Source organism: Psychrobacter sp. MES7-P7E (genome assembly GCF_002863645.1).
Taxonomy (GTDB): domain Bacteria; phylum Pseudomonadota; class Gammaproteobacteria; order Pseudomonadales; family Moraxellaceae; genus Psychrobacter.
On sequence record NZ_PJBU01000115.1, the window covers coordinates 57,672 to 115,342 of the forward strand.

46 protein-coding genes are annotated in these 57,671 nt (G+C 43.3%); 19 read left to right on the top strand and 27 right to left on the bottom strand.

Features of this window, described 5'->3' with window-relative positions; all coding sequences use genetic code 11:
- The first annotated feature begins 223 nt into the window (after nt 1-223).
- Nucleotides 224-1,450 carry a nicotinate phosphoribosyltransferase gene (pncB, locus tag CXF62_RS13430; protein WP_102094771.1) on the top strand — a complete coding sequence of 409 codons (1,227 nt, stop codon included), beginning with the start codon at nt 224-226 and terminating at the stop codon, nt 1,448-1,450.
- Nucleotides 1,451-1,544: 94 nt separating this feature from the next.
- Here pncB and xseB read toward each other — a convergent pair whose 3' ends face one another.
- The 3 genes from xseB to CXF62_RS13445 all read right to left on the bottom strand — a co-directional run bounded on the left by xseB (nt 1,545) and on the right by CXF62_RS13445 (nt 4,119).
- Nucleotides 1,545-1,790 (bottom strand): exodeoxyribonuclease VII small subunit, encoded by a 246-nt coding sequence (gene xseB, locus CXF62_RS13435; RefSeq protein WP_101205385.1) that lies wholly within the window; start codon nt 1,788-1,790, stop codon nt 1,545-1,547.
- A 58-nt stretch (nt 1,791-1,848) separates the two neighbouring features.
- Nucleotides 1,849-3,381 (bottom strand): exodeoxyribonuclease VII large subunit, encoded by a 1,533-nt coding sequence (gene xseA / locus CXF62_RS13440; protein WP_102094772.1) that lies wholly within the window; start codon nt 3,379-3,381, stop codon nt 1,849-1,851.
- 369 nt (nt 3,382-3,750) lie between these two features.
- Nucleotides 3,751-4,119 (bottom strand): hypothetical protein, encoded by a 369-nt coding sequence (locus CXF62_RS13445; RefSeq protein ID WP_102094773.1) that lies wholly within the window; start codon nt 4,117-4,119, stop codon nt 3,751-3,753.
- A gap of 302 nt (nt 4,120-4,421) precedes the next feature.
- On the opposite strand from CXF62_RS13445, the gene CXF62_RS13450 reads away from it, so the two are divergent.
- From CXF62_RS13450 to purF, 11 genes are all read left to right on the top strand, one after another.
- A complete protein-coding gene (locus CXF62_RS13450) occupies nt 4,422-5,081 on the top strand; it encodes an alpha/beta hydrolase (protein WP_102094774.1) in 660 nt (219 codons plus the stop codon).
- Between the two features lie 133 nt (nt 5,082-5,214).
- Nucleotides 5,215-6,315, top strand: a complete 1,101-nt coding sequence (zapE, locus tag CXF62_RS13455) for a cell division protein ZapE (RefSeq protein WP_102094775.1) — start codon at nt 5,215-5,217, stop codon at nt 6,313-6,315.
- A gap of 121 nt (nt 6,316-6,436) precedes the next feature.
- Nucleotides 6,437-7,105 carry a nitroreductase family protein gene (locus tag CXF62_RS13460; protein WP_102094776.1) on the top strand — a complete coding sequence of 223 codons (669 nt, stop codon included), beginning with the start codon at nt 6,437-6,439 and terminating at the stop codon, nt 7,103-7,105.
- A 126-nt stretch (nt 7,106-7,231) separates the two neighbouring features.
- Complete coding sequence (locus tag CXF62_RS13465) at nt 7,232-8,524, top strand: NAD(P)H-dependent glycerol-3-phosphate dehydrogenase (protein WP_102094777.1); 1,293 nt, start codon at nt 7,232-7,234, stop codon at nt 8,522-8,524.
- Between the two features lie 57 nt (nt 8,525-8,581).
- Nucleotides 8,582-9,040, top strand: coding sequence for a SixA phosphatase family protein (locus CXF62_RS13470; RefSeq protein WP_102094778.1), 459 nt, complete (start codon nt 8,582-8,584; stop codon nt 9,038-9,040).
- A 188-nt stretch (nt 9,041-9,228) separates the two neighbouring features.
- Complete coding sequence (gene gspL / locus CXF62_RS13475) at nt 9,229-10,500, top strand: type II secretion system protein GspL (protein WP_102094779.1); 1,272 nt, start codon at nt 9,229-9,231, stop codon at nt 10,498-10,500.
- A 32-nt stretch (nt 10,501-10,532) separates the two neighbouring features.
- On the top strand, nt 10,533-11,102 hold the full coding sequence (gene gspM / locus CXF62_RS13480) for a type II secretion system protein GspM (RefSeq protein WP_102094780.1): 570 nt from the start codon (nt 10,533-10,535) through the stop codon (nt 11,100-11,102).
- Nucleotides 11,103-11,326: 224 nt separating this feature from the next.
- Entirely contained in the window at nt 11,327-11,728 is a 402-nt protein-coding gene (locus CXF62_RS13485) for a DUF4870 family protein (RefSeq protein ID WP_227526596.1), read from the top strand.
- A gap of 214 nt (nt 11,729-11,942) precedes the next feature.
- Nucleotides 11,943-12,977 (top strand): quinone-dependent dihydroorotate dehydrogenase, encoded by a 1,035-nt coding sequence (locus CXF62_RS13490; protein WP_102094782.1) that lies wholly within the window; start codon nt 11,943-11,945, stop codon nt 12,975-12,977.
- Nucleotides 12,978-13,007: 30 nt separating this feature from the next.
- Nucleotides 13,008-13,505 carry a CvpA family protein gene (locus CXF62_RS13495; RefSeq protein WP_057759516.1) on the top strand — a complete coding sequence of 166 codons (498 nt, stop codon included), beginning with the start codon at nt 13,008-13,010 and terminating at the stop codon, nt 13,503-13,505.
- Between the two features lie 236 nt (nt 13,506-13,741).
- Nucleotides 13,742-15,277: an amidophosphoribosyltransferase gene (gene purF / locus CXF62_RS13500; RefSeq protein ID WP_102094783.1), complete on the top strand. Its 1,536-nt coding sequence runs from the start codon at nt 13,742-13,744 to the stop codon at nt 15,275-15,277.
- 119 nt (nt 15,278-15,396) lie between these two features.
- Here the strand turns inward: purF and CXF62_RS13505 are convergent, their stop codons facing one another.
- The 6 genes from CXF62_RS13505 to yajC all read right to left on the bottom strand — a co-directional run bounded on the left by CXF62_RS13505 (nt 15,397) and on the right by yajC (nt 22,142).
- On the bottom strand, nt 15,397-15,756 hold the full coding sequence (locus CXF62_RS13505) for an AzlD domain-containing protein (RefSeq protein ID WP_102094784.1): 360 nt from the start codon (nt 15,754-15,756) through the stop codon (nt 15,397-15,399).
- Nucleotides 15,746-16,477 (bottom strand): AzlC family ABC transporter permease, encoded by a 732-nt coding sequence (locus tag CXF62_RS13510; RefSeq protein ID WP_228153251.1) that lies wholly within the window; start codon nt 16,475-16,477, stop codon nt 15,746-15,748. Before CXF62_RS13510 ends, CXF62_RS13505 begins: the two co-directional genes overlap by 11 nt.
- A 155-nt stretch (nt 16,478-16,632) precedes the next feature.
- Nucleotides 16,633-18,039: an MATE family efflux transporter gene (locus tag CXF62_RS13515; protein ID WP_102094785.1), complete on the bottom strand. Its 1,407-nt coding sequence runs from the start codon at nt 18,037-18,039 to the stop codon at nt 16,633-16,635.
- Between the two features lie 231 nt (nt 18,040-18,270).
- The gene (gene secF, locus CXF62_RS13520) at nt 18,271-19,533 is read right to left on the bottom strand and encodes a protein translocase subunit SecF (RefSeq protein WP_102094786.1); all 1,263 of its coding nucleotides are present in this window, start codon (nt 19,531-19,533) and stop codon (nt 18,271-18,273) included.
- Between the two features lie 9 nt (nt 19,534-19,542).
- Complete coding sequence (secD, locus tag CXF62_RS13525) at nt 19,543-21,420, bottom strand: protein translocase subunit SecD (protein WP_101205370.1); 1,878 nt, start codon at nt 21,418-21,420, stop codon at nt 19,543-19,545.
- Between the two features lie 392 nt (nt 21,421-21,812).
- Complete coding sequence (yajC, locus tag CXF62_RS13530) at nt 21,813-22,142, bottom strand: preprotein translocase subunit YajC (RefSeq protein ID WP_057759529.1); 330 nt, start codon at nt 22,140-22,142, stop codon at nt 21,813-21,815.
- Nucleotides 22,143-22,689: 547 nt separating this feature from the next.
- Here yajC and CXF62_RS13535 point away from each other — a divergent pair.
- The 3 genes from CXF62_RS13535 to CXF62_RS13545 all read left to right on the top strand — a co-directional run bounded on the left by CXF62_RS13535 (nt 22,690) and on the right by CXF62_RS13545 (nt 28,104).
- Nucleotides 22,690-23,988 carry a CNNM domain-containing protein gene (locus CXF62_RS13535; protein WP_102090979.1) on the top strand — a complete coding sequence of 433 codons (1,299 nt, stop codon included), beginning with the start codon at nt 22,690-22,692 and terminating at the stop codon, nt 23,986-23,988.
- Nucleotides 23,989-24,373: 385 nt separating this feature from the next.
- Complete coding sequence (locus CXF62_RS13540) at nt 24,374-24,868, top strand: hypothetical protein (protein WP_101205368.1); 495 nt, start codon at nt 24,374-24,376, stop codon at nt 24,866-24,868.
- A gap of 245 nt (nt 24,869-25,113) precedes the next feature.
- Complete coding sequence (locus CXF62_RS13545) at nt 25,114-28,104, top strand: LysM peptidoglycan-binding domain-containing protein (protein ID WP_102094787.1); 2,991 nt, start codon at nt 25,114-25,116, stop codon at nt 28,102-28,104.
- Between the two features lie 157 nt (nt 28,105-28,261).
- On the opposite strand, the gene CXF62_RS13550 is transcribed toward CXF62_RS13545, so the two are convergent.
- Together CXF62_RS13550 and CXF62_RS13555 are read right to left on the bottom strand one after the other, a co-directional pair.
- Entirely contained in the window at nt 28,262-29,470 is a 1,209-nt protein-coding gene (locus CXF62_RS13550) for a transglycosylase SLT domain-containing protein (RefSeq protein WP_102094788.1), read from the bottom strand.
- A 1,093-nt stretch (nt 29,471-30,563) separates the two neighbouring features.
- Nucleotides 30,564-31,388 (bottom strand): Nif3-like dinuclear metal center hexameric protein, encoded by an 825-nt coding sequence (locus CXF62_RS13555; RefSeq protein ID WP_102094789.1) that lies wholly within the window; start codon nt 31,386-31,388, stop codon nt 30,564-30,566.
- A 380-nt stretch (nt 31,389-31,768) separates the two neighbouring features.
- On the opposite strand from CXF62_RS13555, the gene CXF62_RS13560 reads away from it, so the two are divergent.
- Nucleotides 31,769-33,094 (top strand): S1C family serine protease, encoded by a 1,326-nt coding sequence (locus CXF62_RS13560; protein WP_102094790.1) that lies wholly within the window; start codon nt 31,769-31,771, stop codon nt 33,092-33,094.
- Between the two features lie 168 nt (nt 33,095-33,262).
- Here CXF62_RS13560 and yfaE read toward each other — a convergent pair whose 3' ends face one another.
- The 8 genes from yfaE to CXF62_RS13600 all read right to left on the bottom strand — a co-directional run bounded on the left by yfaE (nt 33,263) and on the right by CXF62_RS13600 (nt 41,607).
- Nucleotides 33,263-33,532 (bottom strand): class I ribonucleotide reductase maintenance protein YfaE, encoded by a 270-nt coding sequence (gene yfaE, locus CXF62_RS13565; RefSeq protein ID WP_101205363.1) that lies wholly within the window; start codon nt 33,530-33,532, stop codon nt 33,263-33,265.
- Nucleotides 33,533-33,704: 172 nt separating this feature from the next.
- A complete protein-coding gene (gene nrdB / locus CXF62_RS13570; RefSeq protein ID WP_102094791.1) occupies nt 33,705-34,838 on the bottom strand; it encodes a class Ia ribonucleoside-diphosphate reductase subunit beta in 1,134 nt (377 codons plus the stop codon).
- 97 nt (nt 34,839-34,935) lie between these two features.
- On the bottom strand, nt 34,936-35,307 hold the full coding sequence (locus CXF62_RS13575; RefSeq protein ID WP_102094792.1) for a hypothetical protein: 372 nt from the start codon (nt 35,305-35,307) through the stop codon (nt 34,936-34,938).
- A gap of 49 nt (nt 35,308-35,356) precedes the next feature.
- Nucleotides 35,357-35,803: a hypothetical protein gene (locus tag CXF62_RS13580; RefSeq protein ID WP_145990561.1), complete on the bottom strand. Its 447-nt coding sequence runs from the start codon at nt 35,801-35,803 to the stop codon at nt 35,357-35,359.
- Complete coding sequence (locus CXF62_RS13585) at nt 35,793-37,082, bottom strand: AAA family ATPase (protein WP_102094794.1); 1,290 nt, start codon at nt 37,080-37,082, stop codon at nt 35,793-35,795. The genes CXF62_RS13580 and CXF62_RS13585 overlap by 11 nt, the downstream gene beginning before the upstream one ends.
- Before the next feature lie 252 nt (nt 37,083-37,334).
- Nucleotides 37,335-39,611 (bottom strand): class 1a ribonucleoside-diphosphate reductase subunit alpha, encoded by a 2,277-nt coding sequence (nrdA, locus tag CXF62_RS13590; RefSeq protein WP_102094795.1) that lies wholly within the window; start codon nt 39,609-39,611, stop codon nt 37,335-37,337.
- Nucleotides 39,612-40,113: 502 nt separating this feature from the next.
- Nucleotides 40,114-40,440: a YbeD family protein gene (locus tag CXF62_RS13595; protein WP_320158009.1), complete on the bottom strand. Its 327-nt coding sequence runs from the start codon at nt 40,438-40,440 to the stop codon at nt 40,114-40,116.
- A 240-nt stretch (nt 40,441-40,680) separates the two neighbouring features.
- Entirely contained in the window at nt 40,681-41,607 is a 927-nt protein-coding gene (locus tag CXF62_RS13600; protein WP_102094797.1) for a bestrophin family protein, read from the bottom strand.
- A gap of 694 nt (nt 41,608-42,301) precedes the next feature.
- Here CXF62_RS13600 and CXF62_RS13605 point away from each other — a divergent pair.
- Nucleotides 42,302-43,801, top strand: a complete 1,500-nt coding sequence (locus CXF62_RS13605; RefSeq protein ID WP_102094798.1) for a SulP family inorganic anion transporter — start codon at nt 42,302-42,304, stop codon at nt 43,799-43,801.
- A 275-nt stretch (nt 43,802-44,076) separates the two neighbouring features.
- Here the strand turns inward: CXF62_RS13605 and CXF62_RS13610 are convergent, their stop codons facing one another.
- From CXF62_RS13610 to CXF62_RS13640, 7 genes are all read right to left on the bottom strand, one after another.
- Nucleotides 44,077-44,385 (bottom strand): ArsR/SmtB family transcription factor, encoded by a 309-nt coding sequence (locus CXF62_RS13610; protein WP_101204781.1) that lies wholly within the window; start codon nt 44,383-44,385, stop codon nt 44,077-44,079.
- Nucleotides 44,386-44,928: 543 nt separating this feature from the next.
- On the bottom strand, nt 44,929-45,429 hold the full coding sequence (locus CXF62_RS13615; protein ID WP_197707721.1) for a DUF2798 domain-containing protein: 501 nt from the start codon (nt 45,427-45,429) through the stop codon (nt 44,929-44,931).
- Nucleotides 45,430-45,462: 33 nt separating this feature from the next.
- Entirely contained in the window at nt 45,463-46,257 is a 795-nt protein-coding gene (locus CXF62_RS13620) for a siderophore-interacting protein (protein ID WP_102094799.1), read from the bottom strand.
- Between the two features lie 16 nt (nt 46,258-46,273).
- On the bottom strand, nt 46,274-46,717 hold the full coding sequence (locus CXF62_RS13625; protein WP_102094800.1) for a MarR family winged helix-turn-helix transcriptional regulator: 444 nt from the start codon (nt 46,715-46,717) through the stop codon (nt 46,274-46,276).
- 400 nt (nt 46,718-47,117) lie between these two features.
- Nucleotides 47,118-49,040 carry an RNA polymerase sigma factor RpoD gene (gene rpoD, locus CXF62_RS13630; RefSeq protein ID WP_101204784.1) on the bottom strand — a complete coding sequence of 641 codons (1,923 nt, stop codon included), beginning with the start codon at nt 49,038-49,040 and terminating at the stop codon, nt 47,118-47,120.
- Between the two features lie 530 nt (nt 49,041-49,570).
- Nucleotides 49,571-51,790 (bottom strand): DNA primase, encoded by a 2,220-nt coding sequence (locus CXF62_RS13635; protein WP_102094801.1) that lies wholly within the window; start codon nt 51,788-51,790, stop codon nt 49,571-49,573.
- Between the two features lie 139 nt (nt 51,791-51,929).
- The gene (locus tag CXF62_RS13640) at nt 51,930-53,111 is read right to left on the bottom strand and encodes an outer membrane protein assembly factor BamD (protein ID WP_102094802.1); all 1,182 of its coding nucleotides are present in this window, start codon (nt 53,109-53,111) and stop codon (nt 51,930-51,932) included.
- A gap of 758 nt (nt 53,112-53,869) precedes the next feature.
- Between CXF62_RS13640 and CXF62_RS13645 the strand changes: the two genes are divergently transcribed.
- Nucleotides 53,870-55,105 carry an RluA family pseudouridine synthase gene (locus tag CXF62_RS13645; protein WP_228153253.1) on the top strand — a complete coding sequence of 412 codons (1,236 nt, stop codon included), beginning with the start codon at nt 53,870-53,872 and terminating at the stop codon, nt 55,103-55,105.
- Between the two features lie 40 nt (nt 55,106-55,145).
- The gene (locus CXF62_RS13650) at nt 55,146-56,024 is read left to right on the top strand and encodes a purine nucleoside phosphorylase YfiH/LACC1 family protein (protein ID WP_102094803.1); all 879 of its coding nucleotides are present in this window, start codon (nt 55,146-55,148) and stop codon (nt 56,022-56,024) included.
- Nucleotides 56,025-56,259: 235 nt separating this feature from the next.
- Here the strand turns inward: CXF62_RS13650 and CXF62_RS13660 are convergent, their stop codons facing one another.
- The gene (locus CXF62_RS13660; protein WP_102094804.1) at nt 56,260-57,513 is read right to left on the bottom strand and encodes a YeeE/YedE family protein; all 1,254 of its coding nucleotides are present in this window, start codon (nt 57,511-57,513) and stop codon (nt 56,260-56,262) included.
- Nucleotides 57,514-57,671 lie beyond the last annotated feature (158 nt).

Genomic DNA, 57,671 nt, shown 5'->3' on the forward strand with positions numbered 1-57,671 from the left:
GTTCTTATAAATGGTTTAAGTAATCGCAATCGTTTTATTGGGATTCACTGTCATTTTTCAGCAATCAAAAGTGAACTCTGAAATAAATACCAAACTTCGTTATACTGAACGGCTTATCGATGGCTCATAATGAATGAGCGTGTATTGTTTATCGTCCACATATGATGTCGCTTTGTCTATCAAATGACGTTTGTTTCTTATTTTGCACTTTTAAGGCCATAGCATGACCGTTTCTTATGCACCTATTATTACTTCATTGCTTGATAATGATTTGTACAAATTTACGATGTTACAAGCCATGCTGCATCAGTTCCCGCAAACCCATGGTGTTTATCGCTTTCGCTGCCGTAATAACAAAGATGCAGCCTATCCGTTGGCTGATATCCAAAAAGATCTAGAGCAGCAACTAGACAGCTTATGCGAATTGCGCTTTTTGCCAGATGAGCTAGAGTACTTACGTAGCTTACGCTTTATTCGCTCAGATTTCGTTGACTACCTAGAGCTGTTTAAGCTAAAACGCCGCTTCATTACGGTAAGTACAGACGATAAAGGTCGCCTGTTTATCGATATCGAAGGGCCGATGATTCAAGCGATGTTTTTCGAAGTATTTGTACTGGCTATTGTTAATGAGCTGTATTTTAATGCGCTATCTAATGACAGCGTGATTGAAGAAGGACAACGTCGCCTCGATGCAAAAGTAGCGCTATTACATCAGTATGCCGAAAAGCAAAACCAGTACGGTCAGGATATGCCGCCATTTATAGTCGCTGATTTTGGCACGCGTAGACGCTTTAGTCGACGCTGGCAAGCACACGTAGTGGAAACGTTACATAAAGCCGAGCCAAAGATAGTTGGTGGTACATCAAACGTATATTTGGCCAAGCAATTAGGAATGACGCCAATAGGCACCATGGCGCACGAGTTTATGCAGGCGTTTCAGGCATTAGATGTGCGTCTGCGAGATTCACAAAAGGCAGCACTTGAAGCGTGGGTGCATGAGTACCGTGGCGACTTGGGTATTGCATTGACAGACGTAGTCGGTATGGATGCGTTCTTACGTGATTTCGATTTGTATTTTGCTAAACTATTCGACGGTCTGCGTCATGATAGCGGCGACCCTTATATTTGGGGCGATAAGGCGATTGCCCATTATGAGAAGCTAAAAATAGATCCAAAAACCAAGATTCTAACCTTTAGCGATGGGTTAGATTTAGAGAAGGCATGGGAGTTGCATCAATACTTTAAAGGTCGCATTAGAACTAGCTTTGGTATCGGCACCAATTTGACCAATGATATGGGCATTACGCCGATTAATATCGTGCTTAAATTGGTAGAGTGCAATGGTCAGCCAGTCGCTAAGCTGTCTGATAGCCCAGGCAAGACCATGATCAATAACGACACGTATCTTGCCTATCTGCGCCAAGTCTTTGAGGTTGATGAACCTGAGTAAACAGAATATCAAACGGTTGCGTTGCCAAATGTGCCAAATGAGATTGATGCGCTTGGTTTGTCCAAACAGCTGCTATCTAGTGGCTGTTTTTCGTTTAACTATCAACACTGCTGGTAGATTTTTCTTCGGCAAAGGCGGCGTCTAATGCTTGCTGTACAGCATTGATACGAGTCTCGCAAACGCGATAAGCGGCAATAGACTCTTCGACCGTTGTCATTAGATTATCAATATCAGGCTCATCCTGTTGCTGTAGTTCAGCCGCATTGGTTTTTAAGATATCGTAAGCCGCCTTAAAGGTTTTTGGGGCGGCTTTTTTGCGTCGACGAGTAGGGGTAGTCATAAAGTTTCCTAATTTTTAAAGATAAGTTGATGAGTAATCGTTAGATATTACTATGTGGTTAAGTTGGAGCGCCTGAGGTTTCTGTCGCTTTCTTATCTATAGTGATATCGATAATCTGCGCTTTTGCGTTGCCATCTTTTAAAATAATATTGACGGTTTGCTCAGGATACAGTTGGGTATTACTAGTGAGCGTCTGCTTGTTTTGAGCATCCGTGAGCATGGTATAGCCTTGCTTGAGCACGCGAGACGGTCGATGTAATAGCACGATGTCACGTAGATGTTCGCTATCGCGCTGTGCTTGCACAATTTGCTGCTGTACGTTTTGCATGATTGACTCTTGATAACTTTTGCTATTAGTAGCGGCGTTTGCGAGCTGTTGACGCGCCAAGGTTTGCGTTTGTATATATCGCTCAGCTGTCAGTCTGATTGCTTGCTTTACTTGGCGCTGGGCACTTTGTTGAATACTACGCCATGCGTAATCACTGTCTTTTCGTAGAGCGGTTAGTTGGCCAATCGTTTGCGACTGTATTTGGCTCAATTGGCGTGCGGTTTGTTGCTCAGCCATATTCAATTTACGCTGAGCGGCTTGCTTGATTTGCGCTTGATATTGCAGCGTCTGAGTGACGAGCTGGGCTAAATGGCTATGGATAGCGGCAATCACTTTTGAGGGAGTATCAAAGCTGGTATGCGCCACTTCATCCAAGATGACTTTGTCACGCTCATGACCGATGCCCACCCAGACAGGGACGGGCTGCTCAGCAACCAGAGCTGCCAACTCATAATCATTGAGATAAGCCAAATCACCAACCGCACCGCCGCCACGAATAATCACTAATAAATCTGGTAAACGCTGATAAGTATCGTAAAACTGCTGCTGGGCATTAACGATGGCTTGACGTATCTCAGCAGGCGCATGATTACCCTGAAAAGTCGCACTATGGTAGTGGAACTGACACGCACCTGTACTGGCTAAGCGATTGGCATCTGCTTGAAAATCGCCTAAACCAGCCGCCTTTTCAGGAGCGATGACCAGTACATGCTCGATATCAAAAGGGGCAGGTAGCTGTTGATTAAGATGTAATAGCCCTTCACCTGTTAGGCGGTCAACCATTTCTGCATATTGCCGTGCCAAGTCGCCTAGTGTATAACTGGGGTCGATATCTTCAATCGTGATTGAAAAGCCGTACTGGGCATGGAACCCTGCCGATACTTTAAGGAGTACGGTCAAATCACGCTCAAGCGGCATACCAGTCGCGCGTTCAAACTTAGCTAATACACGCGCAGCTTTAAAACGCCATAGATTGCCACGGCAGCTAGCGACCACTTTGCCATCGTCATCTTTTTCTGCCAGTTCAAAGTAGTAATGACCACCTTTACTCGACAGATTACGAATTTCTGCTTTGACCCACACTCTATGATCAAAGGTTTGTTTAATGACCATCTCAACCGCTGATAAATAATCACTTAGGCGTAGGACCGTATCCTCTAAATGGTCTTCTTGCTCAGCGAGTTCCGCCTCTAGAGTGGCCAAATCTTTGGCAGGTGCTAATACTTTGGCCTGTTTAATATTTGAAAGATTGGGTTTACGCATAATATTAGACCAAAGATAATGAAAATATAAAGACTGACGAGGATGTGCTGAATACGTAGCGGATAGTTTAACTTAAAAAGGAGAGTACAAAAAGCGAAGCCAACAAGCTTTGATTGATATATTATCTATATCGCAGTTTGTTGGCTGTTTAATCAGAGAAAGATTGTATGTCACTTAATGTTAGCGGTTAGATCGTAAACCTGTTTGCGTTTAAAAGAGATTGTCGTGTAGAGAAAAGTAGATAGATATTTTTAGCTAGATATAGTCGGTTCGAGATAATTCAGATACAAGGAAGGCAAGTGAAAGTGCTACAAATAATAGACTGAGTGAGCCTGACACTGTATCTGATTTATATGGTATTGACGATATTTATTGGCAACGGAAGTTAATGGTGTATTCGTAATCATCGCTACGTGACAAATCTGGTGTACCCGTGCCAAATATCGAGCCGACGACAGCACCTACTTGACCAACCATACGGCCAGTACGCTCGTTTAAGATGCCATTATATTTTACATTATCATCAACGATAATTACTTGCTTGCTTCGACAGGTTTTTTGAGCACTATCAATTGCGTTTTGCTGTGCCTTGACTTTGGTATCAGCGATACCTGTTGTCTCATAGATAGAGTTGGCACGCTGAATCACTGGTGAAGAAGGCGTACTTTGACAGGCGCTCAAAGCAAGTGCAGCCGCTAACGTTGCCGTCAAACTGGCAGTTTTATTAAAAGTATTCATAAATAATTCCTGATTTATATAAGCAGAACGTCTTAGCTATAGGCAAAGCTTTATGAATGTAGCTTATCTAGATATTACCTGTCTAGACAGTTATTGTGTGCTGTATTACCGGTATATTGCCGATGAACCTTGCCTTAGATATAAACCAGTTTAAAACCTTAAGAACAGCAATATTTCAAAACGGCAGATAACCATTATTGACCAAAAATAAAACAAGTCGCATTCGTACACAGCAAATCACTTGAAATATAAATTGTATCTAGGATAATTGAGCCATTCATTTTTTATTAATAAGTAATACTATGCAATTGATTCCTGCTCCTGCTGGTGTGCTCGAGGTTGACGCACTATGGCAAAATGATAATCCTAATGATCCAAATACAGACACGGTGGCGCTGCTGTGCCATCCCAATCCGTTGTTTGATGGTACGATGAATAACAAAGTGGTCACCACCATGTATCGCTTTGCCCGTGATAATGGTATGCATGTGGTGCGCTTTAACTTTCGCGGCGTTGGTCAATCGACAGGCGAGCATGATTATGCGGAAGGTGAAGTGGTCGATGCAATGACCGTGCTACAATGGATTGCTGAACAAACCAATGCTCGAAAGCTATGGCTGGGTGGTTTTTCTTTTGGTGGCTATGTCACAGCACGCGTGGCTGAACAAGTGCTTGAGGCCGCACATATATGGGGGCTGGGTGACTTTGAAGTGACGAAAATTGCCCTTATCGCACCATCAGTCGAAAAAAACGACAGTACTGATATTAATTTGCCTGCGGATAGAACTTTTGAGATTTATGGTAATGCGGATGAAGTGATTGAACCTGACAATATGCAGGCATTTGCAGACCGATTAGGCATTGAAGTCAGCGTGGTCGATGGCGCGGGTCACTTTTTCCATGGTCGCTTATCAGAGCTCAAAGGTTTATTAGACAAGCATAGCTTTGGGCAGGACAGCTAATTTATTTGCTACCTAGCTCAGCTTGATGGTTTCCGTTTTGATATGGTTTAGCATGGCTTGCTTGATAGTACCAGCGTTATGCTAAATTATCCTACTATTTTGATATTTATTTAATTCAACGATGAGTCGTATTATGAGTTTATCTCCATTGCAACGTTACGAGAAAGCTGTCAGTACAGATGAGTTTACTCGGGATGAGCAGCAATTTCAGGCCATGAGCTATCTTGATGAGATATACCATCAGCTCATCAATAGCGCACCGCAAAAGAAAGGTTTCTTTGGCTTTTTAAAATCTAAGCCTGTCGCGCCAACGGGTCTTTATATGTGGGGCGGTGTCGGCCGCGGCAAAACATGGATGATGGACATGTTTTATGACTCGTTGACCATCGAGCGCAAGATGCGTCTGCATTTCCATCATTTTATGCAGCGTGTCCATAGAGAGCTTAACAAACTACAAGGTGAGAGCGATCCACTCGAAAAAGTCGCCGATATTATTTATAAAGAAGCGGTTATTATCTGTTTTGACGAGTTTTTTGTTTCTAACGTCTCTGATGCCATGATATTGGGCGATTTGTTTACTATGCTGTTCAATCGCGGTATTACTTTAGTTGCCACCTCAAACATTGAGCCAGCTGGACTGTATAAAGATGGCTTACATCGTGACCGTTTTATGCCTGCCATTGCGGAAGTTGAGAGTCATACCACGGTAATGAATATCGACTCTGGAATTGATTATCGTCTGCGCGTATTGCAACAAGCCGAGCTATACGAAGCGCCGCTTACTAAGGCGAACTACCATTGGTTAGCCAACCGTTTTGCGAGCTTGTCAAATAATCAGAAAATTAGTAAAGAGCCCATTACTATCAATGGACGAGAAGTAAAAATCAACGCTTGTACCGAAGATATCTTATTCTGTGACTTCCGTCATCTCTGTATGGCACCGCGATCAGCCGCCGATTTTATTGAGCTTGCCAAACGCTTTAGCACCGTTTTAGTTGACTCTGTACCAGCGCTAGATGACGACTTGCGTGATCCAACGCGCCGCTTTATTTATCTCGTCGATGAATTTTATGATCGCCGTGTGAAATTATTGGTACGGGCAGAGCAGCCGATTCTAGACTTGTACCAAGGAGAAAAGTTGGCGTTTGAGATTGAACGTACTCGCTCACGTCTGCTTGAGATGCAGTCAGAAGACTATCTACGCATGGATCATCGAGTCGAAGATGTTGCGTAGTTTATCGCTGAATTGAGACTGCATATGTGTAGCTCTCAACTTCTCTATAGCTGTTAAAAAATAAGAAAATGATATTATAAATAATAAGTAGTGATAGATAATAATAAATAAGGATAAAACAATGACTACATCTGACAATGCTGATAATGAAAGCCAAGAAACTGAAGACAACAAACTGTCTATTAAGAATGTAGCAGCGAATGATATCTCATCTACCAGTGAAGAGCTGATAGGCTGGATAAATTCAAGACGCAGTATGGGCAATCTAAATGAGCCAGCACCGACGCGTGCGCAGATTGAATCTGCCATTGAGTGTGCGGCAACTGCGCCAGATCATAAAAAATTGCGTCCTTGGCGCTTCATAGTTACGCAAGGTGAGGCGCGCCATGAATTAGGCCGTGCCTTGCTCGAAGCTGTACAAGCAAAAGCGCTACAAGATGGCGAAGAGTTGTCTGAAAAAACCGTCACTAAAACTCAAAATATGCCGCTGCGAGCGCCGTTGATCATAACGGCTGTGACTCAAATGCAAGAACACAAAAAAGTGCCACCTTTTGAGCAAATGCTAAGTGCAGGTGCTGCTGTACAAAATCTAATCTTGGCATTAAAAGCTCAAGGGTTTAGTACCGTTTGGCGCACTGGGCTGCTGTGTAATGAGCCTGCAGTAAAAGCGTATTTCGGAGTGGGTGCAGATGATTATGTGACCGCTTTTGTTTATACTGGCACAAGTCCCAAGGATGAGTCCAAACGCAAACCTATCGATATCGAACCGCTAGTTCGCTTCGAGTCGTAATGTAGCTCAGTGCTGTCTATTAATAAGATTATAATTGCACAAAGTTGTAATTCAAAGATAATAAGGCCAGTCGCTGAGCACGATAGATTCTATTGATAATACGTCAGTCAACACGGATAAAAGAACATGACAAGCCCTAACAATAGTAATAAAAACAATACCAGTGCTAATAATGAGACGGACAAAGAGTCGTCTGAAAAGCAGAATGGTATGCTTGCAGGTATTCTTGAGCGAGCAACCAAGTCAGGTCTTGGCCGTAAAAAGTCAAACCCTAGTCCTGTTGGATCAGCTGTGGCAAAGGATATGGCAGACATTCATAGCAATCCTACCAAGCTGCGCTTGACGTTTTTAGGTGGTGGTAGCTTTGGTACGGCAATGGCAAATTTAGCCGCACGTAATGGCTGTGATACCACGCTATGGGTACGTAACAAACGTACCGTAAAAGCGATGGCCAAAACACAGACCAATAAAAAGTATCTACCAGGCTATAAGCTTGATGATCGACTGAAATACAGCCATGATTTGGCGGCAAGCGTCAAAGAGAAAGACATTATTTTTATCGCTGTGCCAGGTTTAGCCTTTCGCGAAACGCTAAAAAATATCGCGCCTTTTATCAGCGGTCAGTCTATTGTATCGTTGACCAAAGGTATGGAAAAAGACACCTTTGCGATGATGAGTGATATCATCAAAGAAGTGTTGCCAGAAGTGAACTTTGGCGTCATGTCAGGGCCGAACCTTGCTATCGAAATCATGAAAAATATGCCGTCTGCTACGGTTATCGCAAGTGAGTCGGAACCGTTGCGTCATGCCGTGCAAGCAGCATTACACAGTGCCTTCTTTAGAGTATTTGCTAGTGATGATATACGCGGCGTCGAGCTTGGCGGCGCGCTAAAAAACATCTACGCAATTGCCATGGGTATGGCAGCAGCTTATGAAGTAGGTGAGAATACTAAAGCGATGATCCTTACTCGTGCTTTGGCAGAAATGAGTCGTTTTGGTGTTGAAGAAGGCGCCAATCCGCTCACTTTCTTGGGCTTATCAGGGGTAGGCGACTTATACGCTACCTGTAGCTCAGAGCTAAGTCGTAACTATCGTATCGGTAATATGCTTGGACGCGGTATGAGTATTGATGCCGCGGTCAAAAAGCTTGGCCAAACCGCTGAAGGGGTAAATACCATTCAGCAAGTACATGAAAAGGCGACCAAGGCGGGTATCTATATGCCAATTACCCATGCGCTCTATGCGGTCATTTATGAAGACAAAGCTGCTCTAGGCGTTGCATTGCATCTAATGGAAGCAGGATTCCGTAGCGATGTTGAGTTTGTCATGGCGCATGATCATAGCAATGCTGCGCTTACCGCTCATATGAAAACCTCTGGTAGCAATACCAAAAGCAAAGACAGCGATGCTGATAAGTAAGATATATTACTAGAAGACAGTATTGAGAGAGTCGAACTTAGCGCTCCAAGGAAGGTTATGAAAATTATATTAGTACGTCATGGTCAAGCAGAAGACGAAACACGTCCAGATAGCGCGCGTCAGCTGACAGACTTTGGTCAGCAGCAGGCAGCACAAACGGCAGAATATGTGACCACTTACTATAGCCCAGATCGTTTTGTGGTCAGCCCTTATACGAGAGCGCGGCAGACATTATCTGCGTTCCAGTCGCGAGCGCCGCAAGTCGCCTCATCTGTGCAGGACAATATCACGCCCTCTGATGATGCGCGCCAAGCTCTGATAGATATTGCCAATATTGAAGCTGAGTGTTTGGTCGTTGTTTGTCATATGTCGATCGTCGCCTATATCGCGGGATTGCTTACAGGCGATTATCCAGAGTCGTTCTCTCTAGCGGAAGCCAGAGTGTTTGATATGGAATTTGTGATGACTGGCATGGCAACGGAAGTTGATCGTTTTGTTCCTGATCAGCCTTATTAGACTAGACTTCTAATATCTTGCTTATATGTAACTTGTTAGAGCATAGTTGATTGAATATAACGGATTTGAAATGGTATTTGCGAGAAGCATGCCAGCTATTAATCGTATAAAGTCATTCAGTTATTTTAAAAACCGTATCAACCTTAACAATATTTTGATAACCGCAGCAATAATTGAGGACACGTTCAGTGTTACATGTTTGGTTACGAGCGCAGCATAGCCCGCTAGCTGTCTGGCACGAAGATATACAGCAATGGCAAATGGTTGATGGTTGGCAACAGCTACAGACAATCTATGGTAACTATAAGTCCAATAGCCAAAAGGCGCTTTGTCTATATTTTCCCTCAAGTCATGCATTGCAAGTGGATACGGCACTTAATGCTGCTCAGCTTAAACAGCTTGGTAATGGCGGCAAGCAATACTTATTTGAAGAAACTTCATTAACACCTATTGAGCAATTGAACATCCGCCAATTGAGCCATGCTGATACGACGCAATTGTATGCACTGGCACAAAACGATATTGAGTCGTGGCAACAAAGCGCGCAGCTAGCCGGTATGAATATAGTAGCGTTACTGCCAGATTTTTTATTGTTGCCACCGCCAGAAGAGGGCGCAGGTCAGCAAGTGACTCTTTATCAAGATTCGCAGACTATGCTGCTGCGCCAATCATTGCGTCAAGGTATGGCCGTCAGCTATTTACCACTAATGTTTGAGCGTTTCCCGCATTTAAGTGAGGTAATGGTGTTGCCTTCTATTGAGGCAGCTATTGACGCATCGCTTGACTCGCTAGATTCCTCATCGACGCTAGAGTTAGTGGCGCAAACTAAAACGTTGATCGCTGATCATCAGCTATTGCTGACGACCCTGCCTACAGTACCTAAGCCAATTGACAGTCCCGAACGTCACGCGCTTAATTTCTTTATGAAATCTAATGACTCACAACTATCACCATACCTACGGATGGCAATGATGGTTGCGCTATCAGCGTTAGTGCTGCAAATGGCAACCGATGGTGTACAGTGGTATAAGTATAATCAAGCAACCGCAGCAACCAAGACTGCAATTGCGGCACAATATCAGTCTTGGTTTGCCAATGAGCCACTGAGTACGCGCACCAAATTGCAAGTACAGCTGCAACCAAAACTGCGTAGCGATAGCCAAGCGCCTGCATCGCATATGGCCGCACTGTCACGCATATCACCATTAATTAAACAGTCCTCATTGCATGCACAGTCACTGGTCATGCAGCCATCAGCGCTCAGTTTTACCTTGATTGCTCCAGATCGCGGTAGTCTTGATAAATTCACGAGCACGCTGGTAGCACAAGGCTTAAATGCCAAACTTGCACAAGTGAATAGTAATGAGCAAGGTCAGTTTAGTGGTCAAGTCACTGTCAATGTGGTAGAAAACAATATTGTAGAAAACAGCGACATGACAAGCAATGCGGCAGCGTCGTAATTCATCAAGGTATTGGTAATAAAGGTCAAAACATGAAACGATTACAACGCCGTACCAAACGTAATGCAGCGGTCTCTGCAACCAGTATTAAGGCTCATGTATTGTCAGAGCGTATGAATAATTATCAAAATGTACTAACGACGCGCTGGCAAGGATTACCTCCCCGTGATCAGCTAGCATTAGCTATATTGTCTGTATTTCTGCTGTTGTTTATTGGCGGCTATGGTGGCTATAGCGTTCATCAAGCAGCGAGCGATAGTAAAAACGACTATCAGGAGCAAGTGGCGGATTATTTTTGGTTGCGTGCTCAAGCAGGTAATATTGATAGTAGTGCATTGAATACTGGGAATAACGCTACTGGAGAGTCTGATATGCCACCCGCTAGTCGTATCAATGCTCTGCTCAATAACTCAGGTATAGCAGATGCTCAGGTGGTTGAGACTGGTGATGCAGTGCAACTGAGCTTTACGCATCCTAGTCAAGCGGTTGTCAGCACTGCACTGGGTAAGCTTGAACAGCAAGGCTGGCAATTTACACAGCTATCTATGCAGCAAGACCTGACCAATAAATCTATTCAGGTACAAGCAACGGTCACTTCTTAAAATGCATCATTTTGTGATAAATATTTTAGATGCTTATGTCAGAAATTTTAGATACTTATATCACTGTATGCTTAGTACTCGACACTCAATCCTCGACAGCAAAATAATGCTTTATCGTTGGTATCATTGAAAAGCCATTTATCTGGCTCCATTAAATAGTTAACCATATTACTATCGAACAAAAATATTACCAGTAAGGAAAACCTCACATAATGCGGAACAGTATGAGCAACGATAAGCGCCGTTCGTTAATTACTTATAACCACATCACTTATTTCTTATATGTGATCAGCTACTTTACTGCGGGTTTACTGTGGATTGTGCCGATTGTCATGAATTATGCCAAGCGCCATGATGCTAATGGGTCATGGTTAGCCACGCATTTCGATTGGCAAATCAAGACCTTTTGGTACAGTATCGTTTGGTTCGTCATTGGCATTATTTTGATTACCTTCGCACTAGGCGGCTTTGGCGTTAGCGTATTGGCGGATAGTGGCAATATCGCTATTGGCTCAATATTATTAGCTGGTCTTGGTTTGCTCATTATGACTTTTACCTTTATCTGGCATTTATATCGCATTATACGTGGTTGGATTGCGTTGACTGATGGGCGTCCAGTACCGTAGATTTTTAAGAGTACCTTTGTGCTATGTCTTTAGCTTAGAAAACGACAATTCATTGTTATTTAGCAGAGACTCATCAGCATTGGTTACTGCTTAAATGTAGAAATTTAGCGACTGAAACTTTGCTCTTATTTCTGTTAAGCTGATATAATCGCTGCGCCCGATTTCATTCGCATTTTTTATTCACTATTTCTTCCAAGCAGGGTCTGCCATCACTATGTCTTATGCCTTACTTCGTCCTTTTTTGTTTAATATGGATCCCGAACACGCCCATGAGATGACGCTATCTTTATTGGATAAAGCGCATAAAGCGCGTGTTTTAGGCTTGGCGTATGGTCAGTCAATGCAACCAACAGACTGTATGGGTTTGCAGTTCTCTAACCCAGTTGGTCTGGCCGCAGGCTTGGACAAAAACGGTGACTATATCGATGCACTCGCAGAGCTGGGCTTTGGTTTTATCGAAGTAGGGACAGTGACACCAAGACCGCAAGTAGGCAACGATAAGCCAAGACTGTTCAGAATCAAGCAAGCAGATGCGATTATCAATCGTATGGGCTTTAACAATGAAGGTATCGATTATCTGATCGATAATGTCAAACGCTGCAAGTATAAAGGTAATATCGGTATCAACATTGGTAAAAACGCTGATACGCCAGTAGAGCAAGCTGCCGATGATTATGTCTATTGTTTAGAGCGCGCCTATCCGCATGCCTCATATATCACGGTCAATATCTCATCGCCGAATACTAAGAATTTACGTGATTTGCAAAGCGGCGAGGCCCTAACTCGTTTGATGGACACCATCAAGAACCGTCACAGTCAACTGGCCAATGAATATGGTTTTTATGTGCCACTGGTGCTGAAAGTTGCTCCTGATTTAGAGCCTCTGCAAGTGGATTATATCTCACAGCAGCTAATAGATTTTGAGATTGATGGTTTGATTGCGACCAATACAACACTAAGCCGCATAGGTGTCGAAGACTTGCGTGATGGCGACCAAATGGGCGGCTTATCTGGTCGTCCTGTGAGTCATATTAGTACCCAGATTTTGCAACAATTCTCTGATCAGTTAGATGGTAAAGTCGCTTTGATAGGCGTGGGTGGTATCGATAGTGGTGCCAAAGCCGTCAAAAAAATCGAAGCAGGCGCAGACATGGTACAGCTCTATACGGGGCTTATTTATCGTGGTCCTGGACTGGTGCAGTCTTGCATTCAGGCAATCGGTGGCTATTACGATGCCATGGAAAGTTAATCCAATAAATAAGGTAATAAGGCGTAGAGCATGAGTGGTTTAGATATTGTGATTGCTATTGTTGTCTTGATTGGCTTATGGCGCGGCTTTCAAGTAGGACTGATTAAAACAGCAATAGGCTTGGTAGGTTGGTTTATCGCCCTTATCGCTGCTACTAGGCTGGCAGGAGTAGTGTCGCCCCAATTGACGGGTATCGTACAAAATCCTGTACTACAGATGGCAATGGCTTTTTTATTGGTAGTGATTGCGATCTTGGCAATCATGCATCTGATGGCGTTTGTATTCTCAGGCGTGCTCAAAACCTTACGTTTGGGCGTCTTGGACAAAATGGCGGGCGGCGTATTGGGTGCTGCCAAAAACGTATTGATGGTCTTGGTTGTACTGAGCGTCAGTGCGCCATTGCTAGTACAGATGCCGCAGTGGCAAACCTCAGTACTAGCGCCAGAGCTAATGCCATATGCACCGATGGGCAAGGCGTTGGTATCAGATGTGTTAGGCATGGCTTGGGATCAGGTCAATCAGTCGTAATTGTTTAATTGCCTATTATTTTATCTAATTGTCTATTATTTTACTTCTTTTTATACTTCTAAATGTTTGCACGTGTCATTGATAATCAAACATAGATTATCGAAAAATCTCGTTAAGTTTCTTACAATATCATCAGGTTAGCGGCGTGCGACAGTGAGTGATTTTAGCAATATACTGTCGTTAAGTTTGCCGTTATTGTCGTACTAATGTATGAGTCAAAATAGGATATAGCTATTATGTGTGGAGTCATTGGAGTTGCAGCTCACGAACCAGTCAATCAGATTCTTTATGACGGTTTGACGATGCTACAGCATCGCGGGCAAGATGCAGCAGGTATTGTCACTTTGCAAGATGGGCGACTCTATCTACGTAAAGAAAATGGCATGGTACGTGACGTATTTATGAATCGTCATATGATGAAACTGGTTGGTAAGTTTGGTATCGGTCACGTTCGTTACCCGACAGCTGGTACTTCTAGCAGCGCTGAAGCGCAGCCATTTTATGTCAACTCACCATATGGTATTACCCTTGCGCATAATGGTAACTTGACCAATGCTGAGAGTTTGGCCAAATCTTTGTATATCGAAGATCGCCGCCACCTTAATACTGACTCAGATTCTGAAGTACTGTTAAACGTACTGGCGCATGAGATGCAGAATCTAGGCAAAACACATCCAACTGCTGATGATATCTTTGAAGCAGTAAAAGCCGTCTATAAACGCTGTGAAGGCGCTTATGGCGTTGTCGCTCTGATCACTGGTCATGGCTTACTTGCATTCCGTGATCCAAACGGTATCCGTCCACTTATCTTTGGTAAGCGTATGGCACCGAATGGCGGCACTGAGTATATGGTTGCCTCTGAATCAGTTGCATTGACAGGTTCTGGCTTCACTATCGTTCGTGATGTAAAACCAGGCGAAGCAATTTTCATTGATTTGAACCATAAGCTACATACGCATCAGTGCGTCGAGCAAAAAGAATACACGCCTTGTATCTTTGAATATGTTTACTTTGCTCGCCCAGATTCGATTATGGACAATATCTCAGTTTATAAATCACGCCTACGCATGGGTGAAAAACTGGCAGATAAAATCCTTGCTGAATGGGGTGATGATCATGATATCGACGTGGTCATTCCAATTCCAGATACGTCTCGTACTTCAGCGATGGAGCTGGCGCTAAAAATGAACGTCAAGTACCGTGAAGGGTTTATGAAAAACCGCTACATCGGTCGCACGTTTATTATGCCAGGACAGCAGCAGCGCAAAAAATCAGTTCGCCAGAAACTAAGTGCTGTGCCGCTAGAGTTCAAAGGTAAAAACGTACTGTTGGTTGATGATTCTATCGTTCGTGGTACGACCTGTCATGAAATCATTCAAATGGCACGAGATGCTGGTGCTAACAAGGTGTTTTTTGCCAGTGCTGCGCCACCAGTGAAATTTCCAAACGTATACGGTATTGATATGCCCGTACGTAGCGAGCTTATTGCTTCGGGTAATAGCGTTGAAGAAGTGCGTGATATCATCGGCGCCGATCGTTTGATTTTCCAAGATTTGGATGATTTGATTGACGCAGTAAAAGATACCAAGCATAGCCGAGTAGAAGGCTTTGATTGTGCGGTATTTAACGGCTGCTACATCACTGGCCAAATCAATGAAGCGTATCTTGATCACCTGCAAGAGCAGCGTAACGATACTGCCAAGACTGGTAAAAAAGGTGTACAAATAGTGGCTGATACCCCAGTTGATATGATGGGCGTAGAAGAGCTTTAAGTCGTACTAAAGCCATTATTCTGAAATAAGAAAAAGCTAGATTCTGAATAGAATCTAGCTTTTTTATGTTTAAAATATAGCCAATGGTACTGACGTTTATATAAATGGTCGAAACAGTTTTAGCCTAAGAAGCTGTTAAATAACCAAAATAGACCATTGATTGCTGCTATACCGACAACCATACTGACCAAAAGCTGACGGCTGATATGATAGATAAACAATACCAAAATAAGTGCGCCGATTTGTGCCATTAATAGATGCAACTCGGTATCGCTTAAAGTAACAGTCGTCGATAGGTCTTGATAGGAGAGGCTAGTCAAAATAAGTAATACCATCACTGATAATGGCAAGCTCTCATTTAATCGATGTAGCCAAGGTGTATCTAGCAGCTTTCTAGGTATCAGTGCGGGTAGCGCACGAGTGATAAAGGTCACAGCTGCCATGGCAAGCGTAGCAAAAATAAGATAACTACTGGTCATAAGAGTCTCCCGTCTTTTGACGCTCTATCCAAAACCCACGTACCAAGATCATAAACATACAGATAGTGATGGCTACTAGTAGCAACCAGTCACTGGTAAATAGCGAAGCAATGATTAAGCCAAGCACGGCAATACCAATGGGGAAGTAGCGTTTGATACTTTGAAATTGCTCATAAGCGAGAATTGCAAACAGACAAACCAACGCAAAATCTAAATTTGGCACCCAGTCACTGAGCGTACTACCAATCATTACGCCAACCGTACTCGCAAGCACCCACCAACTTTGGTTAAAGAAGCTGATAGGAAGTATTAGCGCTCGTCGTGACTCATTTGGCAAGCTTGTCATGATCGAAAAAGTCTCATCAGTCAAAGCGAACAGACAATACGTCTTGGCCAGCTTATTTTTTGGTAAATACTGTAATAACGGCATACCATAGAATACATGACGTAGATTAATCGCAGCAATATTGGTGGCGATATTGCCAATCGGTAGGCCCGCGCTCAGCATTGGCAGACAAGCATACTGAGCTGCACCAGCATAGAGAACGATACTGAGCATAATCGTTGCCCATATCGGGATACCTGCTACCTGTGCGAGTACACCAAAGGCAATACCGGCAGGCAAATAGCCCATAGCAACTGGCAAGCTTTTCTTAAAGCCCTCAGCCCAGTGGTAACGGTTTTCATGTTGATGGCTTAATTCATTTGAATGAGTATTCACATAACATCCTAAATTTTTCTTATGATATTTTTATAAATCTATCGATATAAAAATTATTGATTCAAACGGTATTGCTGTAAAATTAAAAAGTGAAAGACGAGCTTAATAAAAACGTTCTATCGAAAATTGATAGAGCAAACATAGTATAAAATTAACTAAGCTTCAGGTTGTAGTTTTTCATAGCTGTCAGTCTGATTGGCACGGTACAAAAACCCACCTAGAATGACTAGTCTCAATAATAATAGACACCACACGCTAAGCCAAATACCTGTCATATCCCATTGTTGATAGAGCAGCCAACTCAACGGAAAGAAAATAGCAGCCAGTATCAGCGCCGCATTACGGATCACGCTACCAGCCGTCAAACCGAAAAATATCCCATCCAGCCAATAGGCACCAACACCGACAAGAGGCAATAATACAGCGTATAAATGGTAGTCATAGGCGAGGGTAAACACCGACTCAATATTGGTCATAAATCCCAAATACGTAGGCATCGAAAGCCACCAAATGGCGCTCAACATGATAGCAAGACCATAACTAACCACGCCTGTACGCTTCACAATAATACGAAAACGTGGCCAGTCACGTCGCCCTGCGGCTTGCCCACTCAATGTTTCAGCAGAGACAGCGACACCATCTAAAGCGAAGGCAGATATGCTTAATACTTGCAATAAAATAGCGTTGGCGGCCAGTATGACATCACCGCTTTGGGCAGACAGTCGAGTAATCCAAGCAAAGCTTAGCGTTAAAATAAGAGTACGTACAAAGATATCTTTGTTTAAAGAAAATAGCCTAAGCATTTTTTCTTTCGTAAAATACTGTCGATCCGCTTTGAATAATACAGCCCACGATATTTTTAGATGTTGGCGGCTCAACCATAATGCCATCAGTATTCCAAACCAAAATGCGATAGTGGTTCCTAGTGCGACACCAGCCAATCCCATCTGCATTGCAAATACAAAAAACAGAGTCAGTACGATATTAAGTACGGCAATAAAGCCTTGCTGATAAAGCATATAACGGGTCTTACCTTGTCCTGCAAACCAACCAATAAATGCAAAGTTCATCAGTTCTGCGATCACGCCCCAAAAGCGTATGTCTAAGTAGGTTTTTGCTGCGCGTCCACTTTCAGGATTAGCTGACAGTGCTTTTAAGCCAAAATCAATCAGCCATGGCTTTGCGAGTAGCAATATTGCTCCAATAACAAATGCCAATAGTAACGCGCGCTGTAAGATAGACAGTAAAGGCGTAGGTGCTGATACAGCTGATATATTGCTATTATTATTAGCCAGTTGTCCCAATGCCTGCGCAGCAAGCCCAGATGATGCATACTGCAAAAAGTTAAAGCTAACAAGCAATAGCGACAGCAGCTGTATGGCCAAACCCATACCAGCAAGTTTCGCCGTGTCATTCATATTGCCGACAATGGCCGTATCAATGACGCTCTGCAATGGCATAGCCAAATTAGCCAGTAGCACAGGCAGCGCAATCGCGATAATACGCTTATAGCTTGTATCAATAGGTGGAATCGCGTGAGAAGTTTCGGAATTAGCTGACATGGGTGGCTCGTTTATACTTAGACGATAAAGAGGTGTGTTCGTTAAATGATAATAGACTCGTAAGGCAGTACATTTAATATAAGAGACAAAATAGCTATAAAGACAAAAGCACCTAGACTCATTATTCATGAGTCAGGTGCTCTTATTTAAACATTGTAGCTGTGCACTCAGTAGGTCTATAAAGATTGATGACACGCTAGTTCAGCGTATCAATCCATCTAATATACCTTACTAGACGTTGTCTTGCTCAAACATTTTTGGATCATTGAAAGTAACGATTTCTTCTTCAAACTCTGGTTTTACTTTTACGATAAAGTCATCACGCGACAGACCCATGCGCAGCGGAATCGAGCTGGCAATATAAGTCGATGAGTAAGTACCCGCAAGCAAGCCAATAAACAGAGCTACTGAGAACCAGTATAACCCATCACCGCCCAAGAAGAGCATGGCTAGTACGACCAACAAAACAGTTGAAATGGTCATAATCGTACGGCGTAGCGTCTCGGTCAATGACAAATCAATCGTCTGTTCTGGCGTAATTCCGCGAACACGGCGGAAGTTTTCACGGATACGGTCATAGACAACGATGGTATCGTTCAATGAATAACCAATCAATGCCAATACCGCAGCCAATACTGTCAAATCAAACGGGAAGCCGAATAGTGCAAATACACCGATGGTTACGACGGCATCATGGAACAGTGACAGTACGGCACCTAGAGACAATTTGAACTGGAAGCGTAGGGCAACATATCCAAGCATACATACCAGTGCCAATACCAATGCCATGACTGAGTTTAAATAAACCTCATTACCAACTTGGCTACCAATGATATTCACGTTGCTAATCGTAGCGGTGTTGCTAGGTAGTGCCAATGCTTGCGTCAGATTTGCGCTTAGCCCATCGACGTTATCAGACTGAGGGGGCAGACGTACCAATAGCTCTTCACGCGTACCTAAGTACTGTACAACCGCATCATCGAAACCATTGTCTGCTAGTGCTTGTACGACAGCAACTTGCTCAACAGGCTGCTCATAACGAACATCAGCGGATACACCACCAGTAAAGTCTAGTCCTAAGTTCAGACCATTTACCGCGATAGCAATGATACTACCGATCACCATAAATAAAGATAGTAGTGCCATCGGCTTTTCTATCTTCATAAATGGAATGATACGCTGGTTACCAACCGCTTTGATGCCACCTTCAGCGACAGCTGCTGCATCATCAGCGGCGTCGCCTGATATTACGTCAGAATCAACAGCGGTAGACAGCGCTTGACTGTCTTTGGCATTTTGACCTTTACCACCGCGACGACTAGGGCTTTTGCCTGACTTTGCGGTAGTAGGGTTATTGGTTTTAGTATTGCTACCTTTACCATCACGACGCGGTTTGTTACGGCGACGCGTACTTGCATTGGTCGTCTCACCGTTTGAGCCATTTCGATCAGGATTATTCTGCTGTTCTAAAGGGTTGTTATTATCGATCGCCATAATATTCTCCTAACCGATGCTCAGACTTTTGATGGATTTACGCTTACCATAAGCAATTTGTACCAGTGCACGTGTCACCAAAATAGCGGTGAATAGCGAGCTGACAATACCAATAGCTAGCGTAATCGCAAAGCCTTTAATCGGACCAGTACCAATCGCAAATAGGATAAACGCGACCAATAAGGTTGTAATGTTGGCATCAAAAATACTGCTAAATGCGCGATCGAAACCTGCCACAATGGCTGATTTTGGCCGTACACCATTGGCAATCTCTTCTCGTATTCGCTCAAAAATCAGTACGTTGGCATCAACTGCCATACCAATGGTCAAAACGATACCTGCGATACCAGGTAGGGTAAGTGATGAACCCAAAATTGACATAATGGCAATGATAATAATAACGTTAACAGCTAGCGCAACGTTGGCAATCACACCAAACAAGCGATAGAAGATAATCATAAACGCGAAGACTAGTAGATAGCCGACCTGCGTAGAGAACAATCCTTTATCGATGTTTTCTTGACCGAGTGATGGACCAATAGTGCGCTCTTCTACGAAATACATCGGTGCAGCAAGTGCGCCCGAGCGTAGCAATAGCGCAAGCTCGGCTGCTTCAGCACTACTATCTAGACCAGTAATACGGAACGATGAACCCAGTACCGCCTGAATGTTGGCGCGGTTGATGACTTTGGTTTCAGCATAAGGTGTGCGTACTTCAGTCGTCTCACCAGTCGCTGGATCTTCTTCGTAAGTGATTCTTTGTTTGTTTTCAATGAACAATACAGCCATCTGTTGACCAACCGCTGTACGAGTGGCGTTCTGCATGAGCTTGCCGCCAGCACTGTCCAAGGTAATACTTACTTCAGGTAGACCGCTTTCATCCAAGCCAGTTTGCGCGTTGGTTACTTTGTCCCCGGTGACGATCGCTTGACGATCTAACAATACAGGCGGGCCATCAAGTGTTTCGAATGGGAATGCTTCTGTGCCTGCTGGAGGTATGCCGCCAGTATAGGTGTCGGCGTCTTCTGCCACCATACGGAACTCAAGGTTTGCAGTACGACCAAGTACACGTTTCGCTTCAGCGGTATCTTGTACACCAGGTAGCTCAACGACGATACGGCTAGCGCCTTGCGACTGTACCAAAGCTTCGGTAACACCCAGCTCAGCAATACGGTTACGTAGAGTCGTTAAGTTCTGGTTGACCGCGTAGCTATTGATTTCGTCAAGTGTCGCATCGTTATACGATAAGACCAATGCAGGACCTTGATCATCAATAGAAGACTGCAAGTTGAACGTATTGCTCATCGAGCCTTGTAATACGTTTTGGGCACGGTTACGAGTATCAGTATCAGCAAAATGCAATACCACGCCGCGATCTTCGGTTTTGATACCTTTGATTGCTACTCGCTCAGCACGTAGCTCACGTCGCATATCACGACTGGCACTGGTCAAACGCTGTTCAAGCGCCTTGTCCATATCGACTTCGAGTACAAAGCGTACACCACCACGCAAATCGAGACCAAGCTTCATCGGTCTTGCACCGATATCACGTAGCCACTGCGGGGTCGTCTGTGCTAGGTTAAGGGCAACGACATAGTCTTCGCCCAAGTTTTGACGTAGCACTTCTTGCGCTTTTAGCTGATCGACTGGGTTGTTGAGGCGTACCAGCGCGCTGTTGCCCTCAAACGTACCATCGTGGTTATCTAGACCTGCCTCTTCGAGTAAGCTTTGAGACTCGGTCAAGATACCTTCAGATAGCTGAGTTCCTGCGGCTGCGCTCGTAATCTGCACAGCAGGTTCGTCAGGATAAAGGTTGGGGGCAGCATATAGACCGGCAACGAGTAGCACGACGGCAATTAGTAAGTATTTCCAAGCGGGATATTGCATAATCACTTCTTTAAGTTGATAAACGACTGGCGACGTAGGCCACAAGTTAGCAGATGGGAAGTTAGCGATAGCAACGGTCGAGTGCTATGTTCAGCAGCCGTCATCATGCACCATTGCGATCATCCGCGATGATAGTAACGCATAAAACAGTAAAGCAAATAATACAGATGTCTATTTATCCGGTCACCAAAAATCATATGGCTGACTTGGATAAAGATAGGACATCTGAACAGTAAGCCTAATTTATATAGCAATTTTACCTTACTGTGTTAATAGCGAAAAATGACCGTAAATCATATACGGTCATTTTTTAGTCATTACATTCGCTAATGTGACGACTATCGAATGTTCACTAATAAATTTTCACTAATAAAAGCTAGTGAACATTCTAATTAGACGCTTTCGATCGTGCCAGCAGGTAATACTGAAATAACAGAAGCACGTTGTACTTTCACGTCAGTATTGTTGTTTAGGCTCACAACGGCATAATCGCCTTCGATTGCTTTGATACGACCCATTAAGCCACCAGCAAAAATGATTTCACTACCAACGGTCAATGCGTTAACCATGGCACGGTGCTCTTTGGTACGCTTAGACTGCGGGCGAATGACCAAGAAGTAAAAAATCGCAAAAAACGCAACAGGCAGTAAAATCTGACCGAATAGACCTGCAGCACCTGCAGTCTCTGGTGCAGCATGGGCAGCTTGAATAAATAAGCTCATAATATCTCTCAGTAAGTCATAGACAATAATAAAATTAGACGCATAGTAACAAAAAATCCCAGACTTGGTAACTGTTAATCATAGGCTGAGCGTGTTTTTCTTAGCGTAAGGCATACTATCAGCCAATGGGTAGGACAACAATGTTTTCACTATATTCAGATAATCTATATAAAGCCTCAGGCTAAATAGCTGTCATGAATTGGCTAGTAAAGATGTCGTCATACAACCGTTAATAGTAGGGCAATAAAAGTCATCAAAAAACAAAAACTTAAAAATGGTGACTTATTGTGAAATGGTATCATCAATGCTACTATCAAATGGCAATGATTGCCTGGATTTAGTATGCTACATATTGAACCATATTACGGCTTATTGAAGCATAGTATGGCTTTGAAATAGCGATTAAATCAGCTTTGAGTAACTATTTATACGATAGACAGATGTCTTTTATTACTTTGTTAAAGATAATCTAAAAATCAATATAAATTGCTCATGACATTATCTTCCTTTTACTCTTTTTAGGTTACCTAACTTGTTCACCACTTTTATGTTTGTACCTCGTTTATGTCGTCCGCGCGCTCATCGTAAAGACGCATCTGCAGAACCTCCCCCGAGAATGACTACTAGTTCTCGATTTGGTTATACTTCTTTTTCAGCACTATCTGCATTGGCAATTCTTATGCTACCGCAGGCAGTGTGGGCAGCTGGTGCTGTATCAACATCCAGCGAGGCGGCAGCACCAACTGCGCTTAGCGTTTCTTTATTGATATTTTTTGTCTTACTCGCTATTGGCGTTTCTTTTGTCTGTTCATTAGCAGAGTCTGTTTTGCTGAGCATGACGCCATCGTTTATTGCGGATGTACAAGAAACCAGTCCCAAAAAAGCAGAAATGCTTAAAAGCCTGAAAGTGGACAATATTGACCAGTCACTAGCCGCTATTTTAACGTTAAATACCGTTGCCCATACACTTGGCTCTATCGGTGCGGGTGCACAGGCTACGATCGTCTTTGGTAGTGCGTGGTTTGGTCTGTTTTCTGCCCTCATGACGCTTGCTATCTTATTCTTGTCTGAAATTATCCCAAAAACACTAGGTACAGTTTACTGGCGTCAGCTAAGTGGTTTGGTTGCTTATTTCGTTCGTGGCATCATCATGCTGCTATACCCATTAATCTGGTTCTCAGAGCGTCTGACAAAACTATTGGTACGTGGTAAAGAGCCGCAAACCTTTAGCCGCCGTGAGTTTGCTGCCCTTGCTAGTATCGGTGAAGAGTCAGGTCAAATTGACCCACTAGAGTCGCGTATCATTCGTAACTTGCTCGCGTTTGGCGCGATTAAAGTCGAAGATATCATGACCCCGCGGTCAGTGATGCTTGCATTCGAAGAGAATAAAACCGTTGCTGAGCTATTGGTTGATCGTCCAAAACTGACATTTTCTCGCTTGCCAATCTACGATGGTGATTTGGATAACATTACAGGCTTTGTCCTAAAAACCGATATGCTACTGGCTAAAGTTAATCATGCTATGCACAAGCCGTTGACGCAGTTTCAACGAGACATCACTTTTGTTTTCTCTAAAATGAAGCTGTTTGACTTGTTAGAGTTGATGCTAAAAAACCGTATTCATATTGCGATTACAGTCGGCGAATATGGTGAAGTTAAAGGGCTTGTCACGTTAGAAGATGTGTTTGAGACATTGTTAGGTCTTGAAATTGTTGATGAGATAGACCGCGTCGAAGACATGCAGGCCTTGGCTCGCCAGATGATGGATAGACGGGTAGAGCGTTTGGGCATGAAGCTCAGCGATGATGAGCAGTATGAAGATAGTAATAACGAACCTAAGTCTTAACGAAGCCCTAACTATGCCTTCATGAAGCCACACTCTAGCGTTGATAGCTTAACCATAAGTGTTGACGGTTCTAAAGATTGGTGGTTTAAAAATGGTCAGCTCATTATGGGCTGACTATCAAACTAGAGCTGCAAAGCATCTAACCGTTTAAGCTAGGATTTATAGCATAAAGTGTTAAGAACATTTGATTTGATAGCTTGGGTTTTTATTCGCAATAATTACACAGGGTGTCACATGGCTGTGAGAATTCGATGATAGGCTCGGCATATGATATGAGTATACTTATATAGATATATCTATACAGATATACTGCCAAAATAAATGATAAAAGAGCGTTAATCGTCACTATATGACACTAACGAAAAAAATATCGCTAAGGATTATCATGAAAAAATTATTGGGAAATAGGCTATTAGCTCTATTGGTGAAAAGCGCTAGCATCACTGCAATTGTAGCAGTAGCCAGCACCATCAGCATCAATGCACAAGCGGCAACTATGACCGAAGATTTGGTACAGAACTATGCCGCCGCAATGAAAGCATCAGCGAATAGCCAAAGTATCAATCAGGTATCGCGCCTAGTATCGGACGACGCGCTTATTTCTTTATCTAGAAAAGGTAAATCTACTAGTTTAGACAAAGACGCGTACTTAAAGCTGCTTCAAAACAGCTGGAATGATACGTCTAATTATCGCTATGATATTTCGGTAGACAATGTGGTAATTACTGGTTCACAAGCCAAAGCCAACGTGACGACTAATGAGAGCTGGGTAAAAAATGGTCAGCAAGTATCATTTGTTACCACATCTCGTGTGACCTTAACCTTGTCTACTGGTAATGCAGTGCTCTTGCGCGCAGTATCTCAGGTGGCTATTAATTAAGTCATCATTGATCAGGCAAGATTCAAAATACAATAGGTAACATAAGCAATAGCTGATTGAGCTAGCTGCGATTTCAATCTATAAAAAGTCTTAGTTGGCTAATAATAGTCATTACTTAGTTTTATAGGCTACTTGAGCGTCTATTATTATCTTTTATATTAGGCTAGTCTTTGCTTTACATTGCATACTATACTATCTATCAACTTTATCTTATTAATTTCTGTCGTTAGGAAACCTCCAATATCATGTCTACTGTGCTATCACACTCTCGCTCATTTATTGCGTTGCCATTGACGCTTGCGGTATCCACTTTACTGATTAGTGCGTGTAGCAATACATCAGCGGTAAAAAACAAAGGTGCGACCAATAGCTCATCTGTCATTACCAAAAGTCCTGCCAGTCAAGGGGCTAATACAGGTAGTGCAGACTACTCAACTGCGTTTTTGGATGCAGAGAGTTTGGATGAGTTGGCTGACTTGTTAGAAGCCACTGACATGACCATGGTAGAAGGTAACCAGCTTGCTATTCAGCAATATGGTGATTTGTGGAATCGTCTACGCGCAGGCTACCGCATGAATGGTGGTAAGCCAATCTATAATCAGCGCATTGAAGGTCAAAAAAGCTGGTTTACCAGTAGACAGGATTATCTCAATCGCCTAACTGCACGTGCCAGTCGTTATATCTATCATACGGTACGAGAGGCAGAGCGTCGCAATATTCCAACAGAGCTTGCCTTGTTACCAGTTATCGAAAGCTCTTACGATCCAAGTGGTACGAGTAGTGCGGCAGCTGCGGGCTTATGGCAGTTTATTCCAAGTACAGGCCGTATCTATGGCTTGAACCAAAGCAGCACTTATGATGGTCGTCGCGATGTGATCGAATCGACACGTGCTGCCTATGACTTTTTGACAGCACTGCACAACCAGTTTGGTAGTTGGGAGCTAGCATTGGCTGCTTATAACGCTGGACCTGGCCGTGTACAAAAAGCAATTGATGCCAACGCAGCGCGCGGACTGCCAACAGATTACTGGTCACTTCAATTACCGACTGAAACGATGAACTATGTGCCGCGTTTCTTAGCTGTAGCTGAAATCGTCGCCAAGCCTGAGCAGTATGGTGTGTATTTACCCGCTATCGCTAACCGTCAGCATTTCCGTAGTGTACCAGTTAACTATGGTGTGAGCTTGGCAGAAGTATCGCAGTTAACTGGCGTTAGCTACGATGAGCTAGAGCGTCTAAATACTGCACTGACATCAGGCCGTGTTGACTCTTCAGGTCCGCAGCGTGTCATCATTCCTAACGACGTCAGCCTCAATGCCGATGCCAAATTAAGTGGGCTCAGAGGTAACGGTACAGGCAATGTGCTTGCATCAAGCAACGCAGGTAGCTCAAGCACGACAGCGACTACGCCAAGCTATAATAACAAACCCTATACTGCCTCATCTCTACCATCTACTGGTAGCGCATTGGCTGATTATGCGGCTAGCGCAAGTGTACCTCAGCAGACTACCAGCTATATCTCACCATCTGCGACGCCAACTAGCAGCTCGGTATACAGTGGCAATTCCTCAGCTCGTACTGAGCCACCACTGACCACAGCAGAGACTAACAAAATCAATGCTGAGCTTAAGAGTAGTAACAGTCTACCGACTACCTCAGCTCAGATTACTCAGAACAATACGATTGTCCAGGAGCCACCGCTTAGCAAAGAAGAGCGTGATTTCATCGCCAATCAAATCCGGAGAAGTACTTCTGAGACCAATGTTATCAATGCTGATGGCAACATTAATCTATCAGCCGTACAGACGCAGCAGTCTATCTTAGAAGCGAGTGGCGCAGAGAAAAAACTTAGCTTTGCTAAAACCTCGGTAAGTAAGCCAAAACCTCAAGGCACTCGTACCACTTATACGGTCAAACGTGGCGATACGCTCTCGAACATTGCGAGTCGAGCAGGGGTTAGCTGGCGTGATATCGCAGAATGGAACCAGATAGATGCCAGTGCCAATTTGCTCTCTGGCAGTACGTTATATCTATATAATGCCAAGACTATCGAGCCATTGAGTACTGCTAATAACGCCGCCGCTAGTCAGCCTGACAGTTACGTCGTACAAGGCGGTGATACGCTTATCGGTACGGCTAATCGTTTTGGCTTATCGGTCACTCAGCTAGCCAGCTATAACAACCTGAGCAGCCGTGCTGATCTGCTCAGAGGTCAGAAACTATGGCTCATACCGGGTAAAGTGACTACACCTGCGACGACACCTGCAGCGCCTTCTACCAAGCCGAGTAAATCAAGCACTGCGACCAAAAACTATAAAGTAAAAGCAGGGGACGGATTAATTGCATTGGCACGTCAATTCAATGTGTCGACAGATACTTTAGCCAGTCTCAACGGTATCAACAGCACAAGTTCGCTATATGTTGGTCAGACGCTTAAAGTGCCAGCCAGTGTTGATTTCGATGCTACAAGTACGACAAGTGCTAGTAGTAGTAACAGCTCAAGCTCGGTCGCGACCACCAATTACAAAGTAAAATCAGGTGATACGCTGATTGGTATTGCGAACAGCATCGGAGTGAGTGCAACGGAGCTGGCTGCAGTAAATAACAATTTTGATGCAAAGGCTCGCTTGCAACGTGGTCAAACGATTAAAGTTCCTGCTACTAAAGAGTTGGTTGACCGTCAGCTGAATGACAAAGCGGTCAGCTACAAAGTAAAATCAGGTGATACGCTAACGGGTGTCGCTAAACGTTACAATATTGGCTTAAGTGATTTGGCATCAGCGAATAACTTGAATACCAACTCGAATCTGATATTGGGCCGTACTATTACCATCCCTGCTAGCGGCAGTGTGGCAAGTGCATCTAGTAGCAGCCAAAGCAGCAGCTCTGCTAGTAGCAGCAGTAGTAGCTCAGCAAGTAGTGGTACGAAATTAGGTAATACTGAAAGCTACAAAGTTAAATCTGGCGATGGCCTAATTGCTCTAGCACGTCAGTTTGGCATCTCGGTAGAGGATTTGGCGGCGACCAATGATCTAGCGACCAATGCTCAGCTACAACGCGGCCAAACACTTAAAGTACCAAAAGCGACAGTAAGCTACACGGTTGGTTCGGGCGACAGCTTGATTGGTCTAGCACGTAAATATGGCGTCTCAACACAAGAGCTGGCTGATATGAACAATATCGCCGCTGATACTATGTTGCAGCGTGGTCAGCGTCTGACTGTACCTAATCGTTAACGAATAAGATATTAATGGATACCGTTTATATAAGGCGTCACTAATATTAATCGTATCGCACAAAAAAGCTGCTCTTTATAAGAGCAGCTTTTTTTATTCAATAAAAATGACTTACTGTTAGAAGTTAGCTTGAGAACCGTTTAGTAATAGCTACAAACTAGACCGTCTGAGTTTTAATAGTCTCAAGATAGCTTCGGATATTACTGACATAGTGCATGGCTTGACCATAGCGGCTATTCGACGCTCTATTATCTGCTAAATAAGCATAGACGTTCGCCCAGCTTTTATCATCGATACCTTGAGCTCGTAGTTCACGTTGGATTCTTTTTACCGCATTGGGACCCATGTTATAACCTGCAAGGGCAAACCAGATACGGTCAGTTTTTGGCACATCGGAGAAGTCTGCTTTCACTTGCTCTAGATAGCGTGCACCGCCACCAATGCTTTGGTAAGGATCGACACGGTCTGAGACGCCCATCGCTTTTGCAGTGTTATTGGTCAGCATCATTAATCCGCGTACGCCAGTCGGCGAGACAGCGTTGGCATCAAGGTGTGACTCTTGATAACCCATCGCGACCAGTAGTTCCCAATCGTGATTATAATTGCGTGCTTGTTCTTCAAACGAAGACTGATAGTCCGGTAACTTTTCCGTCAACGTTCTCTGGAAATGATCCTGACTATAGGCATCTTTAAGCAAGTTTTGATTGTAGAACGCGGCAAGTTTTTGTGTATTTTTTAGCTTGATGCTATCGCACAAAAAGTAACTGGCCTTTCTTGATAGTGGATCATTGGATGAGCTAAACGTCCAACTTACCTTAGGATGTAGACCATTTTTAGTCAGACTAGAATCATAACCACAGCTGACGTTGATAGACGATAGGTTCAGCTGGCTTTTTAGCTTAGTGCTAGCCGTAGTCAGCGCCATGTCAGCGTTGCCGGTTCTTAGTGCTTTTAGTGCCGCTTCTTCACTGGCATAGGCTTTTAGATTGATATCGACACCGAGCTCGTCGGCATAAGTGCGCACCAGATCAAACCCAAAACCATGCTGGAAGCCATCGGTAGCAAAGTAAGTGCTATCGCCTGGTACCGCAGCAATGGTCAAGGTATTCTCCAGCATGACATTGTCGTAGGCTGGTACCGATGTGTTCATGGTCGTCAAACTCTCAGCGGGCAACGAGAGTAGAGCGATACTAGAGATTTGTGCCAGCTTCTTGGTTCTGGCAAAACGATTAGACGCAATAGGGGTAACGGATGAAACGATGTTACTTTTGGTGTTCAGTAGGCGTTTAGATGGACGCAGTAAATAAGAAATACGGCGTTTGGCCCCTTGCGCAGATACTTTTACACGATAAGTAATACGCTGCATGGATGTCTCCTGATTTTAGCCATCCTTCTTACCGCAAAAACACGTATAAATATATGTGCATGATATTGACATATATCGATATCGTGTCTTAAATAGAGTGGCATTTTTAATAGGATAAATGCCGCTCTATCTTGTTTGACTATAGCGCCACTAGCGTACTCTCTCTAAGAGTTAGTGGGATAGTTTGTCGTCAGCCAGCTATCAATATGTCATAAGAGCGTTCTAAACAGTCTTTATAAGTACTGGTTTAAAATACTGAACGCACAACGACATGAAGGATATAAATCAGATGATTCCTTCATCGATAACTAAATATGGCTAGTGGCCAAACAACTATATATCAAACATAGGTAAGGTCATGATTAAGTTATTGAAACAAAGACATAGCTTGAAACATTGATGTAAGGTTTTGCCAATGAGGCAAATACAGTCATCTGTTTTAACTATGCTAACTTTGATGGCTGGCTATACTCTGAATCACTAATATTAAGTTACTAGTAATAGGATAGCTGGCTACTAAAGTTGTTTGTCCAGCGATGAGGGTAAGCAAAATAACCAGAATTGATAGTTTATAGCGGTCTATCAAACTGACTATGTCATACCGTCATCGCGACACCAAAAATAAAAAAATACCATGCTGCTAACATACATAGTGCAAACATAGTATTTCAATGGGTAGCAGTTTAAAATCTTATCGCTGATATAGCATGATAAAGTCCTAAACAACTACCATCATTATTTTGGTGCCATAACCGGAAGCTGTAATAATGGGAAGTTTCATGACAAAACGTTCTTTCTTACGGGTAGTAATATGCGGTTACTAATTGCATTATTCAAGTGGAGTTAAGAAAAAAGCGATAAAACTTAACAATTGAGATATAAACGGTTAATTTTCCAGATATTTGGTACATAATAATCAAAAATAGAATAACAAAGTTTAAATAGTAGTCAAACTAGACTTTATGCTTATGGTGTGACTATAGCATTAGCAAGTCTAGTTTGGCTTTTGAACTATCGTTTTCTCTAGAAGTTTTTCTCTATAAATTTTTCTCTATCAATGACCACCGTTTCAACTGGTCTGTAAGTGGCTAGTTTATGCTGGATTTTCGATATCGATGAAAGTAACTGGCAGACCAAATTTTTGAGCAACTATCTCTCCTAACGCCTGAATACCGCCACGCTCCGTTGCATGATGACCACAAGCAAAATAATCAATCCCAAGCTCACGCGCGCTATGTGTGGTACGCTCAGATATCTCTCCTGAGATAAACGCATCACAGCCCATGCTAGCCGCTTGCTCAATCATATCTTGCGCACCGCCCGTACATATACCCACACGTTCTATCAGCCTGCCATTTGTCTGAGCAGATGAGTCTGCATGATACTCAGCTGAGATATGTAATGGCGCGCGACCTAAGGCTTGAGTCATGGTGGCAATGAGATCGTCAGCAGTTTGCGGTGTACAAGTAGCGATATTGCCAACAGGATGGGATTCGGTAGGATAGAGCGCACCAGTAATCGTCATGCCGAGCATGTCAGCAAGCTTTGCGTTGTTGCCAGAGATAGGGTGCGAGTCAAGCGGTAGATGATAGCCAATCATAGAAATACCATGTTGCATCAGCTTGCGCACGCGTCGACCCTTCATCCCAGTGAGCGTAGCAGGTTCGCCTTTCCAGAAGTATCCATGATGTACCATAATTGCATCGGCATTGTCAGCGATGGCAGCATCAATTAGAGCTTCACAAGCCGTGACACCAGTGACGATACGTTGAATCGGGCGTCCACCATCGACTTGTAGACCATTTGGCGCATAGTCTTTAAACGCGCTGGTAGATAAGTAGTCGTCACAGAACTGTGTCAATGCCTGAGCGCTAATGCTTTGAGTATTGGATTCAGCTGTCGTATGATTTGCAGTCATTATGTTTTCCTGTCATCAATAAAATGTATGTCGTAAGGTGCTGTAGATTAACTAAGCAAAAATTATGTATTATCTGTCATGTTTGAGAGTGTTTGGTTTTGGACTTCTCGCTTTATGTTCAATTCTCGAAATGTTGAAGTGTCGAGCATCGTAAAAGCTATTTTAACATGCCGTTGTAAGCAAGCAGACAAGCTGGATAACTGAAATGGTACACGATACGTTACTATTTACTGGTATTGCGGTTATAATTTATATACGTGAGTCTGCCTAGCTGTATAGCATTTGACCATCTGATGAATGGGTCAACACTAGCTAAGCGGTCGCCATTATCTCACTTCGTTTTTCACTGTCTGTTTGCAATAAATTTATAGAGGTTTTATATGTCGTCATCCCGGAACACCAATAACAAGACGTCTTTATTAAAATGGTTACCTTGGGTCTTATTGCTGCTAGTGTTGGCAGCGTTTATCTGGTTGTTCACGAGTATGAAATCGACGTCGGAGGCCACATGGGAGCCGCCGAGAACCCCGCCTGCGGAGCAGCAGGCAGCAGAGCCAGTGTCGGACACGCCAGCGCCTATTTCTTCTTATCATAATGCGGTGGCGCGTGCATCGCAGTCTGTGGTCAATATCTATACGACGCAAACGATGACCGAGCATCCTTATATGGATGATCCTGTACTGCGCCGGTTTTTTGAATATCATGGTGGCCCATCACAGGAGCAGGGCAATACCAATTTAGGCTCTGGTGTGATCGTATCAGAAGATGGCTATATTGTGACTAATGCCCACGTAATCGAAAAGGCCGATGAGATCACAGTCGCGTTCAATGATGGTCGTAAGAGTCGTGCCAGAATTATCGGTACAGATCCTGATAGCGACCTAGCTGTGATTAAGGTTGATATGACAGGGCTGACACCACTTGGCTTCCGCGAAGATCCGATTCGTGTAGGGGATTTGGCCTTAGCAATTGGTAATCCGTTCGGTGTGGGTCAGACAGTGACGCAGGGGATTATCTCAGCGACTGGTCGTACTGGACTGGGCGTCAATAAATTTGAAGACTTTATCCAGACTGATGCGGCGATTAATCCGGGTAACTCAGGCGGTGCACTGGTCGATGCTCATGGCGAGCTAGTCGGTATCAATACCGTGATATTCTCGCGCTCTGGTGGCTCGATGGGTATTGGCTTTGCGATTCCAACGGCACTGGTTGAGCAAGTGATGAATGCTTTGATTAAAGACGGCCGTGTCAGTCGTGGCTGGTTAGGTATCGAGATTCAGTCACAGCTACGTGATCCAACGCAGTTAGAGACATCAACAGGCGTAGAAGTACTAAACGTCATTGATAACAGCCCAGCGGCGAAAAGCGGTCTACGCGTCGGTGATATCGTCCTAACCATCGACGATGTCGAGATGACAGATGCCAATACCTTGATTCAGTATGTTGCTCGTAAGCCACCAAATACTGAACTGGATGCACAAATATTGCGTCAAGGTAAAAACGCCCAAGTAAAAATCACGCTAGAAGAGCGTCCAGCACAAGAACCACTTGAGCGTCCTGTCGTACTACAAAATGAGAGCATGGGCGGAATGGAGCAGCCAACCATCCAAGGCGATGAAGAAACGCCAATGATGTCAAAGGCAGAGCGTGATCGTATGCGTGAAGAGCTGATGAAACTGTTTGAACAAGATGCCGCATCGCAGTAAGTTGTGGTGGTTCTTATCACTAGGTGCTGACTCATTATGTATATATGAGTCAGCACATGCATTTAGCTGATAACAACAAAAAGCGCGCTCCTTATCTAAAGGAGCGCGCTTTTTGTTGGAGCTGATTGTTTGAATTTTAAAGGCTAGGTTTATCTATACGTAACGCTGCTATAACTTTTCGATTGGGTCATGATTGATATAAATAACGCCTTGCACACGGCAACAGCAGGGCAAGATTTCATCTTCTTCAATCATCGCCAGTGGGTCAAATGGATAATCGACCGTATGCGAGCTAGCAATACGTTTGACTCGGCAACTACCACAATAGCCTTCGCGGCATTGATAGTTTACCTCGTGTCCGGTGCGTAGCAGTCCATCTAGTAGACTCTCGTCATCGTGTAGATAGAACTGCTTTTTACTGGTCATTACCCAAGTCATCGTTAATCCTATTGGGATATGTTTATGCTATTGCTATCCCTACTATTAACCCATAAGACGATTACCGCGGTAGAAATTTTATAGCTTCAAATCTCTACCGCTCAAGCCTTTATCATTCAAAGCCTTTCTAGCTCAAAGCTCTTATAATGTAGATTCTTATAGTTCAAAGCTCTTATAATTCAAAGTCATCAAAATCACTGTCTGATAAGTCAGAGTCAATCTGACCAACCAAGTACGAGCTAATCTCGGTCTCTTGCGGTGCTACCTGCACATTGTCAGACGACAACCACGTGTTGATCCACGGGATTGGGTTTGATTTTGAGTTCGGGAACGCCGCTGGCAAGCCGACGGTTTCCATACGCAAGTTAGTGATGTATTCGATATATTGGCAAAGGATGTCTTTGTTTAAACCAATCATTGAGCCATCTTTGAACAGATAGCCTGCCCATTCTTTTTCCTGCTCAGCAGCTTTACGGAAGATTTCAATACTTTCTTCATAGCACTCTGCGGCAATATCGACCATCTCAGGATCGTCACGACCGTTACGCATGAGGTTCAGCATATGCTGCGTACCAGTCAAATGCAGCGCTTCATCACGAGCGATTAGCTTGATGATTTTGGCATTACCTTCCATCAATTTACGCTCAGCAAACGCAAACGAGCAGGCAAATGACACATAGAAACGAATGGCTTCTAGGACATTGACCGCCATGATGCACAGGTACATTTGCTTTTTCAGTGATCTCAAATCAACCGTGACTTGCTCGCCATTGATGTTGTGCGTACCTGGGCCGTACAGGCTATAGAGCTGTGAGTTGCGATACAGCTCATCATAGTACTGAGCGATATCAGAGGCACGGCCTAAGATGTGCTCGTTTTGCATAATGTCATCAAAGATAATATTTGGATCGTTGACGATATTACGAATGATATGCGTATAGCTGCGCGAGTGAATGGTCTCGCTAAATGACCATGTCTCAATCCACGTCTCAAGCTCAGGGATAGACACCAGCGGCAGTAGCACGACGTTTGGACTACGACCTTGGATAGAGTCGAGTAGGGTCTGGTATTTGAGGTTGCTCAAAAATATGTGCTGCTCATGTGAGGATAGATTGCTAAAGTCGATACGATCGCGTGATACATCGACTTCTTCTGGACGCCAAAAGAACGATAGCTGCTTTTCAATCAATTGCTCAAAGATAGGGTGCTTTTGTTGGTCGTAGCGCGCCACGTTGACTGGCTGACCAAAGAACATCGGCTCTTTTAGCGCATTGTTTGGCGTTTGAGAAAAAATCGAGTAAGTCATGGGACTGCCTTTATAATTGATACGGTTATTAATTTATAGGGGTTTGACTGGTTTTGATTTGATGTTATGACATGTTTTTGGATTATAGCGTTTTAGCTTAGAGGTTCTCTAGTGATATCTGCGACGACTCTTGCCCATCGTTCATATAGGCTTTGAATATCTCGCTCAGCTCACTATCATCGAGTGCTTCTAATTCATCAAGCGCGCTTTTGCGTAGGGTACTCACATCAGACTCTTCTGCTGCTGTTTTTAAGTCTTTTTTAGCCGCTCTCGATGCTGGTTTTTTGACTGCTTTTGCCACGCTTTTTTTGGCGATAGTTGTCTTTGGTGCTTCATCCACACCTAACTGCTGACGCACCTCTGCAATATCAACCTCGACTTGTACGATATGCGAGCCACCATCGTTTAGGTCTGAAAATACGTTTGGGATAAACAAACCACCGTCTTTGATGATTGCGGTATATTGCACATGACCTCCGTCGTTTTAATTCTATCTGTAGGTTTTAATCTTAACAGGATTAAGGCGTAGCAGAGTTCTTGGAATTCAAGCAAGAACTAGTTTGGACTACGTCTAACAAAGCCTCGATCTCCTTATTTATATTACTTAAAATTTGCTTCTGTAACCCTAGCGTCAGTTCTTCACAGATGAAATTACACAATTTCGTTTTATCTAGTGAACTAATTATTGATTTGGCGCCATAGTCATCCACCTTTGACCTCTCATGATAAAAATCTTCCATTTCACTAACTGAATCTGTATTTAAAAGACTTTCAACGCCCTTTTTAAAGGTAGAGTGAACTCCCTCACTCATTCTTCGAATATATATATTGCTATAATTACTGCTTGGCTTTTTCGTATCATTGTCGAATAAAAAGACTACTTTACTCTTAACTAAGTCTTCGTTTGCCTTAAAAAAACTAATTGCATTATTAAGTGCACTATCACCCGTATTCTCAACATTCACCCGTATTCTCAACATTATTTTTATCGTTTATTCGCCCAATCCATTGAAATTTAAATGGCAACTCTGACTTACCAAAAATACGCTTAGCTGTATTAAAGTATTTTTCGTCTGTTTCACCTTCTAAGAATACTGTAGTACTATTAGAAAATGAATCAAACTCAATTGAAAAAGCTTCCTTGACAGCTTGCTCATTAGTCCAGTTAACAAATTGGGGATTTTTTGCTATATAGGTTTTTCCTATCTCATTTTTTCTAAGGACTATAACTTTATCGTTATTACGATTGGGGTTATGAATAATGAATGGCGAATGAGTTGAAATGATTATTTGCGAGGTTTGACTACCCTCAGAATCTGTAAACAATTTCTTGAAGAAATCTAAAGATTTAATTTGCCAGCTTGGATGTAGACTAAGTTCAGGTTCATCAATTAATATTAGTGCGCCTTTTGAGCTCTCCTTATTTCTTAGTAAAAACCCACCTCTAAATACTATCTGTTTCTCACCAGAGCTTAACTGATTCAGAGTCATTTCGTTACTACCTTCGCTAAAAATAATTTCTTTACCCTGTGGTGTGTTTTCAATTCGCTCATATTTTTTTGAAGGAAACATGTAGTCAAAAGCATTTGTAAATCGCTTCATTTTTACATTCTTAATTTCATCAGGAGGAACTGACCCTGAATTATTCATAACCCAATTACTTAAATCTAGAGCATCCAAAGTTTGAATATCAACAAGTAATTGAGCCACATCTGTCGCTAGCTCCGTATTTGAACTGATACTCAATCTGTCAGAGTCTATATCAGATGTTTGGACTGTTGTAATTGGAGCTGAGTCAAAGTTAACTTCAGAATTAGAAAAGATAGATTGAAGCATAATTTTATTATTATTTAGTTCATACGAAGGAATTTCAAGCCTTTGACCACTGGTTAAAACGTTTTCTACCTTTATAGCTTTCCAATCATTTGGGAAACTAGAATCTAGTGTAATATGAAATATCGCTCCATAATTAACTACAAAATTACGAAGTCTAGCTTCATGTGATAACTGTTGAACTTGTTTTTCTGAAAGCTCAATCTCAAAGGAAACTATTTTACAGCTCTTCCTATTTGGCAGCTCATACCTTGAAAGTTCATGAATATCATTCATTAAACGAGATTTACCAACACCGTTTTCTCCAGCAAGAATTATGGTATCGATTACATTACCTTCATTATCGGTAAAATCAAATTCAGTATTACCGAATAAAGAATGGTCTTGGTATCTAATTTTACGAATTTTCATAATCTGTATTTCTAGAAGTTTTAGGTTGATATCAAAAGAACTATGTCTCCAAGCAAGTGTTGCCTCGAAAAAGCAGTTTATCCTTGATGGTAGCGAGGTTCTGTTAAGTTAAATTGCGATGCGAACTAGCTAGAGATAGTGTGTTGATAGCATCAACACACTGAAACTCGGTAGTTCGTATGCCACTAATCAAGCAGATACAATCGAATGGCGAATCTAACCCAAAAGCCAAACCCGCCATCTATCAAGAACTTAAATCTTACATGCACCGCCAGCGCAGTCATCTTCCATATCCGCTTGGGCATCGTTCGCACCATCACGAGTGTTATGGTAGTACAACGTCTTCACACCCATTTTATAAGCGTTTAGCAAGTCTTTTAGCAATATCTTCATCGGTACACGGCCACCAGCATAACGAACTGGATCGTAGTTGGTGTTGGCAGAGATACTTTGATCGACGAACTTCTGCATGATAGCGACCAGCTTTAGGTAACCGTCATTGTTTGGCATTTGCCATAGTAGTTCGTACTGATCTTTTAGCTTATCAATCTCAGGCACGACTTGCTTTAAGATACCATCTTTTGACGCTTTGATAGAGACCAGACCACGTGGTGGCTCGATACCGTTGGTCGCGTTGGCGATCTGACTAGAGGTCTCAGACGGCATCAAGGCGGTTAGGGTAGAGTTGCGTAGACCGTGCTCAGTGATCTCGCTGCGTAGCGTTTCCCAATCGAGATGTAGCGGCTCTTGGCAGATTTTATCCAAGTCGGCTTTGTACGTATCAATCGGCAAGATACCTTGTGAGTACGTGGTCTCATTGAACGCAGGGCACGCGCCTTGCTCTTTTGCCAATTTGTTTGACGCTTTCAAGAGATAGAATTGCAATGCTTCAAACGTCTGGTGGGTCAGACCAAGCGCGCTGTCGTCAGAGTAGCGTGCGCCATTCTTAGCCAAGTAATACGCATAGTTGATTACGCCCACACCTAGCGTACGGCGACGCATGCTGCCGTTTTGAGCGGCTTTTACTGGATAGTCTTGATAGTCGAGCAGGGCATCAAGCGCACGGACGATTAGCTCGGCTGGCTCTTCGATGTCGCTGACGTTTTCGACTTTACCCAAGTTGACCGCTGATAGCGTACAAAGGGCGATTTCGCCTTCTTCGTCATTGATATTATCAAGTGGCTTGGTTGGTAGCGCGATTTCCATACATAGGTTTGACTGGCGAATCGGCGCAACCGTCGCGTCAAATGGGCTATGCGTGTTGCAATGATCGACGTTTTGAATATAGATACGACCCGTGCTAGCACGCTCTTGCATCATCAGGCTGAACAAATCAGCGGCTGGGATCTGACGGCTACGTACGTTAGGATCATTTTCGTACTTGGTATATAACTCTTCGAATTTGTCTTGATCTTCAAAGAACGCATCATACAAGCCTGGCGTGTCACCTGGTGAGAATAGCGAGATATCTTGGCCTTTGATTAGGCGCGTGTACATCGTTTTGTTTAACTGGACGCCGTAGTCCATATGACGGACACGGTTGTCTTCGACGCCGCGGTTGTTTTTCAGTACCAGTAACGACTCAACTTCTAAATGCCATAGTGGGTAGAAAAGAGTCGCAGCACCGCCACGTACGCCGCCTTGTGAGCAGCATTTAACAGCAGTCTGAAACAATTTGTAGAACGGGATACAGCCAGTATGCTGTGCTTCGCCGCCACGGATCGGGCTACCAAGGGCACGGATACGACCTGCGTTGATGCCGATACCAGCGCGCTGTGATACATAGCGTACGATGGCGCTAGTGGTGGCGTTGATAGAGTCTAGGCTATCACCGCATTCGATCAGTACGCACGAGCTAAACTGGCGCGATGGCGTACGCACACCTGACATAATAGGCGTTGGTAGTGAGATTTTGAATTCTGAGGTTGCATCATAGAAACGTTTGACGAAATCAAGACGATCTGACTTGTCGTATTGGCTAAACAAGCACATACCGACGAGCATATATAAGAACTGCGGGCTCTCATAGACAGTCTTGCTCACACGATCCTGTACTAGGTATTTGCCTGCCATTTGCTCAACAGCGGCATAAGCAAGGTTCATATCGCGCCAGTGATCGAGATACTCTTCTAACTCATCAAATTCAGCACGGCTATAGTCAGCTAGGATATGCTGATCGTATTTTCCCGCATCAGTCAAAGTTTTGACATGATCATACAGATGCGGCGGGGTAAATTTGTTATAAGCAATCTTACGTAGATGGAAGATGGCCAAACGCGCAGCCAGATACTGATAGTCAGGCGTGGTTTCAGAGATTAGGTCGGCGGCAGACTTGATGATGGTTTCGTGAATATCACGAGTCTTGATACCTTCATAAAACTGGATGTGCGACTTTAGCTCAACTTGCGATACTGACACATTTTCTAAACCATCAGCCGCCCACGCGATCACCTTGTGAATTTTGTCTAAATCAATAGGCTCTAAACGTCCATCACGTTTGGTTACTTGGATTTTGTCAATATGTGTCATGCTGGCCTCTATTTTGATTGCTTATTGTGATGCTGCGCGCCGAGTGGGCGGCAGACATTCTTTATAACGCTATTATGTGGGGTTGTGCTAGCTGGTTTTTTTGGACAAAAAGCTACCACTACTCATAGTGACGGTTAAAATCACTGAGTACTACATATAGCGTGTTTGTTAATTGGTAGGCACAATATAGCGGGAAAATTTTGAAAATACTATATTGATTTTAGAATAAAACTATGTTGCTACAAGGTTGTAGGCAGTCCAAATTTTGGCAAAGGACGATGGGATAAGGGTTAGACGCAAATGCGGTCAATAATAAAATTTTTGTAAAAATATCGTAAGATTTACTTTTCATTCTCTCGGTTATTGTCGACTGATAATGCGAGTCATGGCGGCAATAATGCGGGCGCAGATTGTACATCAAACCACAAAAAATCGCCACCCGTATCTTATTACTAGCGAGTGACGATTTAGACTAAAAAGGCATTAAAGTTTTTTATGCGACTTATAAAACAATACGAACCGTTTTTGCATTATCCAGTGATGCATAAAGCGCATTCACTTGCTCAGCAGCGGTTAGGTACAAATTGACCCGTGCCGAGTGAAAACGACCTGTTTTAGATGGCTTAACTTCGATAGACGCCAAATCAAAATCAGGGAACTGGCTACCCAAAATTAGCTTTACTTCATTGAGCAAACTCTCACGCTCGCCTTCATGACCGATGATGCTTAGTGGGTAGTTCATCGGGAACTCCCAAAGCTCTGGGTTTTGAATATCGGTCTTTTTGCCTACCAATGCGCCTTTATTTGGCGTCAAATCAGTGACTTTCACTGATGGCTGATTGCTGGTTGGGTTATTTACATTGTTGTCGACGTTGTCGTTGTTATTTTTTGAATCATCACTCATGATATGAGCCTCACTTTTATAGATAATATTTTTGAATAAATCAGCTGGTTAGAGTAGAGATTTTACCTACAGTATCTTTGTCTGCTATTTATAGTGGCGTGCGGTAGATTATTCAAGTTACGTTTGCCGCTCGTTTATTGTATGGCGCTTAGATGACGGCAATATTTACGGCAAATAACCATCAATAGGCATAATATCAGTCGGCAGATTGGTCTCTCCCAGCGCTTCTCGCAGATTGATCTCGATAGTGCGGGACAATGCCGTCAATGGAAGTTGGTTGGCTGCCAAACCAAACGGCTCTTCTAGCTCTTCACTCAATGCATCTAACCCAAAAAAGGTATAAGCAATCACGGCACAAACCAAGGGCGTTGCCCAACCAAGCGAGGCGACCAAGCCAAAAGGCAGCATGATGCAATACAAGTAGGTCGTACGATGTACCAGCAGCATATAAGCAAAAGGTAGCGGTGTGTTATGAATGCGCTCGCAGGCTGCCAAGACAATCGTCATAGAGGTCAGGCGCTCATCCATGTTTTGGATGACTTGCTCTGAGACCAGTCCTTGACGCCGAATATCGCCGAGATGCTTACCCATGAGGCGCATTATATGGTCAGGGACATTTTTTGCTTGATGCATACCATCATGATCTACCGCTGTGACAAAAGGCTTAATATCCGCCCAAGGTGGCGTACCACGCAGCCTGTGGCGTACAGCATGTGCAAAAGCAATGGTCAGATATACCATGGTGCGCTGAGTCTCACGACCATGCTCGTTGTCATCATCTATAAAGGATAGGACTTGGCGCGTTAAGCTGCGAGCATCATATACCAACTGGCCCCATAGCATCCGTGCTTCCCACCAACGCTGATAGCTGGCATTATTTCGAAATCCCAAAAACAGCGATAATGCGATGCCCAATAAGGTAAAAGTGGCGATACCATAATAAGGAAAAGAGTCAGGAATCCAGTGTTGAATAATGGTAATGGTTGTACTAAGGATGGTAACCAATAGCAGCTGCGGATATATTTTTGGAATGATTGAACCGCGAAGGGCGAAAAATATCTTAAACGGGTGGGGTGTTTGCCGGACAATCATGTCAGCTTCCTAGCGATGGGGTATATGGAGACACTATTCAATGTCTCGTGTAATTCTAATACAGAATCGAGTTCTGTAAAGCCCAAAAGGCTATAAATTTATTCAAACTAAAGAGTAAGGTGATTACTTAAGCTTGATAATTGAGATAGCTATAGGAGTTAAATCCTCGCCAAAAGAGCGATGTTTTTATTAATCTACTTTATGTATGTTAAAATGACGCGAAATATCACTTCTTAACTCTATAAAAGCTGCCACCACAAAGATGAATACGCCACCCTAGCTGTACCCCTCCTCAGTAATGATTGCTTCCTATAGCAATTACTCTTATAAAGCGTCTGACGCTTTTTCTTGTGCGCACGCACTGCTTTAACGTTTGTATCACTATTCGATATATCTAGTGGATCATAAAAATTATCCCACTAAAAATATGTTATGACGATAACTCGATAACTATGCTCGTTCACATTTTTATATTTATCATTTGATAGGCAATGGGCAACGTGTCTGGATATCAAAGGGTATAAACAGAGATGTGCCTAGATAGCAAAGGATCTAAATAAAGATGTGTCAGACTTTTCATGTGAGATGATTTTTAACTACTTTTTAGATACTTTCCAATTAGATGTTTTCTAAATAATGATTAGATACCTCGTTTATTGACAGACTAAAGCAGTTCCCCAAAACTGAGTTAAATATGTTAAATACAATTAAAGAGCATTGGCTATCCAATGCGCGCGGCGATGTCTTGGCTGGCATGGTCGTCGCTTTGGCGCTTATCCCTGAAGCGATTGCGTTTTCTATCATTGCCGGTGTCGATCCCCAAGTAGGGCTTTATGCCTCGTTTTGTATCGCGGTAGTGATTGCGTTTGTCGGTGGTCGTCCAGCGATGATTTCGGCGGCGACTGGTGCGATGGCGCTACTAATGGTGACGCTGGTCAAGGATTATGGATTGCAGTATTTGTTAGCAGCCAGTGTGCTGACAGGTGTTATACAGATTATCTTTGGCTTCTTAAAGCTGGGGAATCTGATGAAATACGTATCGCAATCCGTAGTGCTCGGCTTTATCAATGCCTTGGCTATTTTGATTTTTATGTCGCAGGTTCCTGAGCTGATGCCGCAGGCAGGTTCAAACCTAGTACATGTTTACGGTCTTGTGGCGCTAGGTCTAGTTATTATCTATGGCTATCCATATATTCCAAAGATTGGTAAAGTGATTCCATCGCCATTGGTCAGTATTGTACTGGTCACGGCTATAGCCATCTTATTAGGTGCAGAGGCTCGAACCATCAATGATATGGGCCAGCTGCCTGATACCCTGCCGATGTTTTTGATACCTGATATCCCGTTGAACTTAGATACGTTGATTGTTATTTTTCCGTATTCTATCAGTTTGGCGATAGTGGGCTTACTTGAGTCTATGATGACCATGACGATCGTAGATGATTTGACTGACACCAAAGGCGACCGTACGCAAGAGTGCAAAGGTCAAGGTATTGCCAATGTGGTTAGTAGCTTTTTTGGCGGGATGGCAGGCTGTGCGATGATTGGGCAGTCGATCATCAACGTCAAATCAGGCGGTTATACACGTCTCTCTACCTTAGTAGCAGGCGTGTTTTTATTATTGATGGTAGTGTTTTTAAGCGATTGGCTAAAGATTATTCCAATGGCCGCATTGGTCGCTGTAATGATTATGGTATCTATCGGTACTTTTAACTGGGGCTCTTTTAAAGAGCTAAAAACTAAGCCGCTGCAAAGTAATGTGGTCATGATTACGACCGTTGCTGTGGTGGTCGCAACGCATAATTTGGCCTATGGCGTATTGATTGGCGTGCTGCTCTCAGCATTGTTCTTTGCCAATAAGATTGAGCGCTATATGAGTGTGCATAGTCACATGAATGAAGCAGCGCAAACGCGTTATTATCGAGTGGACGGGCAAGTGTTTTTTTCATCAGCAGAGCGTATGATTGATTCCTTCGATATTAAAGAATCTGTCTCTAACGTGGTCATTGACGTGTCGAGCGCGCATTTTTGGGACGTGACAGCAGTCGCCGCCATAGATAAAGTGATTATTAAATTTCGCCGCGAAGGCACGGAGGTAGAGCTCATTGGTTTGAACGAGGCGAGCCAAGCGATGATAGACAATTTCGGTGTGCATGATAAGCCAGGTGCTGAGCAAAGCTTAGGCGCGCATTAAATTAGCTACGTATTAATAGTGTCATATTGATAAATACAAAAAATCTGAGTATATCTCGGCTTTTTTTGTGCAGATTAAAACCTGATTAGAAGACTATATTCTTTTATGAATGAATATTTTAGAAGGCAATAGATGATCAGAAGGGACAAGATAGCTAGAAGAGAAGATGATGATAATTTAGAAAATGGTGTGATATTGAAATAGTTAATCGTTATATTGAAATATCTAGATGTTATGTGGTAAAACAAAATGACTCTAAAGATTATGAGAAATTTTTAAAGCTTCAACAGCTCTTTTTCAACTTCATTGAGAAATGCTTCGATGTTAGCTTCATGACGCTGATAAAACGTCCATTGTCCATGGCGTTCGGACGTAACCAATCCTGCTTTTTTTAACACACCCATATAATTTGAAATGGTTGATTGCGACAATCCAGCTTTTTCTTGGATGTAGCTAACGCATACACCATCCAGATTAGCATGCTCTGGTAATGACGCTGGAAAGTTCGACCTGTCCTTCAACCACTTTATGATTTGACGACGCATGGGGTTGTTAAGTGCAGATATTATGTTTTCTGTATTCATAAAATGTGTGATATCGATACCTAGTTAATAATCAACAACTGTCAGAGTGGAACATTAGATTTTTAGTTTACTCATTATGAGTATAAACACTAAAGCGGAGTAGAACCTATTTACCGCCAATGTGCCAACCATATACAAATAAACGGCTACTAGTAGGATACTGCTTATAACTAGCGTTTATATTCTGACTATACGTTTCTATAACAGTAGAGTATACAGCCAAAACTAGATTAATTATGACAGTTGTACTGTCTAGTCATCGGAATATTGTCGAATAGTAACAATATATGACGAGTAAAAAAAGATTGTTTCAAACCGTATTTAATACTAAAGGTTGTTACGACTGACTTATTAAATACACGTTAGTTCTTTGCCAAACCAGCAGTAAAATAGTATTAGAAAGCTTCTGATATGACAAGGGCGTGTTGAATATTCAACACGCCCTTGATGCTTTATGTTCTTAAATTTTATTAAGCTTTTTTATTAATCTGGTTAGCGTCGCGGCAGAGTGCCAAAAAATCTAATAAACATAGTCGTGATATTTTAGCTTTTTAGAAATGCCTCAATTTTTGGTTTAATAGTCATAGAAACAATGACCATTAACGTCAATCCTACTGGTAATGCAACTAGAAACCCTTCTAACCAACCGTTCAAAAATGCTGTTTGATTAGCAAAACCGATCGTCTTTGAGGCAGTACTAAAGGCCAACATAGACTCCATTATGCAAGCCATCAACACACCTGTGATGAGATTGCGTTTGTACGCTTTGGTATTAGGTAGCTTGTGATTAATAAATTTTATGACCAGACCCATCAGTAAGAAGCCAATCGGCATAATCGCATACGCTGCAAGTAGCGCTCTAGACCAGTCTATAAAAAATGTATCGGAATATCCGACATTCATATAGGTCATCACACCTGTTAAGAGACCACCTATGACAGTCATTAAGGCAAGTATTAATAACACTTTGTAGAGCAACGGTGTTTTTTTAGTGCCATCAATGAGCAAGGACTCGGTATTTGCCGGCATCGTATTTGGAGCCATAGTCATTTTCCTATCATCATAAAGAGCGTTTAATTATTCGTTGTTTTTTTCTGCCTGTCGATCGCTTACAGATTGGTCTTCTGCAACACCTGCTTTCCAGTAAGAAAAGGCATATAGTTCATCCTTAGACCACTGTTGCTCGACCTTTAGGTAATGACGAAGGGCTTTGACAGATGAGAATTCGCTAGCGATATAAGCAAAACGGCTCTGCTCTGCAGTTGGCAAATCGAGAGATTTTACTGTGTCGATTAATTGACTGCCTTGCGTTGGATCTGGGTTGTGTAACCATGTCATGGTGATATTGGCCGCTGTCGGCAATTCTTGCTCATCTTCTGTACCGTGCACTTCGATGATGCATTGACCAGTCGCACTGGCAGGCAAGCTTTCTAATATCGAGCCGAGCACTGGTATCGCTGTGGCATCGCCAATCAGTAGAAAATAATCTGCATCAGGACAAAGCGCTTTGGTTTTAGGCTTCATTAAGATACCGATCTCGTCGCCAACCTCAGCATGAGTGGCCCAGCCTGAAGCGGGTGCCTCATCACCATGAGCGACAAAATCAATCCAGATCTGTTGTTTTGCTACATCGGCGCCGCGATGAGTATAAGTGCGAACAACGAATGTAGTATTGTCATTTAGGTCAATTGGCTGAGCTTTATCGATGGGAATAAGCACTTTATTGTTTGCGCCAACTGTCATGGTCGCGATATTGGCAATAGTATCTGCTTGGCCTGTTAGGTATATACGAATGTAGTGCGGAGTAATCATTTGCTTGTGAGCAACGGTCATGATTTCGCGTACAGGTTTTTGATTTATTGTGTTATTCATACGGATCTGTCCTTACTTATTTATCGATAGTCTTGCTGTTGTTAACGTTATCTATCATGGTGCGACTGACACGGAAAAATAACGCAAGCTCTACGAGGCTTAAATCTTTCGTTAATTGCTGTCTTGTCCATTCTTCTGCTGCATCAAGCTTTGTCATAACTTCTTCGCCTTTAGAGGTCAGCTGTAGTAATTGGCTGCGACCATCAAGCGGGTTATCTGTCTTCAAGATTAGCTCAGCCGCCAATAGATCATTTAAGGCGCGGGTGATTTGCGCTTTGTCTCGCTGTATATGTTTAGAGATTGATAGCGCAGTGCTATTCGGGTTATAACAGACACCTTTTAAGGTTCTGATATTAGTCACGGACAACTCGACACCTTGCTGACGAATGCCTTCTAGCAGTAGATTGGTATAGGTATGCATCAATTGATGTAGTGTTTCGCTCAATGAATTGTTAGACATAAAAACTCTTTGATATAGTTGATAGAAGCAACTATATAGAATAAGGTTGATAGTGTCAACTATAAAGTGGTTTTTGAAAGAGTGTGTCTATCTATAATTTGATAATTTTGAATAAGAGAAGATAGTAGAAGGTAAAGTAAATAGGGGTGTATATTGAACGAGGAGCTCTCGGATTAAAGGGATTTATGACTAGGAAACTTGGTAATTAAGGATCTTTATAATTAAACAGCTTTGCAATTAAAAAAATTGCAATTAATAAACACAGTGATTAATAAGCACATTGATTAATAAATTCTATAACTAAAAAAGCAGGCACAAAAAAAGCTGAGATATACTCAGCTTTTTTATTTTTAATCACTATCTGAAACCTATTAGCTAGGCTCAGTATTTCTCTTCGAGTTTAGTCGTTTTCAAGGAAAGAGCGCAAGTGCTCAGAGCGTGATGGATGACGCAATTTACGCAATGCTTTTGCCTCGATCTGACGAATACGCTCACGCGTTACATCGAACTGTTTACCGACTTCTTCCAAAGTATGATCCGTTGGCATATCGATACCGAAACGCATTTTTAGGACACGCGCTTCACGTTCAGTCAGGTTACCCAATACATCACGCGTCGCTTCTTGCAGACCAGCAGCAGTCGCATCATCAACAGGGCTTGAAATCGTACCATCTTCGATAAAATCACCTAGGTGCGAATCTTCATCATCACCGATAGGGGTTTCCATAGAGATAGGCTCTTTAGCAATTTTCAGCACTTTACGGACTTTAACTTCGTCCATCTCTAAGCGTTCGCCTAATTCCTCAGGTGTTGGCTCGCGGCCCATTTCTTGTAGCAATTGACGTGAGACACGGTTTATCTTGTTGATCGTCTCAATCATATGCACAGGAATACGAATGGTGCGCGCTTGGTCAGCGATCGAGCGAGTAATCGCCTGACGAATCCACCAAGTAGCATAGGTCGAGAACTTATAACCACGGCGATATTCAAACTTATCAACGGCTTTCATCAGACCGATATTACCTTCTTGGATAAGATCCAAGAACTGTAGGCCACGATTGGTATATTTTTTGGCGATAGAGATAACCAAACGTAGGTTAGCTTCAACCATTTCTTTTTTCGCGCGGCGCGCTTTTGCTTCACCAACAGCCATACGACGTGCCACATCTTTCATGTCGTGGATTTTCATGTCGAGCTGCTGCTCGTAATCACGAATACGACGTTGAAGTAAAATGACGTCATCAGTGACTTTTTCTAGCGTACCAGCAAATGCAGGCTTACCTTTGATACGTTCAATCAACCAATCAACATTGGTTTCATTGCTAGGGAAGGTCTTACGGAACTCTTCGCGCGGCATACGACCACGGCGAATCACCAAACGCATGATTTGACGCTCTTGCTTACGCACGTCGTCGTAGACGTCATGCATGATAGCCATGACTTGGTCTGACAAGCGATTGTTTAGCTTTAGCATCATAAAGCGTTCAGCAAGTAGGGCATACGCGGTATCAGCCTGTACGCTACCACGGCCATAATCAAGCAATGCTTGCTTGGCTTTAATAAATAGATGCTCGATCTCTTCTAGGCGTAAACGAACTTCTTCTGGATCAAGACCGCTGGTTTCTTCTTCAGCTTCGTCTTCAACGTCATCTTCATCTTCGTCGTCATTATCAAGCGCGGCTGCTTTCGCATTGACCTTAGCTTTGATAACCGGTGGGTTTTCTTTTTCTTCTTTGATGCGTTCACGCTCTTCTTTCGCCGCTTCCTTTGCTTCTTGAGCTGCGATTTTGTCTTCTTCGGTCTCAGGGTCTAAGAAACCAGTGATGACGTCAGATAGCTTTTTTTCGCCGTCTTGGACTTTTTGATACTCGTCAAGGACAAACTGTACGGTACCAGGCCAGTAAGACATGGCATGCTGTACATCACGAATACCTTCTTCGATACGCTTAGCAATGGCAATCTCACCTTCGCGAGTTAGTAGGTCAACCGTACCCATTTCACGCATATACATACGTACAGGATCAGTGGTACGACCAGGCTCAGTTTCAACAGAGGCGAGTACTGCCGCTGCCTCATCTGCTGCCATATCATCATCACTTGAATCATCGTTCATCAAGATGTCATCGGCATCAGGAGCTGATTCAAAGATTTTGATACCGACATCGGTCAGCATTTGCACAATGTCTTCGATCTGATCGCTTTCGGTAATAGAGTCGGGCAGCTGGTCATTCACCTCAGCGTAGGTAAGATACCCTTGCTCTTTGCCCATTTGGATTAAGGTGGCCAGTTGAGATGTGGACTTAGAAACTGACTTATCGTTCATAAATACTCGCTTACTTGCATCGGACATTTTTATATTGTGACTCGCTATCGCTCGCTCTTTGCGTTGATCTTATCAATCGATTGATCAAAATATGGCGTAGAGGTTGTCAATAATATCAAAAATGAGTTGATATGAATAAAGGCTCAAAACACTACAATAACAATGCTGATAAACAGCTAAAAATTAGAAAAGCTAAAAAGACTTCAATACAGTACCTAAAAAAATATAGTACTTAAAATTTAATACTCAAAAATAGTATCTAAAAGCTGATACGTAAAAATAATACCTAAAATTTGTGCTTAACGATGCATGCTCACAATCATTCACCAAGCAGTGCTGTCAATATACAGCGACACAGTTTAACACAGACCACAGTCGTCAAGCACGAGCTAGTGATAGCTACCGACCATTTTTTACTGATTATTTGCCATCAGCTAAATGATTTGGGAGCGACTCATGCTACTGGGCATAATCATTAGTAGTGGGGGCAGCTGCTAGACTTTTAAAGGGTCAACATTTGAAATTAAACATTAAGACTGCACAGTGACCATCTGGGCAGATTGCTCTGCCTGCTGTGCGCGTAGCCAATCATTCAATAATTGGGTTTGTTTACGGACGATCGCAAGCTTAATATGATCAGGGTTCTGTATCAGCTCTTGTATTTTTTTCTTCATGTTGCGCTCAAGCAGCTGGCTGACTAGCTCTTCGATTAGGCCATCAAGCCCCAAAATATTGCGTGCGGTTAGCGCTTTATAGAAGCCGCCCCAGTTACGGCTGAGCATGTCTTGGGTCGCAGGCTTTACGTTTGATAAGATAAAATGCGCCGCTGCATTGACATCTTTTGGTAGGTAATTAAGACAGCGCTTGATGGTGCTTACGATGTCTAGCAGAGCCGCATCTTGCAAGTCTTCCCACGCAAGCGGACGCAGTGTATCAGGCGATGCTTTTTGTTTGATATGAGCAGGTAAGTGTAAGCCATTAATTCCTGACTGTTGCCAAATCGACTCAATAGGGTCGTCGATTAACGCGCGCGGCTGAAACAAAAAGCAAAGCTGCAATTGCTGACTGATGGTCATATCACCATCAAAATCTAGCAGCGCATCTTTGGCCTCGACATTCTGACTGCGTTTACCGCCAAGCTTTTGATAAACATCATTGTTGAGCAAATAGCGAAAGCTACTGCCTTTGGGCAAGGCAGTCGTCAGCGAGCGTACTTGAGACATGAGCTTGGCTTTGCCTTCAGCCAGACTCATGTCATAACGCTCACTCAAGTACGCAAAAATATACTGCGATAGCGGCATGGCATTAGCGATTTGCTCACGCATGGCATCGCTGCCCTGACTCTTAATAAAAGTATCAGGATCATGATTGTTCGGCAGGGTTAAAAACCGTAGCTCTTTGTCATCGGCCAATACAGGCAGCGCAACTTCAAGTGTACGCCAAGCGGCTTTTTGGCCTGCACTATCTCCATCAAAGCTCAAGGTAAGCGTTGGATTGAGTGTCAGTAGACGCGATATTTGGCTTTCATTAATTGCTGTACCCATCGAGGCGATTGCCCCATAGATACCTGCTTGATACAGGGCGATCACATCCATATAGCCTTCGACCACCAGCCAACTGTCTGCACGCTGCTGACGTGATTCATAATAGCCATACAGTACATGCTGCTTATGAAAGACGGGCGAGTCTGAGGAGTTGATATATTTAGGCTTTACTTCGTCATCGAGCGCCCGACCGCCAAAACCAATAGTGCGGCCTTGGTTATCACGAATTGGGAAGATGACTCGGTCGCGCAATAGATCGTAGTCGCGGCCAGACTCTGACTGACGTACCAATCCTAAGGCTTTTAGACCCTCAATATCCTGCGGAAATTGATGTTCAAGATGCTGCCAGCCAAATGGCGCATAGCCCAGACCAAAGGTCTCAAAGATGTCTTCGGTGATACCGCGTGATAAAAAGTAGTGCTTGGCATGGGGATGCGTGGTCAAATTGTGCTGATAGAACTGCTGGATTTGCTCTAGTAGCTCATATAGATTGCCATCTTTATCATCGCTTTGTTCAATACCATGAGTGTCCTGCATACCAGTGCTAGCATCCGTATCTGTCAACCATGCTGGCGGATAGCCACTGTCGTCTGCATGGTTTGGCAAATACGGCTCGGAGGAATACGAGTCCATCGAATAGGACGCTGAATCATACGCCTCTAACGGTGGAAAATTCTCATAGCCCTGATTGTCATCGTAACTGGGCTGGTCTATGTAGTTTTGGTCACTTTGGGCAACATTGTTTTGATGATTGTCTTGATAAATGTCTTGACGATTATTTTGATGGTTGTCTTGATTTGTACCGTCTTGGCTTACTTTGCTATGTTCTACAGTTGGGCTAGGCACATTGTGAAGTGGCGGCGGTGCAATAGGTTTGGGTGCGCGACGTTGATAACTAACGTTTTGCTGCTCTTCTTTAGGTACTTCAATGCCTGTTTGTTTTGATAGTTCATTGACCGCTTCAATGAATGTCAAATTCTCATAATCACGCAAAAAACTGATGGCATTGCCACCGACGCTACAGCCGAAGCAGTGATAGATGTTTTTTTGTGGATTGACATAAAAGGAAGGCGATTTTTCACCGTGAAAAGGGCAGCAGCCTTTATATTCACTACCAGCGCGTTTAAGCGTGGTGTGTTTACCAATGATGCTGATCAGGTCAGCTTGGCTATTTAATTGTTCAAGAATATGGTTAGGAATGCTCATACAAAAAACAGTTTACCATAGGTCGATTATGTTGGGGCAGAGGTAATAAGGTACTGCTAGAAAAATAAGGCCAACATAATGTTGACCTTATTATCAATGAATACAGACTGTGTTAGCTAGGCTAAAAGACTTCACGTAATCAATTATTATCCATATCACTCACACTGTCGTCATTTAGCGTAGTGCGACGTGTTGGATTGGTATTTAGGGGATCGACGTTGGCTTCTCGTGCAGTTGAGCCAGTGCTTGATTGACTGGTCACGCGCTCAGCTGACGCTTCAGGTAGACCTAAGCCTACGCTGATACCATTACGTGCAGCAGCATTATTGGCGACTGGAGTATTAGCAGGCGTCGTGTTTGTTCCTGCTAGTCTCAACTGTGCTGCATTACGAATCATTTGTGTCTTAGTGGCGCCATTATACTCGCCAGATGCGACTGATTTGTCAGTCGTGTTCGAACGACCAAGCTTGCCAAAGGTAATCTTATTGAGCCAAGTACGGTCACGTTTGGTGCTTAATTTCACACTACCGTTGCTGGTTAGCATTTCTGGGTAGTTGATCTGCAACAGCGTTTTGTACTCATTGGCCAAATCGTTTAGACCAAGTTTTTCATGGCTATAAGCTAATACCGCAAGAGCATCTGGGGTTGACTCACTCAGCGGGTAGTACTGGAATACCCATTTGGCACGGTTAACCGCTGCTACATAAGCTTCACGCTCGATATACCAATTGGCTGCGCTCATTTCGCTCTCAGCAAACTGGTTATAGATGAACGTCATACGCTGAGCGGCATCTGGTGCATACGGGCTGTTTGGATATTTATTGATAAGCTCTTGGAAGTTGGCAAAGGCAATACGCAAATACGCAGTATCACGCTCAGCTTGGTTCAGCTTAAAGAGCTTTAGGCTCTCAGATGAACCTTCCATATTGGCAACGCCGCGCACATAGTAGGCGTAGCTGACTTGTGGGTTAGACGGGTAGAGACGGATAAACTGCTCAGCACTTGCTGCCGCCATTTCATACTTGTCGCCTTCATATTGTGCATACATCATATCAAGCAAGGCTTGTTCAGCGTACTGTCCGGTTGGGTAGAATGTGCGCAGATTGGTCAGCTCTTCGATACCTTGGATATAGTGACCTTTGTCAATCTGATTGACGGCCTCGTTATAATATCCTTGCTCTGATTTTTCAGCTGTTTCTACTGCCTCACCATCTTTGGCGCCAGTTAGATTTTTGAAAGTCTGGCAACCCACTAGGTTGACGCTAAGCGCCAGTAGGGTTATTGAGGACAGTTTGATAAACGTATTGCCAACAGCTTGCATACTTCTTCTCCGACACAAGACGCATAATAGCAGCGGCGCTATCATGCTATATAAAAGGTTAGTGATAAAAAACGACGCTAAATAGTCAGCGATCCACCAGCAAAAATTTTTTATCGAATGCAGTTTTTGTTATGACGTATTGTACTGATAGATTGGGTTTGATACATAGTGCTTGTATAATAAGCCAGTCATAGACCACATGCATTTAACCATAATCAAACGGCTTAAATGGCAAACACGGTCAACAAAGTCCAATGCTATTTTTATACTGTATCTAAGTACGGCATTCGCATACAGTGCCATAGCATACAGCAAAACATGACTATACTTTATAGAATAACATTTGCTACGTCTATTTTTTCGCCATCTATATTGTATAGGCAGTTTAACATGAGCGGCTGTCACGAGCGATATCGAATGTCGCTAGCATGAGTAAATATACAGTAAATTACAGCAATGTCATGTTCTAGAGATTTAAGCGATGCATCTTACAGCCCAAAGGTATGCTCAAAAATTAACAGATAGCATGCAGCTTCTATAGGGCTTATGCGTGCAACATGATACACTAGAGCGGTGTTGTCTTCGCTTTTTTGTACCTTGAAGATGGTTATCTGCTACTTATAGGCAAAAAACGATAATCAAAAAACGACAATTTTTTATACTGCTATTTATAATACTATCTTCGAAGTCACCTCACAAAATACTGTCAGGGGCTTTGCCACGTATCAATGTATCAATCCGCTATGAATAATGATGCCATGACTACCAATTTATCACCGAATCAATCGCTAGATACTGATTCATCAGCACAAGAGTCACCAATGCCAAATGATGTTTTGAACAATAATGAGCTACCTGATAATCAACCAATGATGAGTGAGCAAGTGCATGATGATGCGCTTGATAATGAAGAGTTGCTCATCGATGATGGTAATGATCTGAACGATAGCGACATTGATGATAATGATATTGATGACAGCGACATGGACGGCGACGACGATGAAGCCCCAGTAGCGGGTCAAGCTGTACCAGTGATTGTAGATATGACGCATGTGGTCACAGAAGATCAAGCTGGTCTGCGTATTGATAAGGTCGCCTCACAAGCGTTTTCAGACTTTTCACGTGTGCAACTCCAGAACTGGATTACTGACGGCAGTTTGCTCTATAACGGCAGTGTTCAAAAACCGAAAGTCCGTGTCAAAGCAGATGACGTATTGCATCTATCAACGACGTTACAGCAGCATGGCGAAGACCAACCAGAAAATATAGATATCGATGTTGTCTATGAAGACGACGACGTATTGGTAATCAACAAACCTGTCGGTATGGTGGTTCACCCAGGCGCGGGTAATCAAAACGGCACTTTGGTCAATGCATTGCTATATCATTATCCTCAGCAGCATCATTTACCGCGTGCAGGTCTCGTGCATCGTATTGATAAAGACACCTCTGGGTTGCTATTGATTGGCAAAACCAAACCTGCTCAGATGGCACTGATGGAACAACTAAAAGACAAGTCTGTTTATCGTCACTATAAGTGTGTGGTGGCAGGGGACCAAGCAAGCTTATCTCGTCATCGTCGTATCGATGCGCCGATTGGCCGACATCGCAATCAGCGTACTAAAATGACGGTGATGACCGCTGGCCGCGAAGCGGTAACGCATCTACTAAATGTCACACCATTGAACGAAAACTACTGTCTACTAGATGTGGGGCTTGAGACTGGACGTACGCATCAAATTCGTGTGCATCTAAGTCATATTACTTATCCATTAGTCGGTGATCGTGTCTATGGTGGACGTCGTCAGTTGCGCTCTGGATTGACAGAGGCTCAGCGCCAAGCTATCAATAATTTCCCGCGCCAAGCATTGCATGCCTATACGTTAGGATTTGTGCATCCGACGACAGGTGAAGACATTGAAGTAACGACGCCACTACCTGAAGACATGCAAAAACTCATGGCAGTACTAAGCGACGGTTATTATGAAGAGTAAACGCTAACGTTTACTAGATGAGAGGTGAGAGCGAGCAGCCATGACGAACACGTTCCCGATGACAATGATTGCGCAAATTGATGATGTGGCTGTTTTTCAGACGGCTGCTTTTGTGTATGATGATATTGATGATTCTGCTGCTAAAAACCAGCGTACAGGGTATGAGGGTCAGTCAAATTACGGCGAGCTAAATCTAGGTCTGCATGTCAATGATAATGCACTACAAGTATTAGATAACCGCATGAGTCTATTGGCTGCTATCAATGAGCAACTGACAGATAAGTCTGCACAAAATAAGCAGCATGAGGCTATTAATCGCTTACATTGGGTCAGTCAGGTTCATGGTAAACATATTCATGATGTCGATGCTACTACACTGAATATGGCGCCACTGTCTGCTGATGCGATGGTCAGTCAACAAAATGGTCGCGGTCTGGCAATCATGACGGCAGATTGTGTGCCTATCGTGTTATATCAACCTACCAGTGGCAAAATCGCAGCGATTCATGCAGGCTGGCAAGGATTGGCCTGCGGTGTGATACAAGAAACTGTTAATCGCTTTACCGATTCAGGCCCTATACAAGCTTGGATAGGCGTTTGTATCAGTCAGGAAAACTATGAAGTAAATACAGACGTTCGCGATAAACTATTATCTGGGTGTATAGCTAACCAGACGTTATCACAGGCACATATCGATAACTTTGTGTCGCTATTTTCTATATCGTCTTATGATGACAAGATAAAGTTGGATTTACCGAAGCTTGCTGCCATGCAGTTAGAAGCTGCTGGTGCTACAGTCATGAATGACTTACCTGTTGACTGTAGTTACGCTGATACTCACTATTACTCGTATCGCCGTCAGACTCATATGCAGCAACCTGCAACGGGTCGGATGGCACTGGTCATCGTTCGTCGTTAGCAGCTTTATAGTCAGCGAACTACTAAACCGCTACGGTGTTACCCTCCCTAGATGTACTATATGTACAATCTACGGTCGGCTGCCTTGTAGCTGTTTTAGATTTCTTTGACTATATAATAATGAATAGTAGAAACAAAGTGATAAACAATAAAAAAACAGCAGATTATTCTGCTGTTTTTTTATTTGAATGCTACATTTGTATTAATACAAGGTCTGTATCAACACGACATTTGTATTAGCAAACGGAGTCGCTAGATTTTGGTACTGATAAACCAAATAAAGGACGTAAATACAGTGCCAAGAACGTACCTGCCATTGCTAGTATGCCCCAGATATAACCATGTAAGCTAAAAGAAGCGATACCACCGAAATAAGCGCCGATATTACAACCGAACGCGAGACGCGCGCCATATCCCATCATCAATCCGCCAATGACCGATGCTGCAAAGTTACCAGCAGTAATCTTAGTAAACTTGAACAAACCACCCGCAGCAGAGGCGATAAATGCGCCAATGATGATGCCAATATTCAATACAGTGGTTGAGTCAGCAAAGATAGAGGCCTCAAGCGCTGCTGCATTAGCACCTTGCCAATAGCCCCAGCTTGCCACATTCATGCCAAAGCCGCTTGCAATTTTAGAGCCCCATAATGTAAATGCCGAGGTAATGCCCCACGGTTGACCACGTGTAAGTAATGTCAGACCGTTAAGTAAAGCCAAGACGATTGCGGCAGCAAATAGCGGCCAAGAGCCACGAAAAATTCGTTTCCAGCCAGACTCAGAAGGCACGGGCGCCATCTTCGGTGCGTTTCTTTTTTTCTCAACGACTAATGTTACCCATGCGATAATGCCGAATATGGCCAGCGACACCAGCCATGCCCCTGTATAACCAAGACCTGTAGAGGTTGCCAAAGAGAAAGGTGCATAAGCAGGCATTTCTTCTGTCCAAAATGGCAAGTGATAAGCACCAATCGTGGCGCCCACTATAAAGAAGATAAAGGTGATGAACATAACAGAGCGTCCACCGCCTACCGCATAGAGCGTACCAGAGGCACAGCCGCCACCAAGCTGCATGCCGATACCAAATACAAATGCGCCTACGACTAGACTGACCCCTAATGGCGCGACATAACCTGCGACAGGACCGCCAAATAGCGTCGTGCCATAAGCAAGGATTGGCGCAAACAGCGTGACAGCAACCGCCAACATTAGCATGTGAGAGCGCATCGCTTGACCGTTGCCCACTGCCATCATACGTCTAAAAGCAGAGGTAAAGCCAAAGCGGGCATGAAAAAGGGTATAACCTAACAAAAGACCTATGCCAAGTAGCAATGATTGAGAGATATGTTGAGTGACCAGTAGGTACGCAAGCACCATCAATCCTACGATGCCACCACCCATAATTAAGGGTTTTTGCGGTGCATTTAACGCCAGATCATCTCTGATGATAGGATCTTTTGTGTCGTTTACAGGTTGAACGAGAGTAGTCAAGGTAATAGCTTCCTTATCCGATGATGTTATCAGATATTATTTTTATAAGAATTTATATGAGTATAGTTACGCAGGTTTGCAGAATTGGAAACTGTATTTCTGTTAATTTGTTTAAGCAGTAAGAAGCGCTACATCATAATCCTATCGTTATCAATGTA

Coding starts and splice junctions, on each gene's coding strand:
- pncB (WP_102094771.1), top strand. CDS start 224: ATGACCGTTTCTTATGCACCTATTATTACTTCATTGCTTGATAATGAT.
- xseB (WP_101205385.1), bottom strand. CDS start 1,790: ATGACTACCCCTACTCGTCGACGCAAAAAAGCCGCCCCAAAAACCTTT.
- xseA (WP_102094772.1), bottom strand. CDS start 3,381: ATGCGTAAACCCAATCTTTCAAATATTAAACAGGCCAAAGTATTAGCA.
- CXF62_RS13445 (WP_102094773.1), bottom strand. CDS start 4,119: ATGAATACTTTTAATAAAACTGCCAGTTTGACGGCAACGTTAGCGGCT.
- CXF62_RS13450 (WP_102094774.1), top strand. CDS start 4,422: ATGCAATTGATTCCTGCTCCTGCTGGTGTGCTCGAGGTTGACGCACTA.
- zapE (WP_102094775.1), top strand. CDS start 5,215: ATGAGTTTATCTCCATTGCAACGTTACGAGAAAGCTGTCAGTACAGAT.
- CXF62_RS13460 (WP_102094776.1), top strand. CDS start 6,437: ATGACTACATCTGACAATGCTGATAATGAAAGCCAAGAAACTGAAGAC.
- CXF62_RS13465 (WP_102094777.1), top strand. CDS start 7,232: ATGACAAGCCCTAACAATAGTAATAAAAACAATACCAGTGCTAATAAT.
- CXF62_RS13470 (WP_102094778.1), top strand. CDS start 8,582: ATGAAAATTATATTAGTACGTCATGGTCAAGCAGAAGACGAAACACGT.
- gspM (WP_102094780.1), top strand. CDS start 10,533: ATGAAACGATTACAACGCCGTACCAAACGTAATGCAGCGGTCTCTGCA.
- CXF62_RS13485 (WP_227526596.1), top strand. CDS start 11,327: ATGAGCAACGATAAGCGCCGTTCGTTAATTACTTATAACCACATCACT.
- CXF62_RS13490 (WP_102094782.1), top strand. CDS start 11,943: ATGTCTTATGCCTTACTTCGTCCTTTTTTGTTTAATATGGATCCCGAA.
- CXF62_RS13495 (WP_057759516.1), top strand. CDS start 13,008: ATGAGTGGTTTAGATATTGTGATTGCTATTGTTGTCTTGATTGGCTTA.
- purF (WP_102094783.1), top strand. CDS start 13,742: ATGTGTGGAGTCATTGGAGTTGCAGCTCACGAACCAGTCAATCAGATT.
- CXF62_RS13505 (WP_102094784.1), bottom strand. CDS start 15,756: ATGACCAGTAGTTATCTTATTTTTGCTACGCTTGCCATGGCAGCTGTG.
- CXF62_RS13515 (WP_102094785.1), bottom strand. CDS start 18,039: ATGTCAGCTAATTCCGAAACTTCTCACGCGATTCCACCTATTGATACA.
- secF (WP_102094786.1), bottom strand. CDS start 19,533: ATGGCGATCGATAATAACAACCCTTTAGAACAGCAGAATAATCCTGAT.
- secD (WP_101205370.1), bottom strand. CDS start 21,420: ATGCAATATCCCGCTTGGAAATACTTACTAATTGCCGTCGTGCTACTC.
- yajC (WP_057759529.1), bottom strand. CDS start 22,142: ATGAGCTTATTTATTCAAGCTGCCCATGCTGCACCAGAGACTGCAGGT.
- CXF62_RS13535 (WP_102090979.1), top strand. CDS start 22,690: ATGTTTGTACCTCGTTTATGTCGTCCGCGCGCTCATCGTAAAGACGCA.
- CXF62_RS13540 (WP_101205368.1), top strand. CDS start 24,374: ATGAAAAAATTATTGGGAAATAGGCTATTAGCTCTATTGGTGAAAAGC.
- CXF62_RS13545 (WP_102094787.1), top strand. CDS start 25,114: ATGTCTACTGTGCTATCACACTCTCGCTCATTTATTGCGTTGCCATTG.
- CXF62_RS13550 (WP_102094788.1), bottom strand. CDS start 29,470: ATGCAGCGTATTACTTATCGTGTAAAAGTATCTGCGCAAGGGGCCAAA.
- CXF62_RS13555 (WP_102094789.1), bottom strand. CDS start 31,388: ATGACTGCAAATCATACGACAGCTGAATCCAATACTCAAAGCATTAGC.
- CXF62_RS13560 (WP_102094790.1), top strand. CDS start 31,769: ATGTCGTCATCCCGGAACACCAATAACAAGACGTCTTTATTAAAATGG.
- yfaE (WP_101205363.1), bottom strand. CDS start 33,532: ATGACTTGGGTAATGACCAGTAAAAAGCAGTTCTATCTACACGATGAC.
- nrdB (WP_102094791.1), bottom strand. CDS start 34,838: ATGACTTACTCGATTTTTTCTCAAACGCCAAACAATGCGCTAAAAGAG.
- CXF62_RS13585 (WP_102094794.1), bottom strand. CDS start 37,082: ATGAAAATTCGTAAAATTAGATACCAAGACCATTCTTTATTCGGTAAT.
- nrdA (WP_102094795.1), bottom strand. CDS start 39,611: ATGACACATATTGACAAAATCCAAGTAACCAAACGTGATGGACGTTTA.
- CXF62_RS13600 (WP_102094797.1), bottom strand. CDS start 41,607: ATGATTGTCCGGCAAACACCCCACCCGTTTAAGATATTTTTCGCCCTT.
- CXF62_RS13605 (WP_102094798.1), top strand. CDS start 42,302: ATGTTAAATACAATTAAAGAGCATTGGCTATCCAATGCGCGCGGCGAT.
- CXF62_RS13610 (WP_101204781.1), bottom strand. CDS start 44,385: ATGAATACAGAAAACATAATATCTGCACTTAACAACCCCATGCGTCGT.
- CXF62_RS13615 (WP_197707721.1), bottom strand. CDS start 45,429: ATGGCTCCAAATACGATGCCGGCAAATACCGAGTCCTTGCTCATTGAT.
- CXF62_RS13620 (WP_102094799.1), bottom strand. CDS start 46,257: ATGAATAACACAATAAATCAAAAACCTGTACGCGAAATCATGACCGTT.
- CXF62_RS13625 (WP_102094800.1), bottom strand. CDS start 46,717: ATGTCTAACAATTCATTGAGCGAAACACTACATCAATTGATGCATACC.
- rpoD (WP_101204784.1), bottom strand. CDS start 49,040: ATGAACGATAAGTCAGTTTCTAAGTCCACATCTCAACTGGCCACCTTA.
- CXF62_RS13635 (WP_102094801.1), bottom strand. CDS start 51,790: ATGAGCATTCCTAACCATATTCTTGAACAATTAAATAGCCAAGCTGAC.
- CXF62_RS13640 (WP_102094802.1), bottom strand. CDS start 53,111: ATGCAAGCTGTTGGCAATACGTTTATCAAACTGTCCTCAATAACCCTA.
- CXF62_RS13645 (WP_228153253.1), top strand. CDS start 53,870: ATGACTACCAATTTATCACCGAATCAATCGCTAGATACTGATTCATCA.
- CXF62_RS13650 (WP_102094803.1), top strand. CDS start 55,146: ATGACGAACACGTTCCCGATGACAATGATTGCGCAAATTGATGATGTG.